Here is a 55,928-nt window from a genome sequence, read left to right as displayed (position 1 = left end):
GGTGACCTACATCAACAACGCGTACGAGTTCGTCCGCGAGACCGTCGCCCACGGCGGCAGCATCCTCTTCGTCGGCACGAAGAAGCAGGCCCAGGAGCCCATCGCCGAGCAGGCGACACGCGTCGGCATGCCCTACGTGAACCACCGCTGGCTCGGTGGCATGCTCACCAACTTCCAGACCATCTCCAAGCGCCTCACGCGCCTCGTCGAGCTCGACGAGATCGACTTCGAGGACGTCGCCGGCTCCGGCCACACCAAGAAGGAGCTCCTGCTCCTCAAGCGTGAGCGCGACAAGCTCGACAAGACCCTCGGTGGCATCCGCGGCATGGCCAAGGTCCCGTCCGCCGTGTGGGTCGTCGACACCAAGAAGGAGCACCTCGCCGTCAACGAGGCGCGCAAGCTCGGCCTGCCGGTCATCGCGATCCTCGACACCAACTGCGACCCCGACGAGGTCGACTACAAGATCCCCGGCAACGACGACGCAATCCGCTCCGTCACGCTGCTGACCCGGGTCATCGCGGACGCCGTCGCCGAGGGCCTCATCGCCCGCTCCGGTGGCAACGCGTCGGCCGACGCCGAGGGCCCGGGCGAGGAGCCCCTGACCGAGTGGGAGCGCGAGCTCCTCGGTGGCGACGCCGAGGCCGCTGCGGCGACCGCCGAGACGGTGGCGCCGGAGGCCGGCGAGACCGCCGCGTCCGACGCCGTCGAGGCTGCCCCGGCTGCCGAGACCGAGGCTGCTCCGGCTGCCGAGGTCGAGGCTCCCGCCGAGGCTGCTCCGGCCGCCGAGGTCGAGGCCCCCGCCGAGGCTGCTCCGGCCGCCGAGACCGAGGACGCTTCGGCCGCCAAGGCCTGAGACCCCTTCGTCCCACCTCCTCTCTGTCCGTCCTTGCTACAGGAAGAAGCGATCACGCACATGGCGAACTACACCGCCGCTGACATCAAGGCACTCCGTGCCTCCACGGGTGCCGGCATGCTCGACGTCAAGAAGGCCCTCGACGAGGCCGACGGCGACCAGGGCAGGGCCACCGAGATCCTGCGGGTCAAGGGCCTCAAGGGCGTGACCAAGCGCGAGGGTCGTTCCACCTCCAACGGCCTGGTCATCGCCAAGGCCGACGGTGGCGTCGGCACGCTCGTCGAGGTGCTCTGCGAGACCGACTTCGTCGCCAAGGGTGAGAAGTTCATCGCCCTGGCCGACAAGGTCTTCGCGCAGGCCGTCGACACCAAGGCCACCTCGGCCGACGAGCTCCTCGCGAGCACGTTCGCCGACGGCCAGTCGGTCAAGGAGCTGCTCGACGCGTCCAACGCGACGATCGGCGAGAAGATCGAGGTCAAGCGGGTGGCCCGCCTGGAGGCCCCCGTCGTGGCGGCCTACCAGCACAAGACGAGCCCGGACCTGCCCGCGCAGATCGGCGTCCTCGTGGCGACCGAGGGCGGCGACGAGTCCGTCGCCCGCGACGTCGCGATGCACATCGCCGCGTTCAGCCCCACCGTCCTCACCCGTGAGGACGTCGCCGCCGAGACGGTCGAGAACGAGCGTCGCGTCGCCGAGGCCACCGCGAAGGAGGAGGGCAAGCCGGAGGCTGCGCTCTCCAAGATCGTCGAGGGTCGCGTCAACGGCTACTTCAAGGAGAACGTCCTGCTCGAGCAGCCGTTCGCCAAGGAGCCGAAGAAGACCGTCGCCAAGGTCCTCCAGGAGGCCGGCGCCACGGCGACGTCCTTCGCCCGGTTCCGCGTCGGTGGTTGACCTGCGTCCCTGAACCACGCACCTCCGGTATGCCGTCCGCTCACCAGAGCGGGCGGCATACCTGCGTCTGCGCCCCATGGGGAGGGCTCAGGGGGTGCGGCCGCGGGTGAGCCAGGGCTGGAACAGCCGGGTGACCCTCGGGAGGACGAGGTAGGTCATGAGCGGGGTCGCGACGAGGGTGGAGAGCAGGACGCGCGCCCACGCCGGCCAGTCGCCCGAGAACGGCGCGAACAGGTAGCTCAGGGCCACGCTCGTCGGGAAGAACGCGCACCAGATGACGCCCATCTGCTTCCACCGTGGCGGTACCGGGGGAGCGGAGCTGGTCGGAGAGAGGTCGTCGACGACCTGGTCGGTGGGCTCGTCGAACCAGCCCTCGATGCCGGTCCGGTGCTCGACCCGGGTGTCCTCGACGAGGTTCGACCCGGCCGTGAGCCAGCGGTTGCGCTCGCTCGACTCCTGCCACCGGGCCAGCGAGTCCGGCCCGTCGAACCGGTAGAGCATGTGCCAGTCGGTCGACCCGGTCGAGGGCCGCACCCAGCCCGACCCCAGGAAGCCGGGGAAGTGGCTGGCCATCGAGGTCCCGGCGTCGGCCCAGGCCCGCATGAGCAGCTCGTCCTCGGGAGCCACGCGCCTCGTGATGGCCACGGTCACGGGGCCGCCACGGGGCTGCGCCGTCGGTGCTGGTGTCTGCGTCACGGGCCCCAGTGTGCCAACCCTCGGGGTGGCCACCGCCCGCTGGTGTGCGAGGATTCGGCCCACCGCCAGCAGACACTGCCGAGGAGGCACGGTGACCACTGACGTCCAGACCCAGCCCGCTCCGACGACGACCGAGCAGCCCCCGCGACGGGTGCTGCTCAAGCTCAGCGGAGAGGTGTTCGGCGGCGGCCGGATCGGGGTCGACCCCGAGGTCGTCCGCGGCATCGCGGCCCAGATCGCCGCGGCCATCCGCCAGGGCACCCAGGTCGCCATCGTCGTCGGCGGCGGGAACTTCTTCCGCGGCGCCGAGCTGCAGCAGAAGGGCATGGACCGTGCGCGCGCCGACTACATCGGCATGCTCGGCACCGTGATGAACTGCCTCGCCCTCCAGGACTTCCTGGAGAAGGAGGGCATCGACACCCGCGTGCAGACCGCCATCACGATGGGCCAGGTCGCCGAGCCCTACATCCCGCGTCGCGCGATCCGCCACCTCGAGAAGGGGCGCGCGGTGATCTTCGGTGCCGGAGCCGGTATGCCGTACTTCTCCACCGACACCGTCAGCGCGCAGCGGGCCCTCGAGTGCAAGTGCGACATGGTGCTCATGTCCAAGAGCGGCGTCGACGGGGTGTACGACTCCGACCCCCGCACCAACCCGGACGCCCGCAAGCTCGAGACGGTGACCTACGCGCACGCGCTCCAGCAGAACCTCAAGGTGGTCGACGCGGCCGCCTTCAGCCTCTGCATGGAGAACGGCCTGCCGATGATGGTCTTCGGCATGGAGGGCGAGGGCAACATCACCCGCGCCATCCAGGGCGAGCGCATCGGCACCCTCGTCGTCGCCGGCTGACCGAGCCCCCCGGGCCCCGGCTCGGGCGGGCTGGCTCGCACCCTGGCGATTCTTTGACAGACTGGACCCCGCCGCACCACTTCAGCGGCGCGGCATACCGAAGGAGACCTGCGCAGATGATCGACGACACCATGCTCGAAGCCGAGGAGAAGATGGAGAAGGCCGTCGAGGTCGCCAAGGACAACTTCTCCGGCATCCGCACGGGCCGCGCGCACCCCGGCATGTTCAACAAGGTCGTTGTCGACTACTACGGGGCGCCGACCCCGCTGCAGCAGCTCGCGTCGTTCCAGACGCCCGAGGCGCGCACGATCCTCATCTCCCCGTTCGACAAGGGCGCGATGGGCAACATCGAGCGGGCCCTGCGTGACGCCAACCTCGGCATCAACCCGTCCAACGACGGCAACATCATCCGGTGCATCCTTCCCCAGCTCACCGAGGAGCGCCGCAAGGAGTACATCAAGATGGCGCGCGGCCAGGCCGAGGACGCCAAGGTCGCGATCCGCAACATCCGGCGCCAGGCCAAGGAGTCCATCGAGAAGCTCGTCAAGGACGGCGACGTCGGCGAGGACGAGGGCTCACGCGCCGAGAAGGACCTCGAGACCACGACGAAGAAGTACGTCGACACCATCGACGAGGTGCTCAAGAGCAAGGAGACCGAGCTGCTCGAGGTCTGACCTCGGGTGGACGTCCCCGTGATGAGCGACTCATCCACGACAGAGGAACCCGCTGCGCCTCCGGTGCAGCGGTCGCGCACGAAGGCCGGGCGCGACCTGCCCGCCGCCATCGGCGTCGGTGTGGGTCTGGCGATCCTCGTCATCGCCTCGCTGTCGTTCCGCCGTGAGCTGTTCCTGCCCATCCTCGTCGCGGCCATCTGCATCGGGGCCTGGGAGCTGCGGCGGGCGGTGCGCCAGGTCGGCATCGACGCGCCGATCGTGCCCGTCGTCATCGGCGCGGTCTCGATGCTGCTCTCGGCCTACTACCGCGGGCCGGAGGCGCTGGTCCTCACCTTCGGGCTGACCTGCGTCGGGGTGCTCGTGTGGCGCGTCGCCGACGGCGTCGACGGTGCCATCCGCGACATCGCCGGCGCCCTGTTCATCGCGTTGTACCCGTGCTTCCTCGGAGGCTTCGCCGCGCTGCTCCTCGCGGGCGACGACGGGCACCTGCGCATCGTCTACTTCGTCCTCGTCACCGTCGCCTCGGACATCGGCGGCTACGCGTTCGGGGTCTTCCTCGGCAAGCACCCGATGGCGCCGTCGCTGTCGCCGAAGAAGTCGTGGGAGGGTTTCGGTGGTTCCGCGTTCACGTGCGCCGTCGTCGGCGCCGTGTCGCTCGTCCTCCTCCTCGACGGGACGTGGTGGCACGGAGCCGTCATCGGCGTCGTCGTCGCCGCCGCCGCCACGATCGGCGACCTCATCGAGTCGAGCATCAAGCGCGACCTCGGCATCAAGGACATGGGGACACTGCTCCCCGGCCACGGAGGCCTCATGGACCGGCTCGACTCCCTCGTTCTCTGCGTCCCGGTCGTCTGGGCGCTGCTCCTCTGGGCCGCACCGTGACCCCCACCGAGCTGCCCGGACCCACCGTCGGCCCGCCCGTCCCCGGGCAGCTGACCTTCCAGGCGCCCCGTCGCGGCAAGCCGCCGCGCCACCTCGCCGACCTCAGCCCCGCCGAGCGCAAGGCCGCCGTCGAGGCGCTGGGCCACAAGGGGTTCCGGGCCAAGCAGCTGTCCACCCACTACTTCGAACGGCTCGTCGAGTCGACCGAGGACATGACCGACCTCCCCAAGGCGGTCCGCGACGACCTCGTCGCCGACCTCCTCCCGACGCTGCTCACCCCGATCCGCACCCTCGAGGCCGACCGCGGCGCGACGCTGAAGTCGGTGTGGCGCCTGCACGACGGGGCGCTCGTCGAGTCGGTGCTCATGCGCTACCCCAGCCGGGTCACCCTCTGCGTCTCCAGCCAGGCCGGCTGCGGCATGAACTGCCCGTTCTGCGCCACGGGCCAGGCCGGGCTCACCCGCAACATGTCGGCAGCGGAGATCGTCGAGCAGGTCGTCGACGCCAACCGCAAGCTCCGCCACGGCGCCCTCCCGGCGATCGGGGCGACCCACCCGGCCGAGGCGGGGCTGGGCGACGAGACCGACCAGGACACCCCCGAGGCGTCGACGGCATCCGCGGTCGGGCCGCAGCGGGTCAGCAACGTCGTCTTCATGGGCATGGGCGAGGCGCTGGCCAACTACGGGGCCGCCATCGGCGCCATCCGTCGGCTCACCGACCCCTCGCCGGACGGTCTCGGCATGTCGGCGCGCGGCATCACGATGTCGACGGTCGGTCTCGTCCCCGGCATCGACAAGCTCGCCGCCGAGGGCATCCCCGTGACCCTCGCCCTCTCGCTGCACGCCCCCGACGACGAGCTGCGCGACGAGCTGGTCCCGATCAACACCCGCTGGAAGGTCGACGAGGCGCTCGACGCGGCCTACCGCTACTACGAGGTGACCGGACGCCGCGTGAGCATCGAGTACGCGCTCATCCGGGACATCAACGACCAGGCCTGGCGCGCCGACCTCCTCGGCGACAAGCTCACCGCGCGCGGCAAGGGCTGGGTGCACGTCAACCCGATCCCGCTCAACCCGACACCCGGGTCGAAGTGGACCGCCTCACGCCGCGGCGTGGAACAGCAGTTCGTCGAGCGCCTGCGCGCCCACGGCATCCCGACGACCGTCCGCGACACCCGTGGCTCGGACATCGACGGGGCCTGCGGACAACTCGCTGCCGCGACGACCTGACCCCGGGCCGACGACGTACCGCCACCCCAAGAGGCCCGGGGCTCAGAGGCACGGCGTCAGCAGCACTCCACTCGGGGCGACATCGCGTCGCGCCCGCGAGCAGCCCCAGACCCACTCCGATGATCCCGACAGTGCCCAGCCCGAGCGCGTCACCGGGCTCGAGAACACCAGCGACGCCACCAGGGGACCACCACCACCGACGACCCGGTGAGGAACCCCCACGAGCCCCGGTGGGCGCGGTCGGCCAGCGTCTACTCTGGGGTATGCGCATTCGCACCGCTGCGGCCGGCCTCGTCGCCGCCCTCAGCCTCTCCGCCTGCGGCGGCGCCCTGCCCGACAACCTGCGCGGTGGCGGTTCGCACAGCAGCACCCACGACGCGTCACCGACCTCCGACACGGGGGCTGCCGCCGTGCCCGAGCCGCCCGAGGTCGCCCTGAGGGCCGGCGAGACGTTCCAGGAGCTGACCCTCCCGGCGAAGTACACACCCAAGGCACCCTTCGGCACCGGCACCGACGACTACCGCTGCTTCCTCGTGGACCCCGCCTTCGCGCAGGACATGATCGTCAGCGGCATCAAGGTCATGCCCGACAACCCGGCGGCCGTGCACCACGTCATCCTCTTCAAGGTCGACCCCGACAGGGTCGCGGCGGCCGACGCCGCCGACGCCAAGGACGAGGGCGAGGGCTGGACCTGCTTCGGCGGCTCCGGAGTGGACAACGGCCCCGGCGCCCAGCTCAACAACGCCGAGTGGGTCGGCGCCTGGGCACCCGGCGGCGGTGAGCGCGTCATGGCCGAGGACATCGGCATCCCGCTCGCCAAGGGCTCGCGCATCGTCATCCAGATGCACTACAACCTGCTCGCCGGAGGAGGCGCCGACCAGAGCAGCGCCCGTCTCCGGCTGAGCCCGGCCATTGCCGGCGACAAGACGCCGCTCGAGACGATGTTGCTGCCCGCACCCGTCGAGCTGCCGTGCCGCCCCGGCACACCGGGCGAGCTGTGCGCGCGCACCCCGGCCGTGGCCGACATCCGGGCCCGCTTCGGCGAGCAGGTGGCCACCGCCGACCTGCTCCACCTCCTCTGTGGCGAGACCAGGCCCGGCCCGACCCAGTCCTGCACGAGACCGGTCCGGGAGGCCGGCCGGATCCGCGCCGTGGCCGGCCACATGCACCTGCTCGGCAAGTCCATCACCGTCGACGTCAACAAGGGCACCCCCCAGGCCCGGCGGGTCCTCGACGTGCCCGTCTGGAACTTCGACGACCAGGCTGCCGTGCCCCTCGCCAAGCCGGCCCTCGTCGACAAGGGCGACACGCTCACCGTGACCTGCACCCACGACCAGGTGCTGCGTGACGTCCTGCCGGCCTTCAAGGACCTGCGTGAGCGCTACGTCGCCTGGGGCGAGGGGACCACCGACGAGATGTGCCTCGGCATCGTCCTGCTCACCCGCGAGAGCTGAGCACGATCTCCGCGGCCTCGTCGACGCCGTCGACGAGGTGCACGACCCGGCCCAGCCCGCGGTCCCGGCCCAGCGCCTCGATGGCCGGCCACACAGGGACCTCGCGCGACCAGTGGTCGACGCCCACGAGCACCAGCGGCGCCAGGGTGCGGCTCTCCTCGGCGTAGTACAGCGGTGTGATCGACTGGAAGATCTCCTGCACGGTCCCCGCGGCGCCGTGCAGCACGACGAGCCCGGCGTTGGCGCGCGCCAGCAGACCGTCCTCGCGCACGGCGTTGCTGAAGTACTTCGCGATGCCGTTGCAGAACACGTTTGGCGGCTCGTGCCCGTAGAACCACGTGGGGATGCCGATCGACCGGACGGCGCTCTCCCGCAACGGGATCTGTACGATCTCGTCGTAAGCCTCCAGTGCGACGCGAGCCCAGTCCGTGATCGAGGGGTGGAACGACGCCGTTCCGGCCAGACGTCGGAGCGCGCCGTCCAGCACCGTTTCCGACGGGCACAGCGCCCCGAGGTTGGCCGCCTCCATCGCGCCCGGGCCGCCGCCGGTGGCGACGACGAGCCCCGCGTCGGCGAACCGGTGGGCGAGACGGGCCGCACCGGCATACGCGTCGGTCCCGCGCGCCAGCGCGTGCCCGCCCATGACGCCGACGACGGGGGCGCCGTGGAGGTACTCGGTGAGGGCGTCGCTCACCGAGTCGTCGTGGACGGCCCGGAGCAGGTTCACGAAGGCGTCGTGGTGCAGGGTCGCGTCCCGCGACCAGTGGTAGGCCAGGGCGTCCGGGGTGCCCTCGTAGCCGCGCTCGAGCAGACCGGCGTAGAGCTCGTGGGGCTGGTAGAGCGTCGCCCGGTAGGGGTTCACCGGGGCGTGCGGGTCCGTGGGGAAGACCAGCGCGCCGTGGAGCCGCAGGTGCGCGTCGAGCGCGGGGGAGAGGCGGCCGCCGAGGACGACGATGCCGTCGAGGTCCGTCCGGGCGAGGAGCTGTTGCTCACGCCCGGTGAGGTCGAGGTCCTGGATCCGCAGGCCCCGCAGTGACCCGCCGCCGGCCAGCGTGGCGTCGAGGTCGTGCAGGGTCTCGATCTCGGTCATGCGCCCATCCTGCCCCGGTGGCGGTTGCCGACCCGTCTCCGGCGCCGCCGTCTCTCGCTAGGGTCGGGTCATGGCCGCCGTGACCCAGAAGTCCGTCCTCTCGTCCGTCCCGACCCAGCTCCTCATCGGCGGCGAGTGGCGCGACTCGCTCAGCGCGACGACCTTCCCCGTGCACGACCCGGCCACCGGGTCGGTCCTCGTCGAGGTCGCCGACGCCACCATCGCGGACGGGACGGCGGCCCTGGACGCAGCCGTTGCGGCACAGGCGGACTGGGCCGCGACGGCACCGCGCGAGCGGGCCGAGATCCTGCGGCGCGCGTTCGAGCTGCTCGCGGCGCGGACCGACGAGCTCGCCCTGCTCATGACCCTCGAGATGGGCAAGCCGCTCGCGGAGTCGCGTGGCGAGGTCACCTACGGCGCCGAGTTCCTCCGGTGGTTCAGCGAGGAGGCCGTGCGGATCCACGGGCGGTATGCCGTCAACCCGGCGGGCGGCTCACGCCTGCTCACGCTGCAGAAGCCGGTCGGACCGACGTTCATGGTCACGCCGTGGAACTTCCCGCTGGCCATGGGCACCCGCAAGATCGGTCCGGCGGTGGCCGCCGGCTGCACGATGGTCGTCAAGCCCGCCGGCGAGACGCCGCTGTCGATGCTGGCCCTCGCCGCGGTGCTCGAGGAGGCGGGCCTCCCGCCGGGCGTCCTCAACGTCATCACCACCTCGTCGACCGCGGAGGTCTCGGAGCCGATCATCCGCGACCCGCGGCTGCGCAAGCTCACCTTCACCGGGTCCACCAGCGTGGGCAGGCGGCTCGTCGAGCAGTCCGCGGAACAGCTGCTGCGCGTCTCGATGGAGCTCGGCGGCAACGCCCCCTTCCTCGTGTTCGAGGACGCCGACCTCGACGCGGCGGTCGACGGAGCGATGCTCGCCAAGATGCGCAACATCGGTGAGGCCTGCACCTCGGCCAACCGCTTCCTCGTGCACGCGTCCGTCGTCGACGACTTCTCGGCGGCGCTCGCCCGGCGGATGGGCGCGCTCACCGTCGGCAAGGGCACCAAGGCCGGCGTCGATGTCGGCCCGCTCATCACCGAGACCGCCCGCGACGGCGTCGACGAGCTGGTCCGCGACGCCGTCGACCGTGGAGCCAGGGTGCTCACCGGGGGAGAGAAGGTCGCCGGACGCGGGCACTTCTACGCGCCGACCGTCCTCGTGGACGTGCCCGCCGGGGCGCGGGTGCTCACGGAGGAGATCTTCGGCCCGGTGGCACCGGTCACGACGTTCACCGACGAGGACGACGCCGTCCGGCAGGCCAACGCGACCGAGTACGGCCTCGTGGCGTACGCGTACACCCGCGACCACGCCCGCGTGCTGCGCCTCAGCGAGGCCCTCGACTTCGGCATGGTCGGCGTCAACACGGGCATCGTGTCGAACGCCGCGGCCCCCTTCGGCGGCGTCAAGCACTCGGGCTTCGGGCGCGAAGGCGGGTTCGAGGGGATTCACGAGTACCTCGAGACCACCTATGTCTCCCTCAACCCCTGACGCCGACTCCCTGCGTCCGCAAACCTGGTCGCGTTCCCGACCAGGTTTGCGGACGCAGGCGGGTCCGTAGGGTGGGCGCATGACCGACGCCGAGCAGACCGCGTCGATCGACGACCTCTCGGAGGCGGTCCGGGCGTCCGGGGGCGCCATCGACGCACAGACCGCCCTCTGGGGAGCCATGTTCGCGCTCGACAGGTGGTGGTTCGTCGCCCGCGGCACGCCGCCGGACGTCGGCCCCCTGGTGGGCACGGTCGACGGCGCCCCCTCCCTGCTCGCCTTCACCTCCGGCGCCCGCGCACGGGAGTTCGCCCTGGCCAACGGGTTCAGCGAGGAGCAGGCCGGCCTGTCGCTGGCCGTGCCGAGCCCCCAGGTCCTCGACCTGTGCGACCAGCTCGCCGAGCACGGGGCGCAGAGGGTCGTGGTCGACCAGGGCACGCTCGGGTTCTTCGCCCCGCTCGCCCAGCTCCGCGCCATCCACGGCTTCCTCCCATGAGCAGGCGCGTCACGTCGGTCACGGTCCTGCTGTGCGCCGCCTTGGCGCTCGGTGGCTGCGGTGACGTCAACAAGGGCTCGGCCAAGGCCGCGGACTTCGAGCGCGCCCTCACCGCCCAGCACGGTGACGTCCTCGACGGCGTCTCGAGCTCCGCCGACAACGTCCTGCCCTGGTCGGGGTCCTTCCACGCGACGGTGACGGTGCGCCCGGACGCGACGGCGCAGACCCTCACCGAGGTCGAGGATGCGGTCGCCGCCCTGCTCGAGGGCTCCCGTGACACCGCCAGCCTGCGGGCCAACGGCCTCGAGATCTGCACCGCGGGGGACCGGAGGGCGCAGCACCTCGCCCTGCGCGAGGAGCTGCGGGCGCAGTCCCGTTCGCTGCTCGGCCGGCTGGACTGCGACACGTATGCCGGTGACCTGGCCGACGCCGCCGCGGACATCGCGGTGGTCCAGTCCGCCCTCGCGTCGGCGGGTGCTGCTCGCGACCTCCCCGTCGACGGGAGGATCTCCGCGCCGCGGGGCGAGCTCGAGGGCCTGTGGCGCGACCTCACCCCGCACCTCGCGCAGGCCCTCGGCGCACTCGATGCGTCGGACCTCAACACCTTCGCCCTCGACGGGTCCGCGCTCGAGCTCATCGTGCAGCCCGGAGTCGACCCCGTCGCCGTCCGGACGGCCGTGGCCGCCGTCGCACCCGACGTGGCCGTGACGGTGCGCACCGGGGGCGCACACCCCGAGGACACGGCCCCGCCGGCCTTCGCCGGGCCGTTGAGGACCGACCTCGGCGCCCTCCCCGGCGTGGTGTCGGCGCGGTTCGTGTCGTCCTCGCTCGTCGTCGTCCGGGTGTCCTCGGCCGCGGACGTCGCACCGACCGTCCGGGCAGCCGTGGCCCTGTCCGCGGCGCACGGGTCGGTGCGGCTGCACGTCACGACCCAGGCGAGCGACCACCCGCTGTGGACCGTCGACCGGGGCGCCGACTTCGAGGTCGGCACCGACCCCGGGGCCGACCTCGCCGCGGACCTCGCCGACTTCGCCGCCCTCGTCGCGGACCCGGGCATCGGCTCGGTCGGCTGGCGCGAACCCGGTGCCTCGGGAGCCCGGCGACAGGTGACCATCTCGGCGCCCGCCGGTGGGGACCTGCGCACCGTGCTCCCGGTCGTCAAGCGTCACGTCCCGGTCGGGAGCGGCCTCAACCTCCACCTGGGCGACGACGACTACTCCCTCGACGTCGCCCACCGCCTCGAGCAGGCCGACGGCCGCAGCCGTGAGCTGCCCGCCACGTTCGTCGACACCTGGAACGCCCTGCCCTGAGAAGGCCGCCCCGCCGGGCACAATGGCGCACGTGACCTCACCCGTGCCCGGACGCCGCTCGGCCCTGACCTGGGTGGCGCCCCTGCTCGTGCTCGCGCTCGTCGTGGGCCTCTGGTGGGTGGTCACCCGCGACGCCGCACCGGGTGCCGACGAGGCGCCCGGCGCCCGGGCGACGGCCACCGCACCCACGATTCCGGGCGGGCCGGCCTCCCCCTCCGCGGACGACACCCCCGACTCCGGGCTGGCGACGATCGCGGAGTCGAGGCTCCCGCGCGAGGCGAGGGCGACGCTCGCGCTCATCCGGGCGGGCGGCCCCTACCCCTACGACCAGGACGACCGGACCTTCCAGAACCGTGAGGGGATCCTGCCCCGGCAGGCGCGCGGCTACTACCGTGAGTACACCGTCGAGACAACGGGTTCCGACGACCGCGGGGCACGTCGGATCATCACCGGACGGGACGGCGACCGGTACTGGACCTCGGACCACTACGACAGCTTCCGCCAGATCCAGGAGGGTCAGTGATGATGCGCCACCTCGGCGACCGCGTGGACCTCGACGGGCTCGTCGCCGACGCGGTGGAGGAGGGCCGCGAGGTCCAGGTCATCCCCGCGCGGTCGACCAAGGAGGAGGCGCTCGCGGCCTTCTCCGAGACCCTCAACTTCCCCGAGTGGTTCGGGATGAACCTCGACGCGCTCGCGGACTGCCTCGACACCTTCGCCCGCGAGAGCGAGGGACAGGGGGAGTGGGAGCTCGTCTGGGACGGGGTCGCGGCGCTGCGCCGCGACGACCCGCGCACCCTCGCGGGCATCGAGGGCATCCTCGACGAGCTGCAGCAGGAGCACCCGCACGTGCACGTCACCGTCATCGAGCGCTGAGCCCCTCCGAGCAGGGCACGGCGGTGGCACGTGGACCCTGGCCACCACACCCGACCTCCGTCCCTCCGCCGCGCGACTGAGCGACGTCGTGCGCGGCGTCGACGACTCCCGGCTCGACGACCCCACCCGTGCGCGGGCCGCACGGTGTCCCAGCTCCTCGGGCACCTGCACGGGCTGACCGCGGGCGGGGTCGACCTCCCCGCCGAGGTCATGGGCAGGTTCGCGCTCGCTGGGATCACGGTCCACGCGTGGGACCTCGCGATGGCCACCGACCAGGACATCGACCTCGAGCCGATCCTCGTCCGGAGCGGCCGCGACCCCGGCTGGCGGGCGGTCCGGCCGGGCTGACCGCACTGGCAGGATGGCGGGTGTGACGACGCCCAGCGACACCCGAGTGACCCTGTCCGAGATCATGCGTGGGACCGAGGCCAACCTCCTCGGCACCGTCCACGGGGGCCACCTCATGAAGGCGGTCGACAGCATCGCCGGGGTCGTCGCCAACCGCTACGCCGGCGGGCCGGCCGTCACCGCCGCCATGGACGAGATGACCTTCGTGACCCCGGTGCGCGTCGGCGACATCCTCCACTCCACGGCCCAGCTCAACTGGGCCGGCCGGTCCTCGATGGAGGTCGGGGTGCGCGTCGAGGTCGACCGCTGGGACTCCGTCACCGAACGCGTCCACGTCGCCAGCGCGTACCTCGTCATGGTGGCCATCGACGCGGACGGCCGACCCGCGACCGTCCCCGCCCTCGAGCTCGTGACACCCGAGGAGCGACGTCGCTTCCGCGAGGCCGGGATCCGCCGCGAGCACCGCCTCGCCCGTCGCAACGCCATCGAGGCGTCGCGCGAGACCGGGACCGGGACCGGGACCGGGGAGCGGGCGTGAGCCGCCGCTCCGTCGCCGTCCTCGGGTCGACCGGCTCGATCGGCACGCAGGCCCTCGACGTCATCGGCCGCAACCGTGACCGCTTCACCGTCGCCGCCCTGTCCGCCGGCAGCAACATCGGCCTCCTCGCCCGCCAGGCGGTCGACTTCGAGGTGCCGCTCGTCGCCCTCGCGTCCGGCTCCTCCGACGACCTGCGCGCAGCGATCGGTGCGTATGCCGCGAGCCTGCGGCGCGGGTCCCACGCTCTGCGTGGGCCGGCATACGCACCTGAGATCGTGGTCGGGGAGGACGCGGCCGAGGAGGCCGCACGCGTCGGCGCCGACGTCGTCCTCAACGGGGTGACGGGCTCGATCGGCCTGCGGCCCACGCTCGCCGCGCTCGCGGCCGGCTCCATCCTCGCGCTGGCCAACAAGGAGTCGCTCATCATCGGCGGCGACCTCGTCAGGCGCGCTGCCAGGCCCGACCAGATCGTCCCGGTGGACAGCGAGCACAGCGCCATCGCCCAGTCGCTGCGCGGCGGTCGCGCCGAGGAGGTGCGCCGGCTCGTCGTCACGGCGAGCGGCGGGCCGTTCCGCGGACGCAGCCGGTCCGAGCTCGCCGACGTCACGCCGGAGCAGGCGCTCGCGCACCCGAACTTCTCCATGGGGCGGGTCATCACGACGAACTCGGCCACGCTCGTCAACAAGGGGCTCGAGGTCATCGAGGCGCACCTGCTCTTCGACATCCCGTTCGACCGGATCGACGTCTTGGTCCACCCGCAGCAGCAGATCCACTCGATGGTCGAGTTCCGCGACGGCTCGACGATCGCCCAGCTCGGCCCGCCGCGCATGCTCGTCCCGATCGCGCTCGGCCTCTCGTGGCCCGACCGGCTCGACGACATCGACGTGCCCTGCGACTGGTCGACGGCGCAGTCGTGGGACTTCGCACCCCTGGACGACGACGCGTTCCCGGCGGTGAGGCTGGCCCGCCGGGTGGGGGAGGCCGGAGGGACCTTCCCGGCCGTCTACAACGCCGCCAACGAGGTCGCGGTCGACGCGTTCCACGAGGGTCGGATCGGCTTCCTCGACATCGTCGACTCGGTGGCGCGGGTGGTGGACGCGCATACTGGGAGAGAATCCGACGCCTCGACCGTTGAGGGAGTGCTCGACGCCGATGCGTGGGCCCGGGAGCAGGCGGCCGTCGAGCTGGGCCTCTGAACCCGGCCGAAGACTGAGAGGGGACTGAGGTGCGGAGAGCATGACCGTCGTCGCGTACGTGGTGGGCGTCGTCGTCCTCGCGTTCGGGGTCGCCGCCTCGATCGCCCTGCACGAGGTCGGGCACCTCGTGCCGGCCAAGCGCTTCGGCGTCCGGGTCACCCAGTACATGGTGGGTTTCGGGCCGACGATCTGGTCCCGGCGTCGCGGGGAGACCGAGTACGGCCTCAAGGCGATCCCGCTCGGCGGCTACATCCGGATGATCGGGATGTTCCCGCCGCGCCCCGGCGACGACCCCACGAAGATGCGGGTGTCCTCGACCGGTCGGTTCAGCCAGCTCGCCGACGAGGCGCGCAAGGCCTCGCTCGAGGAGATCAAGCCCGGCGACGACCAGCGCGTGTTCTACCGGCTGCCCGTGCACCGCAAGGTCGTCGTCATGCTCGGCGGGCCGGTGATGAACCTCCTCATCGCCGTCGTGCTGCTCACCATCCTCGTCACCGCCCACGGCATCCCCACGTCCCGCCCGGGTGCCGTCGTCGCCTCCGTCGCCGAGTGCGTCAAGACGGTCGAGGAGGCCAGGACCGACCCGAGCTGTGTGGGCGCCCCCGCCACGCCGGCCAACGCGGCCGGCATCCTCCCGGGCGACGAGATCCGGTCGATCAACGGCGAGCCGGTCGACCGGACCGCAGACGTCGGGCGCATGGTCCGCCCGCGGGTGGGGCAGCCGACCGAGATCGTCGTCCTGCGCGACGGCACCGAGCAGACACTCACCGCCACCCCGATCCTCAACACCCTCCCGGCCTACGACGACGCGGGCCAGCCGATCCTCGACGCCGACGGCACCCAGCGCGTCGTCGAGACCGGCTACCTCGGCATCTCGTCGGCGGCGCCGTTCGACTACGAGCCCCAGTCGGTCACCGCGGTCCCCGCGATCCTCGGGCAGGGGCTGGCCACCACCGCCGGCGCCATGGTCCGGATCCCGCAGCGGATGGTCGGCGTGTGGCAGGCGGCGTTCTCCGGGCAGGAGCGCGACATCGAGAGCCCGATGTCCGTGGTCGGCGTCGGCCGCGTCGCCGGCGACGTCTCCGCGGGCAAGCTCGACCGCATCGTCGGGGAGTCCTCGGCCGACAAGGCCTGGTTCCTCGTCCAGCTCATCGCCTCGCTCAACCTCATGCTCTTCGTCTTCAACCTCATCCCCCTGCTGCCGCTCGACGGCGGCCACGTCGCCGGGGCACTGTGGGAGGGCACGAAGAAGGGCTGGGCCCGCCTGCGCGGCAACCCCGACCCCGGTCCGGTCGACGTCGCCAAGGCCCTCCCGGTGGCGTATGCCGTCTCGCTCGGTCTGCTCGTCATGTCGGCGCTGCTCATCTACGCCGACATCGTCAACCCGATCAACCTCGGCGGCTGACCGGCCCCAACTCGCCCATTCCCCGTTGGGCACGCGACACGCCGTGTCCCCAACGGGGGAAATGGCGAGTTGGGCGCGGGGGGACGCACGCGCGTGCGGGTGGGCGGACGGCATACCGGATACTGGACCGCATGACTGTTGGTCTCGGTATGCCGTCCCTGCCCCCGCCCGTGCTGGCCCCCCGTCGCAAGACGCGCAAGATCAAGGTCGGCAAGGTCGAGGTCGGCGGGGACGCCCCGATCTCGGTGCAGTCGATGACGACGACGCCGACGACCGACATCAACGCCACGCTGCAGCAGATCGCCGAGCTCACCGCCACGGGCTGCGACATCGTGCGGGTCGCGTGCCCGAGCCAGGACGACGCCGAGGCCCTGCCCGCCATCGCCCGGAAGTCGCAGATCCCCGTCATCGCCGACATCCACTTCCAGCCGAAGTACGTCTTCGCCGCGATCGACGCCGGCTGCGCCGCGGTCCGCGTCAACCCGGGCAACATCCGCAAGTTCGACGACCAGGTCAAGCAGATCGCCGCTGCCGCCAAGGACGCGGGCGTGTCCATCCGGATAGGCGTCAACGCCGGCTCGCTCGACCCGCGGCTGCTCGCGAAGCACGGCAAGGCCACCGCCGAGGCGCTCGTCGAGTCGGCCGTGTGGGAGGCCGGGCTCTTCGAGGAGCACGACTTCCACGACTTCAAGATCTCGGTGAAGCACAACGACCCCGTCGTCATGGTGCGCGCCTACGAGATGCTGTCCGAGCGCGGTGACTGGCCCCTGCACCTCGGCGTCACCGAGGCCGGCCCCGCCTTCCAGGGCACGATCAAGTCGGCGACCGCATTCGGAGCGCTGCTGTCCAAGGGCATCGGCGACACGATCCGCGTCTCGCTGTCGGCGCCCCCCGTCGAGGAGGTCAAGGTCGGCAACCAGATCCTCCAGTCGCTCAACCTCAAGCCGCGCAAGCTCGAGATCGTGTCGTGCCCCTCGTGCGGCCGCGCGCAGGTCGACGTCTACACGCTCGCCGAGCAGGTCACCGCCGGGCTCGAGGGCATGACCGTGCCGCTGCGCGTCGCCGTCATGGGCTGCGTCGTCAACGGTCCCGGCGAGGCCCGCGAGGCCGACCTCGGTGTCGCGTCCGGCAACGGCAAGGGCCAGATCTTCGTCAAGGGCGAGGTCATCAAGACGGTTCCCGAGTCGATGATCGTCGAGACCCTCATCGAGGAGGCCATGCGGATCGCGGAGGAGATGGGCGAGCCGATGGACGAGGAGTCCGCGGGCGCCCCCAGCGTCACGGTCAGCTGAGTCACGCTCGGCTGAACCCGCGCAGCGAGCCACGTCTGCTCCTAGGCTGGGCCTGTGCTGCGCACCCGTAACCCGGTGAGGTCCCTCACCCGTGCCGACCTCGACGACGCCCTCGAGCTGTGCTCGCGCAACCCCGCGGCGCACGTCTTCGTGGCCGCCCGCCTCCTCGAGTGCGCCCCGACCGGGTCCTTCGACTCCGCGCTGGCCGTGCGGGACGACGGGCGGCTCGGCTCGATCTGCTGGGCCAGCGCCAACATCGTCCCCGTCGAGTCCGACGCCTCGTCGCGGGCCATGTACGCCGAGCGGATGCGCCGCTGGCGGGGGCGGGTCGCCTCGCTGCTCGGGCCCCGCGAGGAGGTCGTCGAGCTGTGGCACGCGCTCGAGCCGCACTGGGGGCCGCCCCGTGCGGTGCGCTCGCACCAGCCGCTGCTCTCGACGTCCACCACGCCGTCGGCGCTCGGGGTCGAGCTCGACCCTCGGGTGCGACCGGCCCGGGCCGAGGAGGTCGACCTCGTGCTGCCGGCGGCGGTGCACATGTTCACGGCGGAGATCGGCTACCCGCCCTACACCGGGTCGCCGCGCAGCTACCGCGGATCGCTGGCCTCGCTCATCGCCCGCGGTCACACCTACGTCGTCGTCGAGGACGGCGAGGTCGTCTTCAAGACTGACATCGGGTCGCTCGCCATCGGTTGCGCCCAGCTGCAGGGGGTGTGGCTCGCCCCCCACCTGCGCGGCCAGGGCCTGGCGGTGTCGATGCTCGCCTCGGTGATGGAGCAGGTGATGGCCGGGCAGGCGCCGATGGTCTCGCTCTACGTCAACGACTTCAACGCAGCCGCGCTCGCGACCTACGACCGGCTCGGGTACACCCCGGTGGGGGACTTCACCACCGTCCTCCTCTGACGGCGCCCTGGTGGCCCCGGTCCTCACCAACGCGTGACATGGCGCGCGCTCGTGAGGACCGTGAGCCTCCACAGGTGGTTCCCGGCGGCTCGCCCGTCCACAGATCGGCCCCGGGCCGGCTGCTTGCGGCCTCGGGTGGCGCGACGCTGGACCGATGGAGAAGGCGAGCCGGCAGCAGGTCGGGGCTGTGCTGGCCGCCGACCACGGGGGAGTCGTGCATCGCAAGGCCCTGCGGGAAGCCGGCCTCACGCGACACCACGTCCGCACCGAGGTCCTCGCCGGACGGTGGCGCTCGCTCGGCCTGCACACCGTCCGCGTGCTCGAGGTGCCCCATGAGCCGGTGGCCGACCTGTGGCGGGCGGTGTGGGAGTCCGGTCCCGGTGCGGTGCTCGACGGCGCTGCCGCGCTCGTGGCCCACGGCCTGACCGGCTTCACCCCGGCCTCGATCGACGTGAGCCTCCCGCGGTCGGCGTCGGTGCGCCGGGTCGAGGGAGTGACGTCCCACCAGCGTCGCGTCCTCGAACGGGTCTCCGGTGCCGGGGTCCCGAGGCTGGCGCCGGAGTGGGCCACCATCCACGCGGCCCAGTGGGCGGTGAGCGACCGGCTGGCCGCCCTGCTCGTGTGCCTCCCGGTCCAGCAGCGCCTCGTGCGCACCGGTCGGCTGCTGGAAACCTGGCGCGACGTGGGCGATCACCCCGCCGGTCCTTCCTCGGCTGTGTGATCCCCGACGTGTGCGACGGCGCGCACTCGCTCGGTGAGCTCGACTTCGGCACCTGGTGTCGCAGGTACGGCCTGCCGGTCCCTCTGCGCCAGAGCCTGTGAACCACCGCGTCCGGCCGCGTCCACCTCGACGTCGAGTGGGAGGGCCTCGTCGTGGAGATCGACGGTGGCCACCACCTCCTCGGACTCAACCCGACGGCCGACGCCCTCCGCGCCAACGAGGTGGCGCTGGGCTCGACCCGAGTGCTGCGCATCCCCCTGCTGGGGCTGAGGCGCGAGCCCTCCCGCTTCATGGAGCAGGTCGCGCGCGGGCTCGGGCTCCCGGTCCTCGCAAGCGCGTGACATACCGCGCGTTCACGAGGACCGTGCATGATGGGCGCAGACCCAACCCCCCCATCCTCGAGGAGGACCCCATGGCACGTGGCGTCATCAAGCTCGCCGCCCTCGCCGGCCTGGCCAAGCAGGCCCGCGACTACGCCCGCAAGAACCCCGACTCCGTCTCGTCGACGATCGGCAAGGTCGAGGACGCCGTGAGCCGCAAGGTCGGCCCCAAGTACGCCGCCCACGTCGGCAAGGGTGGCAAGGCCGTCCGCTCGGGCCTCGGCATCCCCGAGACCCGCCCCACACCCGGGGTGAGGCCGACCTCCACCGACGGCACCGTCCCGCCGGCCGCACCGCCCACGACCCCCTCCGCCTGACGACGGACCTCCGACGCCCCCGCTGCCCCGCGCACTGGGGGCGTCGGCGTCCCTAGGATGGCGCGTATGCCGCAGACGACCCCGCCGCTCGACAAGGCCACCCTCGGCCTGGTGACGCTCTTCCTCACCTCCGGCACCACCCACCTCGTCCGCCCGCAGGTCTTCGAGGGGATGGTGCCCCACGTCCTGCCGCGCCGGCGTGAGCTCGTCTACGTCAGCGGCGTCGCCGAGATCGCCTGTGCGCTCGGCCTGCTCCACCCGCCCACCCGCAAGATCGCCGGGCTGGCCAGCGCGGCCCTGCTCGTCGCCGTCTTCCCCGCCAACCTCCAGATGAGCGCGTCCCACGCCAAGCGGGCCCAGCGCAGGGAGGACACCGCCTCCACGGCCTTCTTCGCCGGGACGCTGGCCCGGCTGCCGCTGCAGTGGCCGCTCATCCGCACGGCCCTGCGCGCCGCCGGCCGCCTCTGACCCGCCCGGCGGTCAGGTGGGGGAGCCCTAGGCTGGCCCCATGGCCGCCTTCGAGTTCACCCGCAGCACCGTCGTCGCCGCGTCGCCCGCCGTGCTCCACGGCCTCATCAACGACTTCCACCGCTGGGAGGCGTGGTCGCCGTGGGAGGACGTCGACCCGGACCTGCGCCGCGCCTACTCCGGCCCCGACTCGGGCGTGGGTGCCCGCTACGAGTGGCGCGGCAACCGCCAGGCCGGTGAGGGCTCGATGGAGATCACGCGCTCCAGCGCCGAGCGGATCGGCGTCGACCTGCACTTCACCAAGCCCTTCAGGGCCGAGCACGAGATCGAGCTCGTCCTGACGCCCGTGGCCGAGGGCACAAAGGTGGACTGGGTCATGCGCGGCAACAACACCGGGCTCGCGGCGGTGTTCGCCAGGGTCATGCCGACCGAGAAGATGGTGGGCAAGGACTTCGAGAAGGGCCTGGCCCGGCTCAAGCGTGCCGCCGAGTCCGACTCGACCGGCTGACCCGACCTGACCCGGTGCGCGACGCCCGCGTCGCGCGCGCCGTCTCGAGGCTCACGGCTTCCATCCCAGCCCCGCGTCGGCGAGGGCTGCGTCGAGCATCCCCAGCGCCTTGGGCCCCATCCCGTGCAGCCCGAGGACGTCGGCGCGGCGCCACTCGCTCAGCTCCTCCAGGGTCGTGATCCCGGCCGCGGCCAGTGCGGCCGCCGCCGGGTTGCTCGTGTGCGGGATCGCACTTCCCATGCGGTCGAGCGTGGCGGTGATGCGGACCCGGTACGCCGTGGCCAGGGCGTCGAGGTCGGCGCGGTAGTCCGCGATGCGGCAGCCCAGACCGTTGCGCTTGACGAGGATCCCCTCGTCGGCCCAGTGAGGCCGGGCCCGGTCGAGGAGGTCCCTCGGCAGGTCGCCGGACGCGTTGGTGACCCGCCACCAGGGGAGCCCGTCGCTGTGGTGGGCCATGAACGACCCGACCTGCCGCGGCCCGATCCCGACGATCTGCCCGAGGTCGCGGTAGCTCACGACCCGGCCCCGCGGCACGAGCTCGACGAGGGTGAGCACCCGCTCGATCGTCAGCTCGCTCGCCATGGCGGTCAGCCTAGGCCGAGGTCTTGACGAGCACCGTGGTCGCGAGACCGAGCGAGCCCACAAGGGGGTTGTGCTCGCTCGGGCCATCGGTGGAGAGTGGCATCGACGGCGTGCCCGGACATGGCCCTCGTCGTCCAGGCCAGCCCGTGCGCCGCCCCGGATGTCCCCACCACCGAGGAGGTCACCATGACGACGGCCCGAGACATCATGCACGCGGGAACGCAGTGCATCGCGGAGGACCAGACGCTCGACGAAGCGGCCAGGATGATGCGGGACCTGGGAGTCGGCTCGCTGCCGATCTGCGGCAACGACCAGAAGCTGCACGGGATCATCACCGACCGCGACATCGTCATCAAGTGCATCGCCGAGGGCAAGGACCCGAGTGCGTGCACCGCTGCCGAACTCGCCCAGGGCAAGGTCACGTGGGTCGACGCCGACACCGACATGGTGACGATCGTCGAGACGATGGGGCGGGAGCAGATCAAGCGCCTGCCGGTCATGGCCGACCACAAGCTCGTCGGCATGATCAGCGAGGCCGACCTCGCCAAGCACCTGGACGACCGGCAGCTGAGCCGGTTCGTCGAGGGGGTCTTCGCCAGGCCCTGACCCACGGCCACACCACGAGCACCCCGCCGAGACGCGGCCCGCCGGGTCGCTGACGGCGAGGTACGGGGAATGGGCGTGAACGGCATACGCCCGCGTCGTTATCCTTGGGCACGTTCCCCCACCCCGATCGATGGAGACCCCCTGTGGCCATGCGCATGTCGTCGCTGTTCCTGCGAACCCTGCGCGAGGACCCGGCGGACGCCGAGCTGCCCGGACACCGGCTCCTCGTGCGCGCCGGCTACATCCGTCGCGCCGCCCCCGGCATCTACACGTGGCTGCCGCTCGGGCTCAAGGTGCTGCGCAAGGTTGAGGCGATCGTCCGTGAGGAGATGGACGCCATCGGGGCGCAGGAGCTGACCTTCCCGGCGCTGCTGCCCCGCGAGCCCTACGAGGCGACGAACCGCTGGACCGAGTACGGCGACAACATCTTCCGGCTCCAGGACCGCAAGGGCGTCGACTACCTGCTCGGGCCGACGCACGAGGAGATGTTCACCCTCGCCGTCAAGGACCTGTACAGCTCCTACAAGGACCTGCCGCTGTCCATCTACCAGATCCAGAACAAGTACCGCGACGAGGCGCGTCCGCGCGCCGGGCTCCTGCGCGGGCGCGAGTTCCTCATGAAGGACTCGTACTCGTTCGACGTGAGCGACGAGGGGCTGCAGGCGTCCTACGACGCGCACCGCGCGGCCTACGTCCGGATCTTCGACCGGCTCGGGTTCGAGTACGTCATCGTCGCCGCGATGTCCGGTGCCATGGGCGGCTCGGCGAGCGAGGAGTTCCTCGCCGTGAGCGAGATCGGCGAGGACACGTTCGTCCGCAACGACGCCGGCACGTATGCCGCGAACGTCGAGGCTGTCGTCGTGCCGCAGGCACCGCAGGTCGACGCCTCGGGTGTGCCGGCCGCGCACGTCGAGGACACCCCCGACACCCCGACGATCGAGACTCTCGTGGCCTCGCTCAACACGAACCACGCGCGCCGGGACGGCCGCGAGTGGACGGCCGCCGACACCCTCAAGAACGTCCTCGTCGTGCTCGTCCACCCGGACGGCACCCGGGAGCCGCTCGCCATCGGCGTGCCGGGCGACCGCGAGGTCGACGCCAAGCGGCTCGAGGCGCAGGTCGGCCCGGCCGAGGTGGCGGCGTTCGAGGAGAAGGACTTCGCGGCGCACCCGATGCTCGCCAAGGGCTACATCGGCCCGGGCGTGCTCGGCGAGGAACGCGAGTCGGGCATCCGCTACCTGCTCGACCCGTCGGTCGCCGAGGGGTCCGCGTGGGTCACCGGGGCCGACGAGCACGGCAAGCACGTCCTCGACCTCGTCCACGGCCGGGACTTCACCGCCGACGGCACGAGCCAGGCCGCCGAGGTGCGCGAGGGCGACCCGAGCCCCGACGGCAACGGCGTCCTGCACACCGCCCGCGGCATCGAGATGGGCCACATCTTCCAGCTCGGTCGCAAGTTCGCCGAGGCGCTCGACCTCAAGGTGCTCGACGAGAACGGCAAGCTCGTCACCGTGACGATGGGCTCCTACGGCGTCGGTGTCTCCCGCGCCGTCGCCGCCGTCGCCGAGGGCACGCTCGACGAGATCGGCCTGTGCTGGCCGCGCGCCGTCGCTCCGGCGGACGTGCACGTCGTCGCGACGGGCAAGAACCGCGACCGCGACGGCGACGTCTTCGCCAAGGCGGACCAGATCACCGCCGCCCTCGAGGCGCAGGGTCTCGAGGTCCTCTACGACGACCGCGAGAAGGTCAGCCCAGGCGTGAAGTTCAAGGACTCCGAGCTCATCGGCATCCCGACGATCGTCGTCGTCGGCAAGTCGCTCGAGAACGGCGTCATCGAGATCAAGGACCGCCGCTCCGGCGAGCGCCGCGAGGTGGCCGTCGAGTCCGCCGTCGACGAGGTGCTGCGCGAGGTGCGCGGGCCGCAGCCCGGGACGGACGCGTGAGCGAGGGGCGCTTGCTCCACGCGGTCATCTTCGACTGGGGCGGCACCCTCACGCCCTGGCACGACGTCGACCTGCCCGAGCAGTGGCGGGTCTACGCCCGCGAGGTGCACGGCGTACCCATCGAGGCGAGCGACATGCCCGCCGAGGACCTGGCCGAGGCCGACTCGCTCGCCCTGCGGATCCACGAGGCCGAGGCCGGGGCGTGGCAGCGGGGACGCACCGACCACACCAGCGCCTCCCTCGAGGCGATCCTCGAGACCGCGGGCGTCGACCCGGCGCACGACCGCCACCACCTGGCCCTCGCGGCATACCGCGGGTTCTGGGAGCCGCACACCCACACCGACGAGCAGGTCCGCCCACTCTGGGAAGGACTGCGGGAGAGGGGTATTCGCATCGGCGTCCTGTCCAACACCATCTGGTCGCGGGAGTACCACCGTGAGGTCTTCGAGCGCGACGGCGTGCTCGACCTGCTCGACGCCGACGTGTACTCGTCCGAGATCCACGTCGTGAAGCCGCACGCCGGCGCCTTCCTCGCCGCGTGCGAGGCCCTCGGCGTCGAGCCGGAGTGCGCGGCCTACGTCGGTGACCGGCCGTTCGAGGACATCCACGGTCCGCAGCAGGTCGGGATGCGCGCCATCTGGGTCCCGCACAGCGACATCCCGGTCGACCAGCAGGTCGACGTCGACGTCACCCCCGACGCGGTGGCGCACGAGCTGCTCGACATCCTCGACATCGTCGACGCCTGGTCGCAGCCGTGACCCGCATGACCGGGGCCTGACCGGGGCATGAACGACCCCGAGCTGACCACGCTGGCGCTCATGGCCCTCGCCGGGTTCGTCGCCGGGTGGATCGACGCCGTCGTCGGCGGGGGAGGACTCATCCAGATCCCCGCGCTGCTCCTCGGGTTCCCGGGTGCGTCGCCGGCGCAGGTGCTCGCGACCAACAAGATCGGCTCGATCGCCGGCACCGTCGCCAGCGCGACCACCTACTGGCGGCGGGTCCGGCCCGACCTGCGCACCGCCCTCCCCATGGCGGCGGTGGCCTACGTGGGCGCCATCGGGGGAGCGCTCATCGGCCTGCACATCCCCAAGTCGGCGTTCAACCCGATCATCCTCGTCATGCTCGTCGCCGTCGGCGGCTACACCCTCGCCAAGCCCGCTCTCGGCACCGACACCGCGCTGCGCTGGGACGGCACCCGGCACACGGTGACGGCGATGCTCGTCGGCTTCGTCATCGGCATCTACGACGGCGCCCTCGGGCCCGGGACGGGCTCGTTCATGGTGTTCGCGCTCGTCGGCCTCATGGGCTACGCGTTCCTCGAGGCGAGCGCCAAGGCCAAGATCGCGAACTTCGCCACCAATCTCGGCGCCCTCACCGTGTTCGCTCCCGGCGGCCACGTCATGTGGAAGGTTGGAGCCGTGATGGCCGCCGCGAACCTCCTCGGGGGCTACGTCGGTGCCCGCACCGCGGTGTCGCGGGGGAGCGGCTTCGTCCGGGCGGTCTTCGTCGTCGTGGTCGCGGCCTTCACCATCCGCATCGGCGGGCAGGTGCTCGGTGTCTGGTGAGCAGGTCGAGGACCTCGTCGACCGGTTGTCCGCCCTCGTCGCGTCGGTGGCGCCACGGCGCGCGGTCCTGGGCATCGCCGGGCCACCGGGAGCCGGCAAGACCACGCTCGTGACGCGGCTGCTCGCTGCTGCCGCCGCCCACCCGTCCCTGTCCGGCCGCGTCGCCCACGTGCCGATGGACGGCTACCACCTGACCAACCGAGAGCTCGACGACCTCGGCCGGCGCGACCGCAAGGGCGCCCCCGACACGTTCGACACGCAGTCGTATGCCGGTGTGCTGGCGGCCGTGCGCAGCGTCCCGCGGGTGCCCGTCGCGGCGCCGAGCTTCGACCACGTCGAGGGGGAGCCGGTGCCGGACTCGCTGCTCGTGCCCGTGGACGCCGACCTTGTGGTGACCGAGGGCAACTACCTCCTCCTCGACGAGGACCCGTGGACCGCCGTCCCCCCGCTGCTCGACGAGGTGTGGTGGTGCGGGCTCGACGCCGACGCCCGGGTCGGCCGACTCGTGTCGCGGCACGTGGGGACCGGGCGGGACACCGACGACGCCACGACGTGGGTGCTGCGCTCCGACGAGGCCAACGCCCGCCGGGTCGAGGGCGGGGACGCACGTGCCGACGTCGTCCTCGTCGACGGCGTCGTCGTCCGGAGCGACCCGACGGCCTGACCTCGGCTCTCGGGACCACCGCGGTGGTTCATGGGTTCCCGACGGGTCCTCCACAGCCGGCATACAGATCGCGCCGCGAACCTCGGTGGCATGACGACGTCCCTCGCACCGAAGGCGCCCCTCGCCGTGCGCCGCGTCCCCCGTCCCGTGCCGCGCTGGTGGCGTGAGGCGTCGGGCCTCCTGCTCTGGGCGCTGCTCGTCGCGGTGACCGGCCTCTGGTCGGCGCACGGAGGCTTCCAGGAGCTCGGCTCCCTCGGCGGGGCCCTCACGTCGACCGGCAGGCTCGCCGGCCTCGTCGCCTCGGCCCTGATCCTCGTGCAGGTCCTGCTCATGGCCCGGGTGCCGTGGTTCGAGCAGGCGTGGGGCCAGGACGAGCTCGCCCGCACCCACCGGCTCGTCGGCTTCACGTCGTTCACCCTGATGGTGGGGCACATCGTCCTCATCGTCCTCGGCTACGCCGCCGCCTCGCCGCTCGGCCTCTGGGGCACCCTCGTCGACCTCGTCGTGGACTACCCCGGCATGCTCCTCGCGGTCGCCGGGACGCTCGCGCTCGTGATGGTCGTCGTCACGTCCCTCAAGAAGGCACGGGCCCGGCTGCGCTACGAGTCGTGGCACCTCATCCACCTCTACGCCTACCTCGGGGCCGGGCTCGCGCTTCCGCACCAGCTCTGGACGGGCTCCGACTTCAACGCGTCGACGAGCGCGACCGTGCTCTGGTGGAGCCTGTATGCCGTCTCGCTCGGTGCCGTGCTCGCCTTCCGGATCGGGGTGCCCCTGTGGCGCTCGCTACGGGCCCCGCTGCGGGTCGTCGACGTGCGCCGGGACGGGCCCGAGGTGACCACCGTGACCGTCGGCGGACCCCGCGTGGCACGGATCCCGGCGAGGGCCGGCCAGTTCTTCCAGTGGCGTTTCGTCGGCGAGGACGGCTGGACCCGGGCGCACCCCTACTCGCTCTCCGCGGCGCCCGACGGCCGGACGCTCCGCTTCACGGCGGCCCACGTGGGCGACGGGACGGCCGCTCTGGCCACGCTACGCCCGGGCACCCGGGTCCTCGTCGAAGGCCCCTACGGCCGGCTCCACGAGGGCGTGCGGACCCGCCGCAAGGTGCTGCTCATGGGCTCGGGCATCGGCATCACTCCGATGCGCGCACTCCTCGAGGAGCTCGACCAGGATCCCGGCGACGTCACGGTCCTGCACCGGGTGCGCTCGGCCGCCGACGCGGTGCTCTTGCAGGAGCTGGCCGACGTGGCCCGTAGCCGGGGTGCGCACTACGTGCTCGTGGACGGGTCGCGCATCGCCGGACGGGCCTCGTGGCTTCCACGGGCCGCCGAGCACCTCACGGACGTCGAGGGCCTGCGACACGTCGTCCCCGACGTGGCCGACCGCGACGTCTACCTGTGCGGGAGCCCGGGGTGGATGACGGCGGCCCGGACCGCGGTTCTCGCGGCCGGCGTCCCTCCCGAGCACGTCCACCTCGAGCGCTTCGCGTACTGACGAGCCCACCCCCGACCTCATCGACCTGACCGACCTGACAGACCAAGGACGCCCCACCATGCGACGCATCACCCTCTGGGCCGCGAGCACGTTGACGATCATCGTGCTGCTCTTCAGCTACCGCACGTCGACCTCGAGCGGTACGACCTCCAGCCTCGTCCAGGATTCCGGATCCGGCACGGTCGCCGCCTCGGGAGGTGGGACGACCTCCGACTCCTCAGGTTCGTCCTCCGACTCGTCCGGTTCGCCGAGTTCGTCCGACTCCGCCGATTCGTCGTCCTCGGGCAGCTCGGGCAGCCAGACGGTGCTCGGCGACGCGGTGTCGACGCGGTTCGGGGACGTGCAGGTCCAGATCACCGTCGTCGACGGCCGGATCACGGCCTCGACGGTGACCCAGGTGCCGTGGCAGGACCACCGGGACCAGGAGATCAACAGCCGTGCCGTGCCGATCCTCGACGAGGAGACGGTCGCGGCGCAGAGCGCCTCCATCGACATGGTGTCCGGAGCGACCTACACGTCACACGGGTACGTCGAGTCCCTGCAGTCGGCCATCGACAAGGCCAACCTGTGATCACCGGCGAGGTCCCGGTCCGGGCGGCGCGCGGTGACCGTCACCGGGCCCCCTGGGGACGAAGGGCGTTCGTGCGCCAGCTCATGGGCCTCCCGCTGAGTGTCCACGTCCGCGCCGAGGAGCCCGACCGCTCCGACGTCGCCGCCGCGGCCGACCGCGTGTTCGCCCACCTCGCCCGTGTCGACCGGGTGCTCAGCACGTGGCGGGCCGACAGCGACCTGCTGCGCCTGCAGCACGGCAAGATCGACGTGGACGAGGCCCACCCGTGGCTCGCGGACGTCGTGGAGCTCTGCCTCGAGGCCGAGGACCGCACCGAGGGGCTCTTCCGCGCCTGGCGCCGCCGGGACGGCGGACGCGTCGTCTTCGACCCGCTGGGGCTGGTCAAGGGATGGGCCGTGGCCGCCGCCGCCGCACACCTCGACACCGTCCCAGGCATCTCCTGGAGCGTCGGAGCCGGCGGTGACGTCGTCGTCGGTGCGGGCCGCGGCATGTCCGGCGTCGAGCCGGTCTGGCGGATCGGCATCGAGGACCCGGCGGACCGCACGAGGGTCGTCGACGTCGTGAGCCTGACACGGGGAGCGGTCGCCACCTCGGGTGCCGCTGCCCGTGGAGCGCACATCGTCGATCCCCGAACGGGCCGAGGTCTGGCCCACCCGGGCTCGGCAACCGTCATCGGTCCGGACTTGCTCTGGGCCGACGTCTGGGCGACCGCCGCCTACGTCGACACGACACGCGCCGACCAGCTCCTGCGCAGGCACGGCCCGGCCTACCGCGTCATCACCCACCGCTTGGGCGAGGAGCCGCGCCGCACGGCCGCGGCCCGCACCTGAGCGACGCCCGGCCACTGTCCTGCAGAACGCGCGACATTCCGCGCCTCCTGCAGCACCACGTCGTGGCTCCGGCGCACTTATTGCGCAAAATGGTTGCGACACAGCGGAATCCGCTGTGCACAACCCTTCCGGATGTCGTCGAACGGGTGTACGATGAGGGTATGCAGGGGACGCCAGCACTTGGAGGGCCCGAGGCCCGGATCGGGTCGGTCGTGTCCTTGCTGGGCGAGGTCTCAGCGCAGGGGCTGACGGAGCCGGAGCGGGTCGCGGTGGTGGCGGTCCTGGAGTCGCTCAAGGGTGCGGCTGCTGCGGCGCAGGCACGGTTGACGGCTGCAGCTGTGGTGGATCGTGAGGCGTTGGGTGAGGACTCGCGCAGCGTCCGGGCCGACCTGGCGTTGGCGCGGCGATGCTCCCCGACGTTGGCGGACCAGCACGTCGGGGTGGCGCGGGCGCTGGTCGGGGAGATGCCGCTGACCCTGGGAGCGTTGGAGCGTGGGGAGATCAGCGAGCGGCGCGCGTGGATCGTCGTGCGGGAGACGGACTGCCTGAGCCGGGAGCACCGCGGCGAGGTCGACCGCAGGCTCGCCCCGACTATCGCGTCGCTGGGTGACAAGGCCCTGGCGGCCGCGGCCCGACGCGCGGGGGCCGCCTTGGACGCGGAGTCGCTGGCCGAGCGCGCCCGGCGGGCCGTCGCGTCACGTCGGGTGTCGGTGCGCCCGGCCGCCGACGGCATGGCGTGGCTGTCGATCCTGGGGCCGATGAAGGACGTCGTCGGGGCGTTCTGCGCGCTGACCGCCGAGGAGGGCCGGCGGCACGTCGTCGATCCCGACCTCCCGGCGCAGCAGTGGGACGCCGCCGTGGCCGCGGCTCGCGAGGACACCCGCGGCAAGGGTGCGTGGCTGGCTGACCGGGCGCTGGAGCTGCTCAGTGGGCGCGCGCAGGGTCAGCCGCAGCCGGTCGAGGTGTCGCTGGTGATGACCGACCGAACCCTGCTTCCCGCCGCCTTCGGCGGGACCGCACCGGCCGCCTTCGGCGGGATGGCACCGGCAGCGTTTGGCGGGACCGCACCCGCAGCTTTCGGCGGGACCACACCGGCAGCGTTCGGCGGGACCGCACCGGCCGATGACGTGGCGGTGATCCCCGGGTGGGGCCCGGTCGCCGGCGCGCAGGCGCGGGAGTGGCTCCGCGACGTCCTCGCGCAGCCGAACTCGACCTCGAACTCAACGGTCGACGGCGGCGGAGCGGCGGCGGCGTTCGTGTGGCTGCGGCGGCTGTTCACCGACCCCACCGGGCGCGACCTCGTGGCCCTGGACTCGAGGCGTCGCCGCTTCCACGGCGGACTGCGCCGCTTCCTCGAGCTGCGCGACCCGACCTGCCGCATCCCGTGGTGCGGCGCCCCCGCCATCCAGACCGACCACGTCACCGCAGTGGCAGCCGACGGCTCCACCGCGGCCGCCAACGGCGCAGGCGTGTGCCAGCGACACAACCTCGTCAAGGAGCTCGACGGCTGGCACGTCACCGCGACGTCGACCGGGCTCGACGGGACCGGAGCACACGGCATCCGCATCCAGACACCGACCGGCAGGGTCCACGACGCCACAGCACCGCCGGTCCTGGGCGACGGGTGGTCGCCCCCGCCACACCCCGAGGAGCTCGACGACCTCGACGAGCCCGTCGACCCCTACCCCGACGGCTACCTTCCCGACGAGCTGCCGCCTCTCCCACCACTACCCGAGGGTCTGGCAGCGAACCGGGACTACCCGCTGGAGGACTGGTTCGTCACCGATGACTGGGTGACGGTCGCCTGAGCGTTGCTGGGCTACGACGTGAGCCAGATGGCGGCGTAGGGCTTGAGCCAGACGTTCCCGTCCTCGCCCCAGGTCAGCGGCTGCCCGGTGAGCTCGTCCCGCGAGGCGTCGACGCCGTAGTGGTGGGCGCGGTGCCCGGGCCACGAGCGCCACGTCGGCGTGACGTTGTGCAGGCCCACGAAGGTCCCCAGCGGGTGCTCGCGGACGGTGACGAGGACGCCCGGGTCGTCGACCGGGCCGATCCGTGACTCGATGCTGCCGTGGAGGTGGGGGAGCGCAGTCCGGGCGCGGACGAGACCCTGGAGGTCCGCGAACACCCGCCCTGCGGTCGTCGCCGGGTCGTGGCGCGCGTCGTGCCGGGCCCGGTCCAGCCTCGGCCGGTGCGTCCAGCGGTTGTCGTCCTCGTGGCCGGGCTCGTCGGCCCAGTGCAGGTCGTTGGGTTGTCCCAGTTCGTCCCCGCTCCAGATCACCGGGATCCCGCCCCAGCTGAGCACGAGGGCGTGGGCCAGCCGAAGGGCCCGAGCGGCGAGGTCGCGCTCCGACTCGGTCCCGGCCGTGGCGAGACCGATGAGGCTCGCGGCACTCCCGCTGGTCCGGCCGTCGTCGGTCGCGGGGTTGTACTGGAAGACGAGACCGTCGGCGTTCGAGCCGGGGTGCTGGCCGGCATACCAGCGGGTGAGGAAGCCGCGGTGGGCGTGGCCGTCGACACCCACGGCAGCGGCGTCCTCGTCCTGGATCGCCCACCCGATGTCGTCGTGGCAGCGCAGGTAGGTCAGCCACGTGGAGCTCGTCGGCTTCGTCGGCAGGTGCGACAGGGCGTGCGCCGCGAGCCGGACGTCCTTCGTGGCGAGCATCGACCACACCTGCACCATGAGGCTGTTGTGGTAGGCGAGGTCGCTCACCTTGCCGGTGTACCTGCCCTGGCCGAGGTAGGCGAGCAGCTTGCTCGGCGCGACGATGGCCTCGGCCTTGAACGCGACTGCGGGACAGGCGATCCGGGTGACCGCGCGCAGCGCCTGGGTGATGGCGTGGACCTCCGGCTGACCCTGGCAGTCGGTCCCCATCCGCTTCCACATGAAGGCGATGGCGTCGAGCCGGAACACGTCCACACCACGGTTGGCGAGCTCGAGGATGATCGACGCGAACTCCGTGAGCACCGCGGGGTTCGACCAGTTGAGGTCCCACTGCCACTCGTTGAACGTCGTCCACACCCACCCGTCGACGTCGGAGTCCCAGGTGAAGCTGCCCGGCGCGAAGTCCGGGAAGACCTCGGGCAGCGTCCGCTCGTAGGCATCCGGCATCGTCCGGTCCGGGAAGACGTGGAAGAACTCCCGGTGTGCCGGGTCACCGGCACGGGCGCGCGTCGCCCACTCGTGCTCGCGCGCGACGTGGTTGAGCACGAGGTCGAGGACGAGGCTGACGCCGTCGGCGTGCAGGGCGGCGGTGAGTGCCTCGAGGTCGTCCATCGTCCCGAGGTCGGGACGGACCGCGCGGTAGTCGGCGACCGCGTACCCGCCGTCGTTGTCGCCCTCCCGCGGCTGCAGCAGCGGCATGAGGTGCAGGTAGGTGACGCCGAGGTCGCGCAGGTAGGGGATCTCCTCGACCACGCCACGGAGGTCGCCGGCGAACCGCTCGGTGTAGGCGGCATACCCGACCATCGACGGCTCCTGCAGCCAGTCCGGCCGCAGCAGCCTCTGGAGGTCGCGCCGGTGGAGCGGTTCGGGCCGGTCTCGGAAGGCCTGCGCGGCAAGGGTGACGAGTTCGGCGCCGAGGTCGGCCGCAGCAGCCCCGTAGAGGCTGACGAGCGCGTCGTCGAGGTCGGGCCACCACCGGCGCAGGCGCTCCGCGAACATCTCCTGGCGTTCGGGCGACAGGTCGTCGAGCGCGACCGGGGGCGATGGAGGGGTCGTCACGTCCGCCATTCTGGTCCCCTCGTGGTGGGATGTGCGCATGCTGCCCTTCCGACAGGTCGACGTCTTCAGCAGCGAGCCGTGGCTCGGCAACGCCCTCGGCGTCGTCCACGACGCGGACCGGCTCACCGACGTGCAGATGGCGGACGTCGCCCGGTGGACCAACCTGTCCGAGACGGCCTTCCTCTGTGCGCCGACGGACGCCGCAGCGGACTACCGCGTGCGCATCTGGACGACGAGCGGCGAGCTGCCGTTCGCCGGCCACCCCACCCTCGGCAGCGCCCACGCCTGGCTCGAGGCGGGTGGGCGTCCGCACGGGGAGCACGTCGTCCAGCAGTGCGGCGCGGGGCTGGTCACGGTGCGCCGCACCCCGCGTCTGGGGTTCGCCTCGCCACCGTTGCGTCGGTCCGGCGAGGTCGACGCAGGGCTGCGTGACCGGGTCGTCGCGGCCCTCGGCGTCGACCCGGCCGACGTCGAGTCGATGGCCTGGGTCGACAACGGCCCCGGCTGGGTCGGGGTCGACCTCGGCTCCGCCCGTGCCGTGCTCGCCGTGGTGCCGGACGTCGCGAGGTTCACCGACCTCAAGGTGTGCCTCGTCGGACGGTGGGACTCGGGCACGGCCCGCGAGCTCGGCGCCGACGTCGAGGTGCGCGCCTTCTACGCCGCGGGCCAGGACTTCGGCGAGGACCCCGTCACCGGCAGCGCCAACGCGGGGCTGGCCCAGTGGCTCATCGGCACCGGGGCCCTGCCGGGGTCGTACGTCGCGCGCCAGGGGAGCGCGATCGGCCGGGACGGCCGCGTGTGGGTCGAGGCGCAGGGCGACGACGTCTGGGTGTCCGGCGACACGGTGACCCGCATCGAGGGCAGCATCGACCTCTAGGAGCCGAGCGCGCGCTCCAGCGCCGCCACGTCCGTGACCGGTGCGTCACAGACGAAACCACGGCACACGTATGCCGTCGGGGCACTTTCCAGGAGCGGGCGCGAGGCGAGCAGCGGCTGGCCGGGGGCGTCCGGCTCGCCGTGGGCGAGGACCAGGCCGGGAGAGGTGCTGCGTCGGGTCGCCTCGAGCAGCGCCTCGGCCGTGGGGCCCTGGCCGACGACCGCAACCTGGAGCGGGCCGGCGACGGCGGCCTCGGCGACGGCCAGCGCCCAGCCGGCGAAGCGCGGGTCGCGCGTGGCGAGCGCGCCGAGGCCGGACAGCGCCTCGTCGGCCAGCTCGCGGTCGCGGTTCGCCCCGGTGAGGGCCGCGTGGGTGAGCCACGCCCCGGCCAGGGAGGACACCCCGGACGGCTCGGCGTTGTCGGCCTGGCTGCGGGGGCGGGTGAAGAGCTGCTCGGCGTCGTCGGCCGTGTCGTGCACGAGGCCGTCGGCGTCGCGGAAGTGCACCCGGGCGACCTCGAGGAGCTCGCCTGCCACGCGGAGCCAGCGCACGTCGCCGGTGGCCTGGTGAAGCGCGAGCAGGCCCTCGGCAAGGTTGCCGTGGTCGTCGGCGACACCGGCCGCGGCCCCGACGACGCCGTGGCGCGAGGCCCGGCGGAGGCGCCCGTCGACGAGGTGGGTCGTGACGACGAAGTCCGCACACCGCACCGCCGCGTCAACGAGGTCGGGTCGGCCCAGGACCGCCCCGGCGTCGGCGAGGCCGGCGATGGCCAGGCCGTTCCACGAGGCGACGACCTTGTCGTCGCGGCTCGGCTGCGGGCGCCCGCGCCGGGACTCCAGCAGGGTCCGCCGGGTGCGCGCCCACCACGGCGGGTCCTCCGGGTCGCGTCGCAGCTGGAGGGTCGAGGCGCCGTGCTCGAAGGTCCCGTGCTCGGTGACCGAGAGCAGCTCGGCGGCCCGGGCACCGTCGTCCGCCCCGAGGACGCCGACCAGCTGGCCCGGGGTCCAGACGTAGGTCGCACCCTCGATCCCGACTCCGTCAACGGTGGTGTCGGCGTCGAGGGCCGACGCGAAGCCACCCTCGTCGGTGCCGAGTTCATCGACGATGAACTCAGCTGTCTCACAGGCAATCCGGCGGGCGAGGGGATCTCCGGTGCTGCGCCAGAGGTGGGTGTAGACGCGCAGGAGCTGGGCGTTGTCGTAGAGCATCTTCTCGAAGTGCGGCACGACCCAGTCCGCGTCCACGGCATACCGGGCGAAGCCCCCCGCGAGCTGGTCGTAGATGCCGCCGCGGGCCATCGCGTCCGCGGTGCCGCGCGCCATCGCCAGGGCGTCGGCGTCGCCCGTGCGCGCGTGGTGGCGCAGGAGGAACTCGAGCACCATCGACGGCGGGAACTTGGGCGCCCCACCGAAGCCGCCACGGGCGAGGTCGTGGTGCCGCCGCAGGTGGGTGACCGCCGTCGCGAGCGACTCGGACGTGATCGGGGCCGCCGGCCCGGGGGCGGTCAGCTCACGCAGGCGGCCCGCGATGTGCGCCCCGGACGCGAGGACCTCCGTCCGCTGCTGCGCCCACACCGTCGTGACGTTCGCGAGCAGGGAGAGGAACTGCTCGCGCGGGAAGTAGGTGCCCGCGAAGAACGGGTCCCCCTCGGGAGTGAGCACGCACGTCATCGGCCAGCCCCCGTGCCCGGTGAGCGCGGTGGTCGCGGCCATGTAGACCGTGTCGACGTCCGGCCGTTCCTCGCGGTCAACCTTCACCGCGACGAAGCCGGCGTTGACGGCCGCGGCGACGCCCTCGTCCTCGAACGACTCGTGGGCCATGACGTGGCACCAGTGGCAGGCGGCGTAGCCGACCGACAGCAGGATCGGGACGTCGCGCCGCCGGGCCTCCGCGAAGGCGGGCTCGCCCCACTCCCACCAGTCGACCGGGTTGTCGGCGTGCTGGAGGAGGTAGGGCGAGGTGGACTGGGCGAGCCGGTTGGCCATGGCTCCACCCTGTCACGTGCGCCGACACCGTATGCCGTGTGCGCGCCGGGCCGTCCCGACCTCAGTCCTCGAGGGCCTTGAGCAGGGTGAGGTTGCGGGACAGCTCGTCCGCGTCGCCCTCGAACGCGGCCCAGAGGACCTCGACGCCGCACCGGACGATGCTCCACAGGCGGCCCTCCTCCGGGTCGAGCCCAGCCGCCTCGCACGTCACCTCCAGACGGTGCCGGAGCGACCACCGCATGGCCGGGCCCGTCCCGAGCTCGTCGAACCGGTTGCGCAGCAACGGTTGCAGCTCGTAGGCGGGGGGCCCGGCCAGCGGCTTCGGGTCGATCACCAGCCACGGAGCGCGGTCGGCGGCGAGCGCGTTCTGGAAGTGCAGGTCGGTGTGCAGCAGCACGCGCGGCGCAGGGTCGGCGAGCAGGTCCCGGGCGAGCCCGGTGACCCGGGTGACGACCCGGCGAGGGATGTCGGTCCGCTGTCGCAGCTGGGTGAGGTAGGGGTCCAGGTAGGCCGAGAGCGGGCGGATCGTCGGCGGCGCGGGCACGTGCAGCTGGCGGTAGAGCCCGCCCACGATCGCGCAGGCCTCGTCGATGTCGACGGACTCGAGGTCGCGCGTCGCGTCGAGCCGCTCGAGGAGCAGGGCCCCGCGGGCGGGGTCGGCGGCGACGAGCCGGACGGCGCCGTGGCCGTTCCAGCTCCGGAGCGCGAGGTGCTCCTGGGCCGACTCGACGTGCGGCCACCCGACCTTGAGCACGAGCGGCTGGGTGACGTCGCCGTTGCGGCGCTGCACCGGGTGCACCACCGCGGTCCAGCCGGTCATCGCCGGCCCCACGGGGACGAGGTCCCAGTCGCGCAGCAGGTCACCGGTGAGCCGGTCGACGTCGGCGGCCCAGTCGGCACCGGTCGGCCCACCCTCGGCCGGCAGCCGGCTCATCCAGGTGAGCCACTCCCGAGGGGCTCGGGCCTCGAGCTCCGGCGTGGGGCTCACGCCAGCCCGGGGAAGGCCGTGAGGGGGGTGCCGCCACGGTGCGCCTCCGCGGCGACGCTGCCCAGCCAACGGGGGACGTCGGCGAACGCGGCGTCCGCGTCGCCGGACGTCAGGGCGGCGAGCTGCCCGCCCCACGCCGCCAGCAGCGTGGCGAGCGTCTCGGTCGCGAGGGCGGCTGCCTGCGCGGGCGTGGTGACCGAGCGGGGCAGGGGGTGGCCGAGCTCCGGGACGGGGGCGGCGGCGCCCGCGGCCCCGACCACCTCGGCCGTGAGCACGTCGAGACGGGCGATGCCCTCGCGGGCCGTGCGCTGCGCCTTGCCCGGCGTCCGGGCGGCCGAGACCTCGAGAAGGTAGACGGCCCTGCGGGTCGCGTCGACGAGGGGGGCGAGCAGATCCGGCCGGGACCACGGCGCCGCCGGGTCCGGCCCGTCGGCCCGGCGCCCGGTCGCGAGCTCGGTCGCGGCATGGGCCTGGGCGAGGAGCGCGAGGACCGGTGGGCGCAGCTCGGCCTCGGCGGCGGCGCACCCGTCGGCGGCGGAGACGATCGAGCCCTCCACGGCCACGACGGTCCGGGGCGCGGTGGGGCTCGGCGAGGCGCTGGGGGAGGGGGACCCCGTGCCGGTCGGGGGTGGCGCGGACGTCGACGCCGACGCGGTGGCCGACGCGGTGGCCGAGGCGGTGGCGGTGGGGCCGGGCGTGGCCGAGGGGAGTGCGTCCTGCGGGACCCCTCGCTGGCGCAGGGCGTCACGCAGCACCTCGGCCTGGCGGACGTGGAGGGCGGCCAGGGCCGGGGAGACCGGTGCGGTGGCGTCGACGGGGGCCAGCGCGGCCACCTGCACGGCGTCGAGGAGCCGCAGGAGGGCCGGCTCGGCGGCGATCGGCTCACGGGTCGGGACGAGCGGGACCCGGGGCGCGTCGTCCTCCAGCCGGATGCCGCAGCCGGTCAGCACGCCGGCGAGGGCGCCCAGCGCCCCCAGGCCCACGAGGCGCCGGGTCGGCGTCGTGGCCGGCGGCGTCGGGTCACCCATGGCGGCATCCTCGCACGCGTGGAAGCACCCGCAGCGGCCCGGCTAGAGTGGTCGTCGCCGCAGAGTGAGCCGCGGCACGAGAACTACAGAGAGGGAGACCGATGACCCGCGACACCGCAGTGCAGGAGCTGCTCGACGGTGCACTGGACGGCTCAGGAGTCGTCCTCGAGGAGGTCGTCGTCACCCCGGCCGGCCGCCGCCGCGTCGTGCGCGTCGTCGTGGACCGCGCCCTCGACGCCACGGGGGACGTCACCGAGACGGTCGAGTCCCTCTCCCTCGACGAGATCGCCGCCACGACCCGCACCATCGGCGACGCGCTGGACGAGTCGGACGTGCTGGGGGAGCAGCCGTACACCCTCGAGGTCACCTCGCCGGGGGTCTCGCGCCCCCTCACCACGCCGAGCCACTTCCAGCGCAACGTCGGGCGCCTCGTCGTCCTCACGCTGAGCGGTGCCGAGCCCGTGACCGGGCGCATCACCCGCGCCGGCACCGAGGACCTCACGATCTCGGTCCCCGCGGTGAAGAAGGTCCCCGCCCGCGACGAGACCCATGCGTATGCCGCGATCGACCGTGCCGACGTGCAGGTCGAGTTCTCGCGCAAGGAGACCAAGGACACCGCGGACACCGCGGACACCGCGGACCCCGCTGACACCCCCGACGCCGACGACGCCGACGCGTCGGGCGACAAGGAGAACTGACCCATGGACATCGACCTCGCCGTCCTCCGGGGAGTCGAGCGCGAGCGCGACATCTCGCTCGACGTGCTCATCCCCGCCATCGAGCAGGCCCTGCTCCTCGCCTACCAGCGCTCCGACGGCTCCTACCGCAACGCCCGGGCCGAGCTGGACCGCAAGACCGGCCACGTCACCATCTGGGTGCGCGAGGAGTTCGAGGTCCCGGTCGAGGACGAGCCCGCCGACGCTGCACCTCCTGCGTCTGCGGATGTGGCGGCTCCGACGACCGGATCCGCAGACGTCGCGAGTGGTGACGCGGATGCCGACGCAGCCGACGGGTCCGCCGGCGACGGCGCCCACGCCACCCCCTCCGAGCCGGTGCCCCCGCGCACCCGCCGCGAGTACGGCCCCGAGTTCGACGACACCCCGAGCGACTTCGGCCGCGTCGCGGCGGCCACGGCCCGCCAGGTCATCGTGCAGCGGCTGCGCGACATCGAGGACGACGCGATCATGGGCGACTTCAAGGGTCGCGAGGGCGACATCGTCGCCGGCGTCATCCAGCAGAGCCCGGACTCCCGCTTCGTCCTCGTCGACTTCGGCAGCGTCGAGGGCATCCTCCCGCTCGCCGAGCAGGTCCCGGGCGAGCGCTACGTCCACGGTCAGCGCCTGCGCACCTACGTCGTGAGCGTCAAGCGCGGCATGCGCGGCCCGCAGATCGGCCTCTCGCGCACCCACCCCAACCTCGTCCGCAAGCTCTTCGCCCTCGAGGTCCCGGAGATCGCCGACGGCAGCGTCGAGATCGCCGCGCTCGCCCGCGAGTCGGGCCACCGCACCAAGATCGCCGTCCACACCAAGGTGGCCGGGCTCAACGCCAAGGGTGCGTGCATCGGGCCCATGGGCGCCCGCGTCCGCGCGGTCATGGCCGAGCTGCACGGCGAGAAGATCGACATCGTCGACTTCAGCGAGGACCCGGCGACGTTCATCGCCTCCGCCCTCAGCCCGTCGCGGGTCCAGTCGGTCGAGATCGTCGACCACAAGCTGCGTGCGGCCCGGGTCGTCGTGCCCGACTACCAGCTGTCGCTGGCGATCGGCCGGGAGGGCCAGAACGCCCGGCTGGCCGCCAAGCTCACGGGGTGGCGGATCGACATCCGCTCCGACAACCCCGGCGCCACGCCGGCCCGCGACGCCGGTGAGACCGGCTCCGAGCGAGCCGATGACGCTCGCGACCCCCGCTAGGCGCTAGAATGAACGGGACCGACCGGACTGGACTCCGGGCCCGGACGTCGCACGCCCAGGCGAGCACACGGCATACACCGTCTTTGACGGGGCCGGTGCGCACCTGCGTGGGATGCAGGGTTCCGGATAGCCGGTCGGCACTCCTGCGAGTTGTCGTCGGAGGGCATGGGGAGCTGATCCCCGACCTTCGGCGGTGTCTTCCGGGGCGTGGCGCCTGGCTGCACCCCACCGGAGACTGTTTCGACCTCGCCGTCCGACGACGGGCGTTCGGGCGTGCACTGCGAGTCAGTGCGCACCTGGACACCACCGCCGTGGCGGAGTGGATCGCCACCCACGAGCAGACCACCGTCCATCCCAGGCACACCGAAAGCGGGTTTGACGCTGATGAGCACCCGATGAGCACTCAGTAATGAGCTCCCCCCCGAACTAGCGGTCCGCGCCTTCCACAGGTTGCACGGACCTGAGAAGGAGAAACGTGGCCAAGGTTCGCGTCAGCGCACTCGCCAAGGAAGTCGGAGTGACCAGCAAGGTCCTCCTCGAGCGACTCAACGGGATGGGTGAGTACGTCAAGTCGGCGTCCTCCACCGTTGAGGCACCGGTCGTCCGCCGGTACCAGGAGAAGTTCCCCGTGGCCTCGCCGGCAGCACCGGCGCAGCCCGCGGCCAAGCCCGCCGGCCAGGCCCCCGCCCCGTCGGCGACCCCCGGCCCCAAGGCCCCCGCCGCCCCCTCCGCCCCGGCTCCGGCCGCGGCGGCGGCACCCGCCCCCGCGGCTCCGGTGGCCCCCGCAGCGGCAGCCCCGGCTGCGCCCGCCCCAGCGGCACCGGCTCCTGCCGCGCCCGCCCCCGCGGCACCCGCAGCGCCGGTCGCACCGGCCGCCAAGGCCTCCCCGACGCCGTCGGCCCCCGCCCCGGCCGCCCCCGCGGCCAAGGCACCCGAGTCGGGCACCCGCCCGTCCGGTCGCCCCGGTGCGGGTTCCCCGCGCCCCGGCAACAACCCGTTCGCCCCGAGCCAGGGCATGCGCCAGGGCCGCGACGGCGCCCGTGAGACCCCTCGTGAGGGTGGCCGCGAGGCCGGTCGCGAGGGCGGCGCCGCCCGTCCGGGCAACAACCCGTTCGCCCCGAGCCAGGGGATGCCGCGTCCGCGCAGCGCCCCTCGTCCCGGTGGCGCCGCCGCGGGTGCGGCAGGTCCGCGTCCCGCCGGCGCCCGTCCCAGCCCCGGCATGATGCCGTCCTCCAGTGCGGTCGCCCGTCCGGGTGAGCGTCCCGGTGGTCGTGGTGGCGCTCCCGGTCGCCCCGGTGGCGCTCCCGGTCGCCCCGGTGGCGGCACCGGTGGTCCCGGTGGCGGCGGTTTCGCCGGTCGTCCCGGTGGCGGTGGCTTCCGTGGTGGAGCCGGTCGCGGCTCGACTGCTGGTGCCTTCGGTCGCGGTGGTGGCCGTCCCGGTCGCGCCCGCAAGTCCAAGCGCGCCAAGCGCATGGAGTTCGAGGAGATGCAGGGACCGTCGATCGGTGGCGTGAGCGTTCCCCGTGGTGACGGCAAGACCGTCATCCAGGTGCGCCAGGGTGCGTCGCTCACGGACTTCGCCGACAAGATCAACGCCAGTCCGGGCTCGCTCGTCACCGTCATGTTCCACCTCGGTGAGATGGCGACCGCGACCCAGAGCCTCGACGAGGACACGTTCCGCCTGCTCGGCGCCGAGCTGGGCTACGACATCCGCATGGTCTCGCCCGAGGAGGAGGAGAAGGAGCTGTTCGACGCCTTCTCCATCAACCTCGAGATCGGCGTCGACGCCGAGGACGAGGAGGACCTCGCGGCCCGCCCGCCGGTCGTCACCGTCATGGGTCACGTCGACCACGGCAAGACCCGCCTGCTCGACGCGATCCGCAACGAGAACGTCGCCGGTGGCGAGTCCGGTGGCATCACCCAGCACATCGGTGCCTACCAGATCCACAAGGAGCACGAGGGCGTCGACCGTCCGATCACCTTCATCGACACCCCGGGCCACGAGGCGTTCACCGCCATGCGTGCCCGTGGTGCCAAGGTGACCGACATCGCGATCCTCGTCGTCGCCGCCGATGACGGCGTCATGCCGCAGACCATCGAGGCGCTCAACCACGCCCAGGCGGCCGACGTCCCGATCGTCGTCGCGGTCAACAAGATCGACGTCGAGGGCGCCAACCCGTCCAAGATCCGTCAGCAGCTCACCGAGTACAACCTCGTCGCCGAGGAGTACGGCGGCGAGACGATGTTCGTCGACGTCTCGGCCAAGCAGGGCGAGAACATCGACGCGCTGCTCGAGGCCGTCCTGCTCACCGCGGACGCCGCTCTCGACCTGCGGGCCAACCCCGAGCGTGACGCCCGTGGTGTCGCGATCGAGGCCAACCTCGACAAGGGTCGTGGTGCGACAGCGACGGTCCTCATCCAGTCCGGGACACTCCACGTCGGTGACGCCATCGTCACGGGCAGCTCCTACGGCCGCGTTCGCGCCATGCTCGACGAGCACGGCAACAACGTCACCGAGGCTGGCCCGTCCCGTCCGGTGCAGGTCCTTGGTCTGTCCTCGGTCCCGCGTGCCGGCGACACGTTCGTCGTCGCGCCCGATGACCGCACCGCACGCCAGATCGCGGAGCGTCGCGAGTCGGCCGACCGCCAGGCCAGCCTGGCCAAGGCCCGCAAGCGCATCTCGCTCGAGGACCTCAACGAGGCGATCGCGCAGGGCAAGGTCGACACCCTCAACCTCATCCTCAAGGGTGACGTGTCGGGTTCCGTCGAGGCCCTCGAGGACGCGCTCCTCCAGATCGATGTGGGTGAGGACGTCGACCTGCGGATCATCGACCGCGGCGTCGGTGCCATCACGATGAACAACATCAACCTGGCCGTGGCCTCCAACGCCATCATCATCGGCTTCAACGTGCGGGCCGAGGGCCTGAACGCTGACTACGCCGAGCGCGAGGGCGTCGAGATCCGCTACTACTCGGTGATCTACCAGGCCATCGAGGAGATCGAGCAGTCCCTCAAGGGCATGCTCAAGCCCGAGTACGAAGAGGTCGAGCTCGGCACCGCCGAGATCCGCGAGATCTTCCGCTCGAGCAAGTTCGGCAACATCGCCGGCTCGATCGTCCGCAGCGGCGAGATCAAGCGCGGCACCCGGGCGCGGATCACCCGCAACGGCGTCGTCGTGTCCGAGAACGTCGAGATCGCCGGCCTGCGCCGGTTCAAGGACGACGTCACCGAGGTCCGCGACGGCTTCGAGTGCGGCATCAACCTGGGGTCGTACAACGACCTCCAGGTCGAGGACCTCATCTCCACCTATGAGATGCGAGAGAAGCCCCGCGCCTGAGAGCGCGCCCGGCTTCCCCCGACGTGACCGGCCGGCATACCGACTTCGGTATGCCGGCCCGTCCGTCCCCCACGTCCCGCACCTAGGGTGTCGGGACAGACCACCAGCACACACAAGGAGTTGTCGTGGCTGACGCCGCCCGCGCCCGCAAGGTCGCCGACCGCATCAAGACCCTCATCGCTGCCGGGCTCGACCCGATCATCAAGGACCCCGACCTCGGGTTCGTGACGATCACCGACGTCCGGGTGACCAACGACCTCCAGCACGCGTCGGTCTTCTACACCGTCTTGGGCGACGAGGACCAGCGCGCCAAGACCACCTACCTGCTCGAGGCCAACCGCGGCAAGCTGCGCAGCCACGTCGGCAAGCAGCTCGGCATCCGGCTCACGCCCACGCTCGAGTTCATCGCCGACGCCATCCCCGAGACGGCCGCCCACCTCGAGGTCCTGCTGCAGGAGGCCCGGGAGCGCGACGCCAAGGTGGCCGCCGCCGCCGCGGGGGCCTCGTACGCCGGCGACACCGACCCCTACCGCCGCGACGACGGGGCCGACGGGGCCGCCGGCGCAGACGGCGCCGGGGCGTCGGCCGACACCGCAGCGCCCGCAGACACCGACCGCCCGTGAGCGAGGTCGTCGACGGGATCCTCGTCGTCGACAAGCCGAGCGACTGGACCAGCCACGACGTCGTCGCCCGCGCGCGCCGGCTCTGCGGCACCCGCAAGGTCGGCCACGCCGGCACCCTCGACCCGATGGCGACCGGTGTCCTCGTGCTCGGGGTGGGTCGCGCCACCCGGCTGCTCACCTTCCTCGTCGGCTGCGACAAGGACTACGCGACGACGATCCGGCTCGGCCAGGGCACGCTCACCGACGACGCCGAGGGTGAGGTGACGAGCGCGCCCGGCGCCACCGACGTCACCGACGAGGCGATCGCCGTCGCCGTCGCCACCCTCACCGGCGACATCCGGCAGGTGCCGAGCTCGGTCAGCGCCATCAAGGTCAAGGGCGAGCGGTCCTACCACCGGGCCCGCGCGGGGGAGAGCGTCGACCTGCCCCCACGCCCGGTGACCGTGTCGCGCTTCGACGTCCGCGCCGCCCGGCGGCTCGTCGTGGACGGTCTCGACGTCGTCGACGTCGACGCCGAGGTCACCGTGTCGTCGGGCACCTACGTCCGGGCGCTCGCCCGCGACCTCGGCAGCGCCCTCGGCTCGGCCGGCCACCTCACCGCGCTGCGGCGCACGAGGGTCGGCGGCTTCCACCTCGACGCCGCCCACCCGCTCGCCGACCTCGAGGCCCGGCAGGGCGAGCCCATGCCGGTGGTCCCGCTCGCGGACGCCGCCCGGGCCGCCTTCGACTCCCGCGAGCTCACCGCCGACGAGGCCCGGACGATCGGCTACGGCCAGCGCATCCCGTCGGCGCTGCCGGGCCGCCCCGAGCCGGTGGCGGCGTTCGGTCCCGACGGCGCCCTCGTCGCGATGCTCGACGAGTCCGGCCCCACCGCGCGGAGCCACGTCGTGTTCGCGCCGGCGAGTTCGTAGAGTGTCCAGCGTGCACCGGTTCACCGACCCCGCAGCCACCCCCGACGAGCTGCGGCCCTGCGTCGTCACCATGGGCAACTTCGACGGCGTCCACCGCGGCCACCGGGCGGTGCTCCACCAGCTGCTCGAGACCGGTGCCGAGCTCGACCTGCCCACGGTCGCCGTCACCTTCGACCCGCACCCGGTCGCGGTGCTGCACCCCGAGCGCGCCCCCGAGCTCATCGCCCCCGGCACACTGCGCGACGACCTCCTCGAGGCCACCGGCATCGACGGCCTGCTCGTCCTGCCGTTCACGGCGGAGTTCGCGCGGCAGAGCCCGGAGGAGTTCGTCCGGCGGACCTTCGTCGACGGGCTCGACGCCCACGTCGTCGTCGTCGGGGTCGACACGAAGTTCGGCTACCGGAACTCCGGCGACGTCGACACCCTGCGCGAGCTCGGTGCGACCCTCGGGTTCGAGGTCGTCGCGCTGCAGGACCTGGGGGAGGGCGAGCGCTGGTCGTCGACCTCCGTCCGCCGTGCCCTGCGAGCCGGCGACGTCGCCGCGGCGGCCCGCGTCCTCGGCCGTCCCCACCGCGTGGTCGGCACGGTCGTCCACGGCCACCACCGCGGCCGCGAGCTCGGCTACCCGACGGCGAACCTGGCACCCGACTCCGAGGGGCTCGTGCCCGCGGAGGGCGTCTACGCCGGCTGGCTCACCCGGCTCGACCTCGGCGAGGGTGAGCCCGACCGCACCATGCCGGCCGCGGTCTCGATCGGGACCAACCCGACGTTCGACACCGAGGACCGGCGCACCGTCGAGGCCTACGTCCTCGACCGCGACGACCTCGACCTCTACGACGAGCGCGTCATGGTCGAGTTCGTCGAGCACATCCGCCCGACCCTGCGCTTCGACAGCATCGACGACCTCATGGTCGCCATGGCCGAGGACGTCGAGCAGTGCCGCTCGGTGCTCACCCAGATCGTCCACTCCTGACCCGCTGGCTCCGGCAGGACGTCGGCCTCCTCCTCGGGGCGGCCGGCACCTCGCTCGTCGGTGCGCTGCTGGTCTGGTCGGCGACCCACGAAGCGGCAGGGACGGCATACCTCGCCCGTCATCTCCTCAACACCGCCATCGGCATCGCGCTCGCGGTCGGCGTCACCCTCCTCGGGCACCACGGCCTGCGGCTCGTCGCGCCGTGGATCTACGGCGTCTCCCTGCTCGGCCTGGTCGCGGTGCTCACCCCGCTCGGGCTCACCGTCAACGGGTCGCGGTCGTGGATCCCGGTGGCGGCGGGCTTCACCGTGCAGCCGTCGGAGTTCGCGAAGGTCGGCCTCGTCCTCGTCCTCGCGTTCGTGTTCGCCGAGCGGTGGGAGCGCCGGGTCGCGCCGAGCGGACGCGACGTGGCCCTCGGCTGGGCCCTCGCCGCCGTGCCCGTCGCGCTCATCATGCTGCAGCCCGACCTCGGGTCGGCGGTCGTGCTCGGGGCGCTGGCGTTCGTCGTCATCGCGGTCGCCGGGGCCTCGCGCCGCTGGGTCGCCGGCATCGCGCTCGCGGCCACCGGGGTCGTCGTCGCGGCCCTGACGACGCCGCTGCTCTCGGACTACCAGCGCAACCGGCTCCTCGCCTTCGCCGACCCGAGCGCAGACCCGGAGGGCATCGGCTACCAGACCCGCCAGGTCAGGCTCGCGATCGGCTCCGGGGGCTGGACGGGGCAGGGCTTCATGGAGGGCCGCCAGACGCAGGGCGGGTTCATCCCCTACCAGCTCAACGACTTCATCTTCTCGGTGGCGGGGGAGGAGCTCGGCTTCGTCGGGGCCGCCGGGCTGCTCGGTCTGCTGTCCTTCATCGTCATCCGGATCTTCGTCGTGGCCGGCCGGTCCCCGGACGCGTTCTGCCGGTTCGTCGGCATCGGGGTGGGCACGTGGCTCGCCTTCCAGGTCTTCCAGAACGTCGGGATGAACCTCGGCGTCATGCCCGTCACCGGGCTGCCGCTGCCGTTCATCTCGTACGGCGGGTCGTCGATGTTCGCGTCGTGGCTCGCCATCGGCGTCGTCAACGCCGCGTATGCGGCGGGGCAGCGCGAGCGCCGCCGCACCTGAACCCGGGTCGGGCGGGTTACCCGTCGGTCACGTTTGGGCCGACCGCCGCCCCCCGGAGCGTCCGCTGTGGCAGCATTCCGCGCAAGCGCTCCCCAAAGACGAGGACCACGAGATGCCTGCTGCCACTGCCCAGATCCACTCACCGGCCGACGAGCCCGTCGACCAGCGCCTGATCGAGGAGCGCGCGGCCAGTGTCGGGCACCTCTTCCGTGACCGGGTCACGGCGACGCCGAACTCGGACGCGTTCATGTACGCCAAGGTCCGCGAGTCCGGCGACGAGTGGGTCACCGTCTCGTGGGCCGAGGTCCAGAAGACGGTCTACGCGATCGGCGCCGGCCTCGTCGCGCTGGGCGTCGGACCGGAGGACCGCGTCGCCGTCGCCTCGTCCACGCGCTACGAGTGGGCCCTGGCCGACCTCGCCGTCATGGTCGCCGGCGGTGTCACGACGACGATCTACCCGACGACCATCGACGACGACGTCGCCTTCATCCTCGGCGACTCGCAGAGCAAGGTCGTCTTCGCCGAGAACGCCGAGCAGGTCGCCAAGCTGCGCCGGATCGCCTCCACCATCCCCGGCGTCTCCAAGGTCGTCACCTTCGACCCCGAGGCCGCGACGGGCGAGGACGACTGGGTCATCAGCCTGGACTCGCTCGAGGCGCTCGGCCGCACCGGCCTCGAGCGCAACCCCGGCCTCATCGACGAGCGGATCGACGCCCTCACCCCCGACCGCCTCGCGACGATCATCTACACCTCCGGCACGACGGGACGTCCCAAGGGCGTGCGGCTGCTCCACAAGTCGTGGACCTACGAGGTCGCCGCGACCGACTCGACCGGCATCCTGCGGGACGACGACCTGCAGTACCTCTGGCTGCCGCTGGCCCACGTGTTCGGCAAGCTGCTCCTCACCCTGCCGCTGCAGATCGGTTTTCCGACGGCCATCGACGGTCGCATCGACAAGATCGTCGACAACCTCGCCGTCGTCAAGCCGACCTTCATGGGCGCGGCCCCCCGCATCTTCGAGAAGGCCTACAACCGGGTCCAGATGATGATGGAGTCCGACGGCGGCGTGAAGCTCAAGCTCTTCCGCTGGGCCGAGGGGGTCGGCCGTGAGGTGAGCGCGCTGCGCGCCGAGGGCAAGGACCCGAGCGGCCTGCTCGCCACCAAGTACTCGCTCGCCGACAAGCTCGTCCTCAGCAAGGTGCGCGACCGCTTCGGCGGCCGGGTGCGCCTGTTCATCTCCGGCTCGGCCGCGCTGAACCAGGACGTGGGCCGCTGGTTCGACTCCATGGGGATGCTCGTCGGCGAGGGCTACGGGCTCACCGAGTCCTCCGCGGCGACGACGGTGAACCGGCCCAGCGCCTACCGCTACGGCACCGTCGGCTGGCCGCTGCCCGGCACCGAGCTCCGGATCGCCGAGGACGGCGAGGTGCTCCTGCGGGGCGACGGCATCATGGACGGCTACCACAACAACCCCGAGGCGACCGCCGAGGTCCTCGACGCCGACGGCTGGTTCCACACCGGCGACATCGGCGAGCTCGACGACCGGGGCTTCCTCAAGATCACCGACCGCAAGAAGGACCTCTTCAAGACGTCCAACGGCAAGTACGTCGCGCCCTCGATCATCGAGTCGCAGTTCAAGGGCCTGTGCCCCTACGTCAGCCAGTTCGTCGTCCACGGCGCCGACCGCAACTTCGTCTCCGCCCTCGTCACCCTCGACCCCGACGCCATGACCGGCTGGGCCGAGGCCAACGGGATGGCGGGCAAGCCCTACGCGGAGGTCGTCACCTCGGACGCCGCCCGTGACATGGTCCAGGGCTACGTGGACCAGCTCAACGCCGGGCTCAACCGCTGGGAGACGATCAAGAAGTTCACGATCCTCGACCAGGACCTCACCGTCGACGGCGGAGAGCTCACCCCGAGCCTCAAGCTCAAGCGCAAGGTCGTCACCGAGCGCTACAAGGACGACCTGGACGCGCACTACGCCGGCAGCTGACCCCGACTTATTGCGCATTCCGGCCGTAGCAACGCGACATGAGTCGCGTTGCTGCGGCCGGAATGCGCAATAAGTCGGGACGTTGCGCGCGAGGAGGGGAGGGGAGCGCGGCTCAGTCCTCGATGAGGGGGACGAAGCGGTAGGCGCCGTGGATCTCGACCTGCGCGTCGCCGGTGGCGTTGCCGTCGCCGTCGAAGCCCGGGTCGCGCCGCACCCGGTGCATCCACCCCCGCACCGGGATGACCATGACCCCGTCGGGGACGAGCTGGTCGACGAGGGCCCGGGGGAGGGTCTGCGCCTCCGCCGACACGAGGATCCGGTCGAACGGCCCGTCGTCCGGTGAGCCGAGGACCCCCGGCACGGCCAGACCGAGGCGAGCCCACGGCATACCGGTCTCGTCGAGGTTCGCGGCGCCGGCGGCGGCGAGCTCGGGGATCCGCTCCACCCCCAGCACCCTGCCGGTCGGCCCGGTGAGGTGGGCGAGCAGGGCCGTCGTCCACGCCGACCCCGCCCCGACGTCGAGCACCGAGTCGCCCGCCTGCACGTCGAGGAGCTCGAGCATCGCCGCCACCGTGCGCGGCTGGGAGTTCGTCTGACCGTGGCCGATGGGCAGCGGTCCGTCGCGCCGGGCATGACGCCGCTCGCGCCGGGGCAGGAACCCCTCGCGCGGCCACGCGGCCATCGCCTCCGCCACCCGCTGCGCGGCGTCCATCACCCCAGTGTCCTCCGCGGGGCGCGCTGGCGCGGCCCGACTTTGGGGACAGCGGCGCCGCGAACGTACGCTGGACGGATGGACACCCGCACCGCTGGCGCCTCGCTGTTCCCCGAGCTCGAGCCCCTGCTCGAGCAGGTGAGCAAGCCCATCCAGTACGTCGGCGGCGAGCTCAACTCGACCGTCAAGGACTGGGACTGCGGCGCGGACACCCCCGCCGAGGTGACGGTCCGCTGGGCGCTCATGTACCCCGACGCGTACGAGGTCGGCGTCCCCAACCAGGGTTCGATGATCCTCTACGAGGTCCTCAACGAGCGTCCCCACGTGCTCTGCGAGCGGACGTATGCCGTGTGGCCCGACATGGAGGCCCTCCTGCGCGAGAGCGGGGTCCCGCAGTTCACCGTGGACTCGCACCGCGCCGTCGGGGACTTCGACGTGCTCGGACTGTCGTTCTCGACCGAGCTCGGCTACACCAACATGCTCACCGCGCTCGACCTCGCCGGGATCCCGCTGCACGCCCGCGACCGCACCGACGGCGACACGGTCGTCGTCGCCGGTGGACACGCCGCGTTCAACCCCGAGACGATCGCCGACTTCATCGACGCGGCGATCATCGGGGACGGCGAGGAGGCGGTCCTCATGGTGAGCGAGCTCGTCGCCGGGTGGAAACGCGAGGGTATGCCGGGTGGTCGCCGTGAGCTGCTGCTGCGCCTCGCGCGCACGGGCGGGGTCTACGTGCCGGGCTTCTACGACGTCAGCTACCTCCCGGACGGGCGCATCCAGCGGATCGCCCCCACCGAGCCCGGCGTGCCGTGGCGCGTCTCGAAGCACACCGTCATGGACCTCGACGAGTGGCCGTACCCGAAGCAGCCGCTCGTGCCGCTCGCCGAGTCGGTGCACGAGCGCATGTCGGTCGAGATCTTCCGTGGTTGCACCCGCGGCTGCCGCTTCTGCCAGGCCGGGATGATCACCCGTCCGGTGCGCGAGCGCTCCATCACCGGCATCGGCGAGATGGTCGAGCGCGGGCTGGCGGCGACCGGGTTCGAGGAGGTCGGACTGCTCTCGCTCTCGAGCGCGGACCACTCCGAGATCGCCGAGATCACCAAGGGCCTGGCCGACCGCTACGAGGGCACGCAGACCGGGCTGTCGCTCCCGTCGACCCGCGTCGACGCCTTCAACATCGACCTCGCCAACGAGCTGACCCGCAACGGCCGCCGCTCCGGCCTCACCTTCGCACCGGAGGGTGGGAGCGAGCGGATCCGCAAGGTCATCAACAAGATGGTGACCGAGGAGGACCTCATCTCGACGGTCGCCGCGGCCTACGGCGGGGGCTGGCGCAACGTCAAGCTCTACTTCATGTGCGGGCTCCCCACCGAGACCGACGAGGACGTCCTCCAGATCGCCGAGCTGGCCAAGCGCGTCATCGAGACCGGCCGTCAGGTGAGCGGCCGCAAGGACATCCGCTGCACCGTCTCGATCGGCGGGTTCGTGCCCAAGCCGCACACGCCGTTCCAGTGGGTCAGCCAGCTGTCGGCCGACGAGACCGACGCCAGGCTGGAGAAGCTGCGCAACGCCATCCGGGCCGACCGCCGCTACGGCTCCTCGATCGGGTTCCGCTACCACGACGGCAAGCCCGGCATCGTCGAGGGACTGCTCTCGCGCGGCGACCGACGCGTCGGCGCCGTCATCGAACAGGTGTGGCGCGACGGCGGCCGGTTCGACGGGTGGAGCGAGCACTTCTCCTACGACCTGTGGATGGCCGCGGCCGAGAAGGCGTTCGCCGCCAGCGAGTGGCCCATCGACGTCGACTGGTACACCACGCGCGAGCGGCAGGAGTCCGAGGTCCTGGCCTGGGACGTCGTCGACTCCGGCCTCGACAAGGAGTGGCTCTGGCAGGACTGGCTCGACGCCCTCGACGAGACCGAGGTCGACGACTGCCGCTGGACGCCCTGCTTCGACTGCGGCGTCTGCCCGCAGCTGGGCACCGAGATCGAGATCGGGCCGACGGGCAAGCACCTGCTGCCGCTCACCGTCCTCGGCGCCGGCAGGGCGGGCATGGCCGAGCACTCCCACGCGGGGGCCTGACCGAGGCCGGGCGACTCGTCCGGACGAACGGCCCCCGGCTGTCGGGGGGCGGTGCGACGCTGAGGTGGACCCGTCCCCGAAGTGAGGAGCCCGCCGTGAGCCGCACGATCCAGGTGACCTTCGACGCGCACGACCCCAGGGCCCTGTCGACCTTCTGGCGCGACACCCTGGGCTACGTCCATCCCGCGCCACCCGGGGTCGAGCTCCTGCCCGACGCCGACCCGCTGGCCGCGTGGGACGACGTCCTCGCGCAGATGGGCGTCCCGGAGGGCCAGCGCAACAGCCGCTCCGCCATCGAGGACCCCGACGGGGACGGGCCGCGCGTGTTCTTCCAGCAGGTGCCCGAGGACAAGGTCGTCAAGAACCGGGTCCACCTCGACGTGAGGGCGGCCCCCGGGCTGGAGGGTGACGCACGGATGGACGCCCTCGAGGCGGAGTGCGCGCGGCTGGTGGGGCTGGGCGCGGCGCGCCAGCGACGGGTCGAGCCGGACCCGCCGATGGAGGCCGGCTTCATCGTCATGACCGACCCCGAGGGCAACGAGTTCTGCCTCGACTGAGGGCTGGCTCGGGGTCCACTCCGGGTCGGTCCCGATTCCGGCTGCGGCCACGTGCCGCGAGGCTCGTCGCATGTCCTGGTTCGCCGTCCTCGCGCTCGCCTGGCTCGTCGTCGCCGCGCTGGCCCACCGGGCGCGCCGCCGCGGGAGCGCACGGCTGCGCCGTCGCTGGACGACCCGCCTGTATGCCGTGACCCTGGTCCCGCTCACCGCTCTCGTCCTCGGGACGGCGCTGGTCGCCGTCGAGCTGGCCTGGGTGGACGGGATCGCCGTCGGCGAGGCCGCCGGGGCCGCGACGCCGTATGCCCAGTGGACGGCGCTGCTCGCCAACCTCGTCGTCTGCGACATGGTGCTGCGGCGGGCGGGCCGAGGCGAGCGCCCCGAGCGACCCGAGCGGTACCGATTGGGTGGGCGGACGGCATACGCGTTCACGAAGCCTTCACCTTCGGACCTTCACCGCGTCCGCGTCCGTGGCTAGGTTGGGGGAACCCCTTGGACCCCGACGGAGGACCACCCATGAACCTCGCCCGTGCCGCCATGACCGGCGCCGCCGCCCTGCTCACCCTCGCCCCGATGGCCGTCACCGCCCCGAGCGCGTCCGGCGCGCGCGCGGACCGCGGCCAGGACCTGCGGGTCGCGACGTACAACCTCTCGCTCAACCGCAACGCCCAGGGCCAGCTCGTGCGCGACCTGTCCACCCCGGACAACGCGCAGGCCAGGGCCGTCGCCGAGGTCATCCAGCGCACCGACCCCGACGTCGTCCTGCTCAACGAGTTCGACTACGTCGAGGGTGGCACCGCCGTCGACCTGTTCCGCGACAACTACCTCGAGGTCGGTCAGGGTGGGGCGTCGCCGGTCGACTACCCGTACGCGTTCGTCGCCCCGGTGAACACCGGTGTCCCGAGCGGGTTCGACCTCAACAACGACGGCACCGTCGGCGGTGGTGACGACGCGTTCGGGTTCGGCCTCTTCCCGGGGCAGTACGGCATGGTCGTCCTGTCCAAGCACCCGATCCAGACCGACGCGGTCCGGTCCTTCCAGCACTTCCTCTGGAAGGACATGCCCGGCAACGTCCTCCCGGCCGACTGGTACTCGACGGAGGAGCAGGACATCCTGCGACTGTCGAGCAAGTCGCACTGGGACGTCCCGGTGACCGTCGGCAAGCGCACCGTCCACGTCCTCGCCGCGCACCCGACGCCGCCGACCTTCGACGGGCCGGAGGACCGCAACGGCCGCCGCAACCACGACGAGATCCGCTTCTGGGCCGACTACGTCACGCCGGGCCGGTCCGGCTACGTCTACGACGACGAGGGTGGTCGCGGCGGCCTCAACCCGAGCGAGAGCTTCGTCATCCTCGGTGACTACAACGCCGACCCGTTCGACGGCGACTCCTACGACGGGGCGATCCACCAGCTGCTGGGGAACAAGCGGATCGTCGACCCGGAGGCGACCTCCGAGGGGGCCGTCGAGGCCGCCCGCCTCCAGGGTGGGGCCAACATCACGCACCGGGGCGACCCGAGGTACGACACCGCGGACTTCGCCGACGGCGCGCCCGGCAACCTGCGGGTCGACTACACGCTCTTGTCGCGGCACTTCACCGTCCGCGACGCCGGCGTCTTCTGGCCCGTCCAGGCGGACCCGCTGTTCCGGCTCACCGGCGTCTTCCCCTTCCCGACGAGCGACCACCGTTTGGTCTGGGCCGACGTCACGCTGCGCTGAGCGACCCTGTCGTCCCCCGGTCAGCGGTCCGCGGTCTCGACCGGGGGGTTGGCGCCCGCGCGACGCTCGTCGCGTCGGCGCGCCAGGATGCTCGTGGTCGTGACGGTCGCGAGGATCGCGACGATGACGCCGAGGGAGAGCAGCGTGGGGACCTCCGGGACCCAGGCCCACACGTCGTGGGCCCAATGCAGGACGAGCTTGACCCCGATGAAGGCGAGGATCGCCGCGAGGCCGTGACCGAGGTGCGCGAGCGAGCCCAACGCCCCCTGGAGGACGAAGTAGAGAGCGCGCAGCCCGAGGAGGGCGAACGCGTTGGTCGCGAACACGAGGTACGGGTCCTCGGTGATGCCGTAGACCGCGGGCACCGAGTCGATCGCGAAGACGATGTCGGTGCCGAGGATGGCGACGACGACCAGGGCCATCGGGGTGAGGGCCCGGCGCCCGTTCTCGCGCACCGAGAGCCGGGTGGCGTGGTACTCCTCGGTGACCGGCCAGAAGCGGCGCAGCACCTGCACCGAGCGCAGCGTGGTGATGTCGACGGCGTGGTCCGAGTGCGAGAGGGCGTCACGCAGCACCTTGACGGCGGTGAGCAGCAGGATCACCCCGAAGAGCAGGAAGGCCCACGAGAAGGCCGCGATCAGCTGGGCGCCGAGGGCGATGAAGATGCCGCGCAGCACCAGCGCTCCCGCGACGCCGATGAGCAGCACCCGTTGCTGGTACTCCTTCGGCACGGCGAAGGCCGTGAGGAGCAGGAGGAAGACGAAGAGGTTGTCCACCGACAGCGACTTCTCGACGAGGTACCCGGTGTAGTACTCCAGGCCCCGTTCGCCGCCGTGGGCGTTCCACACCCACAGGCCGAAGGTCAGGGGGATGGCGACGTAGAACGCCGACCACGAGACCGCCTCGCGCATCGAGACCTCGTGGGGTCGGCGGGTGACGAGGAAGTCGAGGACGAGCAGGGCGATGACGCCGGCGACCGTCAGGAACCACAGGGTGGGCGTGCCGACCGAGGTCATCGGGGCAGCGGGCAGAAGAGAGAGCACAGCGGGTCCTCACCATGGGAGATGGTGAGGTCTCCTTCACCGGCCGCGTCGTGGGGCCGGTGCCGCACCGGGACCACCGTCGGGGTGGTCGAACTGTCCGGAACGAGCTTGGGAAGTACTCCCCTCGGGGGTGCGAACGTCCGGGCACCTAGTCTGGTTCCACCATGGCTCGTCGCATCCCCGAAGGTCCGCCCCCGCCCCCGGCGGTCCAGAAGCTCCGCATCCGCTACGCCAAGCGCGGTCGGCTGCGGTTCTCGTCCACCCGCGACTTCGCCCGCGCCCTCGAGCGCGCGCTGCGGCGTTCCGGGGTCCCGATGGCGTTCTCGGCCGGGTTCCACCCCCACCCGAAGATCAGCTACGCCAACGCCGCCCCGACCGGCACCGCGAGCGAGGCGGAGTACTTCGAGATCTCCGTCACCGAGCGGGTCGACCCGCAGGCGCTGCAGCGCGCCCTCGACGACGCCCTGCCGGCCGACCTCGACGTCGTCGAGGTCGTCGAGGCGGGGCCGGGCAGCCTCGCCGAGCGGCTCGAGGCGAGCGTCTGGCACCTCGAGATGCGCCAGGTCTCCCACGAGACCCTGACGTATGCCGTCGAGCGCTTCCTCGCGGTCGACCACGTAGAGGTGACCCGCACCTTCAAGACCGGACCACGCACCTTCGACGTGCGTTCCGCGGTCGTGTCGATGGTCGCCACCGAGAGCGAGGACCCGTTCTGTGCGATACTGACGATGGTCGTTCGGCACACCACACCGTCCGTTCGCCCCGATGACATCCTGACCGCACTGCACGCAGTCTCCGACCTCAGGCCACCGGTCCCCCCCCTGGTGACTCGACTGGCCCAGGGCCCACTGCTTGCTGCAGCTGCCGGGGTGGCCGATCCACTGGCCGCCGACAAGGACGCCGTCGTTCCCTGATCGGTGCCGCTGCGGATCTCGAAGCCGCGCGAACTGCACCAGGGACAGCACACGACTTCCGTGTCGAGCAACTCGCCCGGCACGATCACGATGCGAGCCCCACGGGGCCGACAGGTCAGGGTGAGAGCCCGGACGGTGTGGCTGGCGGCCACGTGGCGCCGGAAGGGCCACCCACATGGCTGACCAGGACCTCCCCACCACGCCCGAGGGCGACGCCCCCACGCTGGACGTCGGCGTCACCGAGCCGGCTCCCGCCGCTGCTCCCCGTCGCCGCCGAGCGACCAAGAAGGCC

The 55,928-nt window shown here is 72.4% G+C and carries 57 protein-coding genes (2 of these 57 cut by a window edge); 48 read left to right on the top strand and 9 right to left on the bottom strand.

The features are described 5' to 3' along the window. Together rpsB and tsf are read left to right on the top strand one after the other, a co-directional pair. Positions 1–853 carry the 3' portion of a 30S ribosomal protein S2 gene (rpsB, locus tag AC3EU2_RS01325; protein WP_488177950.1) on the top strand. 137 nt of this gene lie to the left of the window's left edge, so the window shows 853 of its 990 coding nt (coding positions 138–990); its start codon lies off the left edge, out of view; its stop codon occupies positions 851–853. 60 nt (positions 854–913) lie between these two features. Next, positions 914–1,744, top strand: a complete 831-nt coding sequence (gene tsf, locus AC3EU2_RS01320) for a translation elongation factor Ts (protein WP_488177949.1) — start codon at positions 914–916, stop codon at positions 1,742–1,744. A gap of 87 nt (positions 1,745–1,831) precedes the next feature. On the opposite strand, the gene AC3EU2_RS01315 is transcribed toward tsf, so the two are convergent. Beyond that, positions 1,832–2,440, bottom strand: coding sequence for an antibiotic biosynthesis monooxygenase (locus AC3EU2_RS01315; protein ID WP_488177948.1), 609 nt, complete (start codon positions 2,438–2,440; stop codon positions 1,832–1,834). Between the two features lie 91 nt (positions 2,441–2,531). Here AC3EU2_RS01315 and pyrH point away from each other — a divergent pair, with 91 nt between their 5' ends. The 5 genes from pyrH to AC3EU2_RS01290 all read left to right on the top strand — a co-directional run bounded on the left by pyrH (position 2,532) and on the right by AC3EU2_RS01290 (position 7,526). Next, positions 2,532–3,287 (top strand): UMP kinase, encoded by a 756-nt coding sequence (gene pyrH, locus AC3EU2_RS01310; protein WP_488177947.1) that lies wholly within the window; start codon positions 2,532–2,534, stop codon positions 3,285–3,287. A 116-nt stretch (positions 3,288–3,403) separates the two neighbouring features. Further along, positions 3,404–3,961, top strand: a complete 558-nt coding sequence (gene frr, locus AC3EU2_RS01305; RefSeq protein WP_488177946.1) for a ribosome recycling factor — start codon at positions 3,404–3,406, stop codon at positions 3,959–3,961. Positions 3,962–3,982: 21 nt separating this feature from the next. After that, positions 3,983–4,843: a phosphatidate cytidylyltransferase gene (locus tag AC3EU2_RS01300; RefSeq protein ID WP_488177945.1), complete on the top strand. Its 861-nt coding sequence runs from the start codon at positions 3,983–3,985 to the stop codon at positions 4,841–4,843. After that, positions 4,840–6,072: a 23S rRNA (adenine(2503)-C(2))-methyltransferase RlmN gene (gene rlmN / locus AC3EU2_RS01295; protein ID WP_488177944.1), complete on the top strand. Its 1,233-nt coding sequence runs from the start codon at positions 4,840–4,842 to the stop codon at positions 6,070–6,072. The genes AC3EU2_RS01300 and rlmN overlap by 4 nt, the downstream gene beginning before the upstream one ends. A gap of 263 nt (positions 6,073–6,335) precedes the next feature. Further along, entirely contained in the window at positions 6,336–7,526 is a 1,191-nt protein-coding gene (locus AC3EU2_RS01290) for a monooxygenase (protein WP_488177943.1), read from the top strand. On the opposite strand, the gene AC3EU2_RS01285 is transcribed toward AC3EU2_RS01290, so the two are convergent. Further along, positions 7,510–8,616, bottom strand: a complete 1,107-nt coding sequence (locus tag AC3EU2_RS01285; protein ID WP_488177942.1) for an LOG family protein — start codon at positions 8,614–8,616, stop codon at positions 7,510–7,512. The genes AC3EU2_RS01290 and AC3EU2_RS01285 overlap by 17 nt on opposite strands. 70 nt (positions 8,617–8,686) lie before the next feature. Between AC3EU2_RS01285 and AC3EU2_RS01280 the strand changes: the two genes are divergently transcribed. From AC3EU2_RS01280 to AC3EU2_RS01205, 16 genes are all read left to right on the top strand, one after another. After that, positions 8,687–10,150: an NAD-dependent succinate-semialdehyde dehydrogenase gene (locus tag AC3EU2_RS01280; RefSeq protein WP_488177941.1), complete on the top strand. Its 1,464-nt coding sequence runs from the start codon at positions 8,687–8,689 to the stop codon at positions 10,148–10,150. 79 nt (positions 10,151–10,229) lie between these two features. Beyond that, positions 10,230–10,643, top strand: coding sequence for a hypothetical protein (locus AC3EU2_RS01275; RefSeq protein ID WP_488177940.1), 414 nt, complete (start codon positions 10,230–10,232; stop codon positions 10,641–10,643). Then, positions 10,640–11,953 (top strand): hypothetical protein, encoded by a 1,314-nt coding sequence (locus tag AC3EU2_RS01270; protein WP_488177939.1) that lies wholly within the window; start codon positions 10,640–10,642, stop codon positions 11,951–11,953. Before AC3EU2_RS01275 ends, AC3EU2_RS01270 begins: the two co-directional genes overlap by 4 nt. Before the next feature lie 22 nt (positions 11,954–11,975). Continuing rightward, positions 11,976–12,476: a guanyl-specific ribonuclease gene (locus AC3EU2_RS01265; RefSeq protein WP_488177938.1), complete on the top strand. Its 501-nt coding sequence runs from the start codon at positions 11,976–11,978 to the stop codon at positions 12,474–12,476. After that, positions 12,476–12,829 (top strand): barstar family protein, encoded by a 354-nt coding sequence (locus tag AC3EU2_RS01260; RefSeq protein WP_488179420.1) that lies wholly within the window; start codon positions 12,476–12,478, stop codon positions 12,827–12,829. Before AC3EU2_RS01265 ends, AC3EU2_RS01260 begins: the two co-directional genes overlap by 1 nt. A gap of 144 nt (positions 12,830–12,973) precedes the next feature. Further along, positions 12,974–13,177: a hypothetical protein gene (locus tag AC3EU2_RS01255; RefSeq protein ID WP_488177937.1), complete on the top strand. Its 204-nt coding sequence runs from the start codon at positions 12,974–12,976 to the stop codon at positions 13,175–13,177. Between the two features lie 22 nt (positions 13,178–13,199). Further along, on the top strand, positions 13,200–13,715 hold the full coding sequence (locus AC3EU2_RS01250; protein ID WP_488177936.1) for an acyl-CoA thioesterase: 516 nt from the start codon (positions 13,200–13,202) through the stop codon (positions 13,713–13,715). Beyond that, positions 13,712–14,911, top strand: coding sequence for a 1-deoxy-D-xylulose-5-phosphate reductoisomerase (dxr, locus tag AC3EU2_RS01245; protein WP_488177935.1), 1,200 nt, complete (start codon positions 13,712–13,714; stop codon positions 14,909–14,911). Before AC3EU2_RS01250 ends, dxr begins: the two co-directional genes overlap by 4 nt. Positions 14,912–14,951: 40 nt before the next feature. Beyond that, positions 14,952–16,316 carry a M50 family metallopeptidase gene (locus tag AC3EU2_RS01240; RefSeq protein ID WP_488177934.1) on the top strand — a complete coding sequence of 455 codons (1,365 nt, stop codon included), beginning with the start codon at positions 14,952–14,954 and terminating at the stop codon, positions 16,314–16,316. Between the two features lie 131 nt (positions 16,317–16,447). Beyond that, positions 16,448–17,608 (top strand): flavodoxin-dependent (E)-4-hydroxy-3-methylbut-2-enyl-diphosphate synthase, encoded by a 1,161-nt coding sequence (gene ispG / locus AC3EU2_RS01235; protein WP_488177933.1) that lies wholly within the window; start codon positions 16,448–16,450, stop codon positions 17,606–17,608. 54 nt (positions 17,609–17,662) lie between these two features. After that, positions 17,663–18,508 carry a GNAT family N-acetyltransferase gene (locus AC3EU2_RS01230; RefSeq protein WP_488177932.1) on the top strand — a complete coding sequence of 282 codons (846 nt, stop codon included), beginning with the start codon at positions 17,663–17,665 and terminating at the stop codon, positions 18,506–18,508. Between the two features lie 154 nt (positions 18,509–18,662). Next, a complete protein-coding gene (locus AC3EU2_RS01225; protein ID WP_488177931.1) occupies positions 18,663–19,229 on the top strand; it encodes a hypothetical protein in 567 nt (188 codons plus the stop codon). 152 nt (positions 19,230–19,381) lie between these two features. Beyond that, on the top strand, positions 19,382–19,570 hold the full coding sequence (locus tag AC3EU2_RS01220; RefSeq protein WP_488177930.1) for a hypothetical protein: 189 nt from the start codon (positions 19,382–19,384) through the stop codon (positions 19,568–19,570). A 71-nt stretch (positions 19,571–19,641) separates the two neighbouring features. After that, entirely contained in the window at positions 19,642–19,926 is a 285-nt protein-coding gene (locus AC3EU2_RS01215) for an antitoxin (RefSeq protein WP_488177929.1), read from the top strand. 66 nt (positions 19,927–19,992) lie between these two features. Further along, entirely contained in the window at positions 19,993–20,394 is a 402-nt protein-coding gene (locus AC3EU2_RS01210; protein ID WP_488177928.1) for a DoxX family protein, read from the top strand. A gap of 40 nt (positions 20,395–20,434) precedes the next feature. Further along, on the top strand, positions 20,435–20,902 hold the full coding sequence (locus tag AC3EU2_RS01205; RefSeq protein WP_488177927.1) for an SRPBCC family protein: 468 nt from the start codon (positions 20,435–20,437) through the stop codon (positions 20,900–20,902). Positions 20,903–20,953: 51 nt separating this feature from the next. Here the strand turns inward: AC3EU2_RS01205 and AC3EU2_RS01200 are convergent, their stop codons facing one another. Further along, positions 20,954–21,484 carry an MGMT family protein gene (locus tag AC3EU2_RS01200; RefSeq protein ID WP_488177926.1) on the bottom strand — a complete coding sequence of 177 codons (531 nt, stop codon included), beginning with the start codon at positions 21,482–21,484 and terminating at the stop codon, positions 20,954–20,956. Between the two features lie 186 nt (positions 21,485–21,670). On the opposite strand from AC3EU2_RS01200, the gene AC3EU2_RS01195 reads away from it, so the two are divergent. From AC3EU2_RS01195 to AC3EU2_RS01155, 9 genes are all read left to right on the top strand, one after another. Next, positions 21,671–22,090, top strand: a complete 420-nt coding sequence (locus tag AC3EU2_RS01195) for a CBS domain-containing protein (protein WP_488177925.1) — start codon at positions 21,671–21,673, stop codon at positions 22,088–22,090. A gap of 143 nt (positions 22,091–22,233) precedes the next feature. Further along, on the top strand, positions 22,234–24,033 hold the full coding sequence (locus tag AC3EU2_RS01190) for a proline--tRNA ligase (RefSeq protein WP_488177924.1): 1,800 nt from the start codon (positions 22,234–22,236) through the stop codon (positions 24,031–24,033). Beyond that, complete coding sequence (locus tag AC3EU2_RS01185) at positions 24,030–24,791, top strand: HAD family hydrolase (protein WP_488177923.1); 762 nt, start codon at positions 24,030–24,032, stop codon at positions 24,789–24,791. Before AC3EU2_RS01190 ends, AC3EU2_RS01185 begins: the two co-directional genes overlap by 4 nt. A 27-nt stretch (positions 24,792–24,818) precedes the next feature. Further along, on the top strand, positions 24,819–25,598 hold the full coding sequence (locus tag AC3EU2_RS01180) for a TSUP family transporter (protein ID WP_488177922.1): 780 nt from the start codon (positions 24,819–24,821) through the stop codon (positions 25,596–25,598). Continuing rightward, the gene (locus AC3EU2_RS01175) at positions 25,588–26,262 is read left to right on the top strand and encodes a nucleoside/nucleotide kinase family protein (RefSeq protein ID WP_488177921.1); all 675 of its coding nucleotides are present in this window, start codon (positions 25,588–25,590) and stop codon (positions 26,260–26,262) included. Before AC3EU2_RS01180 ends, AC3EU2_RS01175 begins: the two co-directional genes overlap by 11 nt. Positions 26,263–26,352: 90 nt before the next feature. Then, positions 26,353–27,756 (top strand): ferredoxin reductase family protein, encoded by a 1,404-nt coding sequence (locus AC3EU2_RS01170; RefSeq protein WP_488177920.1) that lies wholly within the window; start codon positions 26,353–26,355, stop codon positions 27,754–27,756. A gap of 58 nt (positions 27,757–27,814) precedes the next feature. Further along, positions 27,815–28,327: an FMN-binding protein gene (locus AC3EU2_RS01165; protein ID WP_488177919.1), complete on the top strand. Its 513-nt coding sequence runs from the start codon at positions 27,815–27,817 to the stop codon at positions 28,325–28,327. 71 nt (positions 28,328–28,398) lie between these two features. Beyond that, positions 28,399–29,157: an FAD:protein FMN transferase gene (locus tag AC3EU2_RS01160; protein ID WP_488177918.1), complete on the top strand. Its 759-nt coding sequence runs from the start codon at positions 28,399–28,401 to the stop codon at positions 29,155–29,157. Positions 29,158–29,318: 161 nt separating this feature from the next. Then, positions 29,319–30,965, top strand: coding sequence for a DUF222 domain-containing protein (locus AC3EU2_RS01155; protein WP_488177917.1), 1,647 nt, complete (start codon positions 29,319–29,321; stop codon positions 30,963–30,965). Between the two features lie 11 nt (positions 30,966–30,976). Here AC3EU2_RS01155 and AC3EU2_RS01150 read toward each other — a convergent pair whose 3' ends face one another. Beyond that, a complete protein-coding gene (locus tag AC3EU2_RS01150) occupies positions 30,977–32,887 on the bottom strand; it encodes an alpha-amylase family protein (protein WP_488179419.1) in 1,911 nt (636 codons plus the stop codon). A 28-nt stretch (positions 32,888–32,915) separates the two neighbouring features. Here AC3EU2_RS01150 and AC3EU2_RS01145 point away from each other — a divergent pair, with 28 nt between their 5' ends. Beyond that, positions 32,916–33,755, top strand: coding sequence for a PhzF family phenazine biosynthesis protein (locus AC3EU2_RS01145; RefSeq protein ID WP_488177916.1), 840 nt, complete (start codon positions 32,916–32,918; stop codon positions 33,753–33,755). Here AC3EU2_RS01145 and AC3EU2_RS01140 read toward each other — a convergent pair. The 3 genes from AC3EU2_RS01140 to AC3EU2_RS01130 all read right to left on the bottom strand — a co-directional run bounded on the left by AC3EU2_RS01140 (position 33,752) and on the right by AC3EU2_RS01130 (position 37,756). After that, on the bottom strand, positions 33,752–35,740 hold the full coding sequence (locus AC3EU2_RS01140; RefSeq protein WP_488177915.1) for a thioredoxin domain-containing protein: 1,989 nt from the start codon (positions 35,738–35,740) through the stop codon (positions 33,752–33,754). The two genes, AC3EU2_RS01145 and AC3EU2_RS01140, sit on opposite strands and share 4 nt — an antisense overlap. Positions 35,741–35,801: 61 nt before the next feature. Then, positions 35,802–36,728, bottom strand: coding sequence for an aminoglycoside phosphotransferase family protein (locus AC3EU2_RS01135; RefSeq protein WP_488177914.1), 927 nt, complete (start codon positions 36,726–36,728; stop codon positions 35,802–35,804). Beyond that, a complete protein-coding gene (locus AC3EU2_RS01130) occupies positions 36,725–37,756 on the bottom strand; it encodes a hypothetical protein (RefSeq protein WP_488177913.1) in 1,032 nt (343 codons plus the stop codon). Before AC3EU2_RS01130 ends, AC3EU2_RS01135 begins: the two co-directional genes overlap by 4 nt. Positions 37,757–37,857: 101 nt before the next feature. Between AC3EU2_RS01130 and rimP the strand changes: the two genes are divergently transcribed. The 9 genes from rimP (at position 37,858) to AC3EU2_RS01085 (ending at position 48,609) form a co-directional block, all read left to right on the top strand. Beyond that, a complete protein-coding gene (gene rimP / locus AC3EU2_RS01125) occupies positions 37,858–38,454 on the top strand; it encodes a ribosome maturation factor RimP (protein WP_488177912.1) in 597 nt (198 codons plus the stop codon). A 3-nt stretch (positions 38,455–38,457) separates the two neighbouring features. After that, on the top strand, positions 38,458–39,666 hold the full coding sequence (nusA, locus tag AC3EU2_RS01120) for a transcription termination factor NusA (protein ID WP_488177911.1): 1,209 nt from the start codon (positions 38,458–38,460) through the stop codon (positions 39,664–39,666). 8 nt (positions 39,667–39,674) lie between these two features. Next, a complete protein-coding gene (locus tag AC3EU2_RS01115) occupies positions 39,675–40,076 on the top strand; it encodes a YlxR family protein (protein WP_488177910.1) in 402 nt (133 codons plus the stop codon). A gap of 65 nt (positions 40,077–40,141) precedes the next feature. Then, on the top strand, positions 40,142–43,003 hold the full coding sequence (gene infB, locus AC3EU2_RS01110) for a translation initiation factor IF-2 (RefSeq protein WP_488177908.1): 2,862 nt from the start codon (positions 40,142–40,144) through the stop codon (positions 43,001–43,003). Between the two features lie 125 nt (positions 43,004–43,128). Then, on the top strand, positions 43,129–43,626 hold the full coding sequence (gene rbfA, locus AC3EU2_RS01105; RefSeq protein WP_488177907.1) for a 30S ribosome-binding factor RbfA: 498 nt from the start codon (positions 43,129–43,131) through the stop codon (positions 43,624–43,626). After that, positions 43,623–44,537, top strand: a complete 915-nt coding sequence (truB, locus tag AC3EU2_RS01100; RefSeq protein WP_488177906.1) for a tRNA pseudouridine(55) synthase TruB — start codon at positions 43,623–43,625, stop codon at positions 44,535–44,537. The genes rbfA and truB overlap by 4 nt, the downstream gene beginning before the upstream one ends. 10 nt (positions 44,538–44,547) lie before the next feature. Then, positions 44,548–45,510, top strand: a complete 963-nt coding sequence (locus AC3EU2_RS01095; RefSeq protein ID WP_488177905.1) for a bifunctional riboflavin kinase/FAD synthetase — start codon at positions 44,548–44,550, stop codon at positions 45,508–45,510. Next, the gene (locus AC3EU2_RS01090) at positions 45,474–46,616 is read left to right on the top strand and encodes an FtsW/RodA/SpoVE family cell cycle protein (protein ID WP_488177904.1); all 1,143 of its coding nucleotides are present in this window, start codon (positions 45,474–45,476) and stop codon (positions 46,614–46,616) included. Before AC3EU2_RS01095 ends, AC3EU2_RS01090 begins: the two co-directional genes overlap by 37 nt. A gap of 112 nt (positions 46,617–46,728) precedes the next feature. Continuing rightward, positions 46,729–48,609, top strand: coding sequence for an AMP-dependent synthetase/ligase (locus AC3EU2_RS01085; protein WP_488177903.1), 1,881 nt, complete (start codon positions 46,729–46,731; stop codon positions 48,607–48,609). Between the two features lie 112 nt (positions 48,610–48,721). Here AC3EU2_RS01085 and AC3EU2_RS01080 read toward each other — a convergent pair whose 3' ends face one another. Then, positions 48,722–49,321: a protein-L-isoaspartate O-methyltransferase family protein gene (locus tag AC3EU2_RS01080; RefSeq protein ID WP_488177902.1), complete on the bottom strand. Its 600-nt coding sequence runs from the start codon at positions 49,319–49,321 to the stop codon at positions 48,722–48,724. A 78-nt stretch (positions 49,322–49,399) separates the two neighbouring features. Between AC3EU2_RS01080 and AC3EU2_RS01075 the strand changes: the two genes are divergently transcribed. The 4 genes from AC3EU2_RS01075 (at position 49,400) to AC3EU2_RS01060 (ending at position 53,679) form a co-directional block, all read left to right on the top strand. Further along, positions 49,400–51,406 carry a TIGR03960 family B12-binding radical SAM protein gene (locus AC3EU2_RS01075; RefSeq protein ID WP_488177901.1) on the top strand — a complete coding sequence of 669 codons (2,007 nt, stop codon included), beginning with the start codon at positions 49,400–49,402 and terminating at the stop codon, positions 51,404–51,406. Positions 51,407–51,501: 95 nt separating this feature from the next. Then, positions 51,502–51,963 (top strand): VOC family protein, encoded by a 462-nt coding sequence (locus AC3EU2_RS01070; RefSeq protein WP_488177900.1) that lies wholly within the window; start codon positions 51,502–51,504, stop codon positions 51,961–51,963. A gap of 70 nt (positions 51,964–52,033) precedes the next feature. After that, positions 52,034–52,438 carry a hypothetical protein gene (locus tag AC3EU2_RS01065; RefSeq protein WP_488177899.1) on the top strand — a complete coding sequence of 135 codons (405 nt, stop codon included), beginning with the start codon at positions 52,034–52,036 and terminating at the stop codon, positions 52,436–52,438. A 38-nt stretch (positions 52,439–52,476) separates the two neighbouring features. After that, positions 52,477–53,679: an endonuclease/exonuclease/phosphatase family protein gene (locus tag AC3EU2_RS01060; protein WP_488177898.1), complete on the top strand. Its 1,203-nt coding sequence runs from the start codon at positions 52,477–52,479 to the stop codon at positions 53,677–53,679. Positions 53,680–53,699: 20 nt separating this feature from the next. On the opposite strand, the gene AC3EU2_RS01055 is transcribed toward AC3EU2_RS01060, so the two are convergent. Next, on the bottom strand, positions 53,700–54,695 hold the full coding sequence (locus tag AC3EU2_RS01055) for a TerC family protein (RefSeq protein WP_488179418.1): 996 nt from the start codon (positions 54,693–54,695) through the stop codon (positions 53,700–53,702). Between the two features lie 191 nt (positions 54,696–54,886). Here AC3EU2_RS01055 and AC3EU2_RS01050 point away from each other — a divergent pair, with 191 nt between their 5' ends. Together AC3EU2_RS01050 and AC3EU2_RS01045 are read left to right on the top strand one after the other, a co-directional pair. Further along, on the top strand, positions 54,887–55,636 hold the full coding sequence (locus AC3EU2_RS01050) for a TIGR03936 family radical SAM-associated protein (RefSeq protein WP_488177897.1): 750 nt from the start codon (positions 54,887–54,889) through the stop codon (positions 55,634–55,636). 175 nt (positions 55,637–55,811) lie between these two features. Further along, positions 55,812–55,928, top strand: partial view of an Rne/Rng family ribonuclease gene (locus tag AC3EU2_RS01045; protein ID WP_488177896.1) — the beginning only. Its footprint extends 2,937 nt past the window's final position; 117 of the gene's 3,054 nt are visible here — the first part of the coding sequence; the start codon lies at positions 55,812–55,814; its stop codon lies beyond the right edge, outside the window.

The organism is Knoellia sp. B-D-2 (assembly GCF_057714695.1).
Note: the sequence above shows the minus strand (reverse complement) of the source record. Positions and strands in the feature narration are given on the sequence as shown.

Bases quoted from the DNA above. Each gene is read 5' to 3' on its own strand.
- AC3EU2_RS01285 (WP_488177942.1), bottom strand. From the start codon at position 8,616: ATGACCGAGATCGAGACCCTGCACGACCTCGACGCCACGCTGGCCGGC.
- nusA (WP_488177911.1), top strand. From the start codon at position 38,458: ATGGACATCGACCTCGCCGTCCTCCGGGGAGTCGAGCGCGAGCGCGAC.
- AC3EU2_RS01210 (WP_488177928.1), top strand. From the start codon at position 19,993: ATGCCGCAGACGACCCCGCCGCTCGACAAGGCCACCCTCGGCCTGGTG.
- AC3EU2_RS01060 (WP_488177898.1), top strand. From the start codon at position 52,477: ATGAACCTCGCCCGTGCCGCCATGACCGGCGCCGCCGCCCTGCTCACC.
- AC3EU2_RS01130 (WP_488177913.1), bottom strand. From the start codon at position 37,756: ATGGGTGACCCGACGCCGCCGGCCACGACGCCGACCCGGCGCCTCGTG.
- AC3EU2_RS01205 (WP_488177927.1), top strand. From the start codon at position 20,435: ATGGCCGCCTTCGAGTTCACCCGCAGCACCGTCGTCGCCGCGTCGCCC.
- AC3EU2_RS01265 (WP_488177938.1), top strand. From the start codon at position 11,976: ATGGCGCACGTGACCTCACCCGTGCCCGGACGCCGCTCGGCCCTGACC.
- AC3EU2_RS01140 (WP_488177915.1), bottom strand. From the start codon at position 35,740: ATGGCCAACCGGCTCGCCCAGTCCACCTCGCCCTACCTCCTCCAGCAC.
- AC3EU2_RS01055 (WP_488179418.1), bottom strand. From the start codon at position 54,695: ATGACCTCGGTCGGCACGCCCACCCTGTGGTTCCTGACGGTCGCCGGC.
- ispG (WP_488177933.1), top strand. From the start codon at position 16,448: ATGACTGTTGGTCTCGGTATGCCGTCCCTGCCCCCGCCCGTGCTGGCC.
- AC3EU2_RS01180 (WP_488177922.1), top strand. From the start codon at position 24,819: ATGAACGACCCCGAGCTGACCACGCTGGCGCTCATGGCCCTCGCCGGG.
- AC3EU2_RS01075 (WP_488177901.1), top strand. From the start codon at position 49,400: ATGGACACCCGCACCGCTGGCGCCTCGCTGTTCCCCGAGCTCGAGCCC.
- AC3EU2_RS01200 (WP_488177926.1), bottom strand. From the start codon at position 21,484: ATGGCGAGCGAGCTGACGATCGAGCGGGTGCTCACCCTCGTCGAGCTC.
- AC3EU2_RS01195 (WP_488177925.1), top strand. From the start codon at position 21,671: ATGACGACGGCCCGAGACATCATGCACGCGGGAACGCAGTGCATCGCG.
- frr (WP_488177946.1), top strand. From the start codon at position 3,404: ATGATCGACGACACCATGCTCGAAGCCGAGGAGAAGATGGAGAAGGCC.
- AC3EU2_RS01155 (WP_488177917.1), top strand. From the start codon at position 29,319: ATGCAGGGGACGCCAGCACTTGGAGGGCCCGAGGCCCGGATCGGGTCG.
- AC3EU2_RS01260 (WP_488179420.1), top strand. From the start codon at position 12,476: ATGATGCGCCACCTCGGCGACCGCGTGGACCTCGACGGGCTCGTCGCC.
- AC3EU2_RS01145 (WP_488177916.1), top strand. From the start codon at position 32,916: ATGCTGCCCTTCCGACAGGTCGACGTCTTCAGCAGCGAGCCGTGGCTC.
- AC3EU2_RS01115 (WP_488177910.1), top strand. From the start codon at position 39,675: ATGAACGGGACCGACCGGACTGGACTCCGGGCCCGGACGTCGCACGCC.
- AC3EU2_RS01240 (WP_488177934.1), top strand. From the start codon at position 14,952: ATGACCGTCGTCGCGTACGTGGTGGGCGTCGTCGTCCTCGCGTTCGGG.
- AC3EU2_RS01165 (WP_488177919.1), top strand. From the start codon at position 27,815: ATGCGACGCATCACCCTCTGGGCCGCGAGCACGTTGACGATCATCGTG.
- AC3EU2_RS01050 (WP_488177897.1), top strand. From the start codon at position 54,887: ATGGCTCGTCGCATCCCCGAAGGTCCGCCCCCGCCCCCGGCGGTCCAG.
- rimP (WP_488177912.1), top strand. From the start codon at position 37,858: ATGACCCGCGACACCGCAGTGCAGGAGCTGCTCGACGGTGCACTGGAC.
- AC3EU2_RS01170 (WP_488177920.1), top strand. From the start codon at position 26,353: ATGACGACGTCCCTCGCACCGAAGGCGCCCCTCGCCGTGCGCCGCGTC.
- AC3EU2_RS01215 (WP_488177929.1), top strand. From the start codon at position 19,642: ATGGCACGTGGCGTCATCAAGCTCGCCGCCCTCGCCGGCCTGGCCAAG.
- AC3EU2_RS01300 (WP_488177945.1), top strand. From the start codon at position 3,983: ATGAGCGACTCATCCACGACAGAGGAACCCGCTGCGCCTCCGGTGCAG.
- AC3EU2_RS01270 (WP_488177939.1), top strand. From the start codon at position 10,640: ATGAGCAGGCGCGTCACGTCGGTCACGGTCCTGCTGTGCGCCGCCTTG.
- AC3EU2_RS01150 (WP_488179419.1), bottom strand. From the start codon at position 32,887: ATGGCGGACGTGACGACCCCTCCATCGCCCCCGGTCGCGCTCGACGAC.
- AC3EU2_RS01080 (WP_488177902.1), bottom strand. From the start codon at position 49,321: ATGGACGCCGCGCAGCGGGTGGCGGAGGCGATGGCCGCGTGGCCGCGC.
- AC3EU2_RS01065 (WP_488177899.1), top strand. From the start codon at position 52,034: ATGTCCTGGTTCGCCGTCCTCGCGCTCGCCTGGCTCGTCGTCGCCGCG.
- AC3EU2_RS01225 (WP_488177931.1), top strand. From the start codon at position 18,663: ATGGAGAAGGCGAGCCGGCAGCAGGTCGGGGCTGTGCTGGCCGCCGAC.
- tsf (WP_488177949.1), top strand. From the start codon at position 914: ATGGCGAACTACACCGCCGCTGACATCAAGGCACTCCGTGCCTCCACG.
- AC3EU2_RS01280 (WP_488177941.1), top strand. From the start codon at position 8,687: ATGGCCGCCGTGACCCAGAAGTCCGTCCTCTCGTCCGTCCCGACCCAG.
- AC3EU2_RS01275 (WP_488177940.1), top strand. From the start codon at position 10,230: ATGACCGACGCCGAGCAGACCGCGTCGATCGACGACCTCTCGGAGGCG.
- AC3EU2_RS01290 (WP_488177943.1), top strand. From the start codon at position 6,336: ATGCGCATTCGCACCGCTGCGGCCGGCCTCGTCGCCGCCCTCAGCCTC.
- AC3EU2_RS01085 (WP_488177903.1), top strand. From the start codon at position 46,729: ATGCCTGCTGCCACTGCCCAGATCCACTCACCGGCCGACGAGCCCGTC.